The 53785-nt window shown below is 35.2% G+C and carries 57 protein-coding genes, 2 tRNA genes and 3 pseudogenes; 5 read left to right on the forward strand and 57 right to left on the reverse strand.

All coding sequences use genetic code 11. From position 1 onward, the window contains the following. A pseudogene (locus Q5O30_RS09185) lies at nucleotides 1–988 on the reverse strand (DHH family phosphoesterase); the annotation flags it as partial. Between the two features lie 217 nt (nucleotides 989–1205). Between Q5O30_RS09185 and Q5O30_RS09190 the strand changes: the two are divergent. After that, nucleotides 1206–1481 carry a hypothetical protein gene (locus Q5O30_RS09190; RefSeq protein WP_021953456.1) on the forward strand — a complete coding sequence of 92 codons (276 nt, stop codon included), beginning with the start codon at nucleotides 1206–1208 and terminating at the stop codon, nucleotides 1479–1481. A gap of 57 nt (nucleotides 1482–1538) precedes the next feature. Here the strand turns inward: Q5O30_RS09190 and Q5O30_RS09195 are convergent, their stop codons facing one another. From Q5O30_RS09195 to Q5O30_RS09205, 3 genes are all read right to left on the reverse strand, one after another. Next, the gene (locus tag Q5O30_RS09195; RefSeq protein ID WP_021953457.1) at nucleotides 1539–1670 is read right to left on the reverse strand and encodes a hypothetical protein; all 132 of its coding nucleotides are present in this window, start codon (nucleotides 1668–1670) and stop codon (nucleotides 1539–1541) included. Nucleotides 1671–1838: 168 nt separating this feature from the next. After that, complete coding sequence (locus Q5O30_RS09200; protein ID WP_021953458.1) at nucleotides 1839–3275, reverse strand: hypothetical protein; 1437 nt, start codon at nucleotides 3273–3275, stop codon at nucleotides 1839–1841. Nucleotides 3276–3401: 126 nt separating this feature from the next. After that, nucleotides 3402–3998 carry a histidine phosphatase family protein gene (locus Q5O30_RS09205; protein ID WP_021953459.1) on the reverse strand — a complete coding sequence of 199 codons (597 nt, stop codon included), beginning with the start codon at nucleotides 3996–3998 and terminating at the stop codon, nucleotides 3402–3404. A gap of 212 nt (nucleotides 3999–4210) precedes the next feature. Between Q5O30_RS09205 and Q5O30_RS09210 the strand changes: the two genes are divergently transcribed. Beyond that, entirely contained in the window at nucleotides 4211–5548 is a 1338-nt protein-coding gene (locus Q5O30_RS09210) for an MATE family efflux transporter (RefSeq protein ID WP_021953460.1), read from the forward strand. 5 nt (nucleotides 5549–5553) lie between these two features. On the opposite strand, the gene Q5O30_RS09215 is transcribed toward Q5O30_RS09210, so the two are convergent. The 9 genes from Q5O30_RS09215 to Q5O30_RS09255 form a co-directional block, all read right to left on the reverse strand. Continuing rightward, a complete protein-coding gene (locus Q5O30_RS09215) occupies nucleotides 5554–6225 on the reverse strand; it encodes an ATP-binding cassette domain-containing protein (protein ID WP_021953461.1) in 672 nt (223 codons plus the stop codon). 20 nt (nucleotides 6226–6245) lie between these two features. Next, on the reverse strand, nucleotides 6246–7340 hold the full coding sequence (locus Q5O30_RS09220) for an ABC transporter permease (protein WP_021953462.1): 1095 nt from the start codon (nucleotides 7338–7340) through the stop codon (nucleotides 6246–6248). Beyond that, on the reverse strand, nucleotides 7297–7692 hold the full coding sequence (locus tag Q5O30_RS09225) for a hypothetical protein (RefSeq protein ID WP_147365663.1): 396 nt from the start codon (nucleotides 7690–7692) through the stop codon (nucleotides 7297–7299). The genes Q5O30_RS09220 and Q5O30_RS09225 overlap by 44 nt, the downstream gene beginning before the upstream one ends. Nucleotides 7693–7866: 174 nt before the next feature. After that, the gene (locus Q5O30_RS09230) at nucleotides 7867–8442 is read right to left on the reverse strand and encodes a VanZ family protein (RefSeq protein WP_021953464.1); all 576 of its coding nucleotides are present in this window, start codon (nucleotides 8440–8442) and stop codon (nucleotides 7867–7869) included. Between the two features lie 14 nt (nucleotides 8443–8456). Further along, a complete protein-coding gene (locus tag Q5O30_RS09235) occupies nucleotides 8457–8852 on the reverse strand; it encodes a hypothetical protein (RefSeq protein WP_021953465.1) in 396 nt (131 codons plus the stop codon). A gap of 337 nt (nucleotides 8853–9189) precedes the next feature. Next, nucleotides 9190–9585, reverse strand: coding sequence for an integrase DNA-binding domain-containing protein (locus Q5O30_RS09240; RefSeq protein WP_021953466.1), 396 nt, complete (start codon nucleotides 9583–9585; stop codon nucleotides 9190–9192). Nucleotides 9586–9722: 137 nt separating this feature from the next. Next, nucleotides 9723–9896, reverse strand: a complete 174-nt coding sequence (locus Q5O30_RS09245) for a ribbon-helix-helix protein, CopG family (RefSeq protein ID WP_118589494.1) — start codon at nucleotides 9894–9896, stop codon at nucleotides 9723–9725. A 75-nt stretch (nucleotides 9897–9971) separates the two neighbouring features. Then, a complete protein-coding gene (locus Q5O30_RS09250) occupies nucleotides 9972–10163 on the reverse strand; it encodes a DUF6462 family protein (RefSeq protein ID WP_021953467.1) in 192 nt (63 codons plus the stop codon). A 31-nt stretch (nucleotides 10164–10194) separates the two neighbouring features. Then, nucleotides 10195–11223, reverse strand: coding sequence for a hypothetical protein (locus Q5O30_RS09255; protein WP_021953468.1), 1029 nt, complete (start codon nucleotides 11221–11223; stop codon nucleotides 10195–10197). A gap of 194 nt (nucleotides 11224–11417) precedes the next feature. Here Q5O30_RS09255 and Q5O30_RS09260 point away from each other — a divergent pair. Beyond that, nucleotides 11418–11876 (forward strand): annotated as a pseudogene (locus Q5O30_RS09260) (phenylacetate--CoA ligase family protein); the annotation flags it as partial. Between the two features lie 12 nt (nucleotides 11877–11888). Next, nucleotides 11889–12326: an ACT domain protein gene (locus Q5O30_RS09265; RefSeq protein WP_021953470.1), complete on the forward strand. Its 438-nt coding sequence runs from the start codon at nucleotides 11889–11891 to the stop codon at nucleotides 12324–12326. A 296-nt stretch (nucleotides 12327–12622) separates the two neighbouring features. Here Q5O30_RS09265 and Q5O30_RS09270 read toward each other — a convergent pair whose 3' ends face one another. The 34 genes and pseudogenes from Q5O30_RS09270 to Q5O30_RS09435 form a co-directional block, all read right to left on the reverse strand. After that, entirely contained in the window at nucleotides 12623–14113 is a 1491-nt protein-coding gene (locus Q5O30_RS09270) for a fibronectin type III domain-containing protein (protein WP_302674677.1), read from the reverse strand. A 436-nt stretch (nucleotides 14114–14549) separates the two neighbouring features. Then, entirely contained in the window at nucleotides 14550–15188 is a 639-nt protein-coding gene (locus Q5O30_RS09275; RefSeq protein ID WP_021953472.1) for a response regulator transcription factor, read from the reverse strand. Further along, nucleotides 15185–16426, reverse strand: a complete 1242-nt coding sequence (locus Q5O30_RS09280) for a hypothetical protein (protein ID WP_021953473.1) — start codon at nucleotides 16424–16426, stop codon at nucleotides 15185–15187. The genes Q5O30_RS09275 and Q5O30_RS09280 overlap by 4 nt, the downstream gene beginning before the upstream one ends. Beyond that, nucleotides 16426–18069 (reverse strand): histidine kinase N-terminal 7TM domain-containing protein, encoded by a 1644-nt coding sequence (locus Q5O30_RS09285; RefSeq protein WP_118589495.1) that lies wholly within the window; start codon nucleotides 18067–18069, stop codon nucleotides 16426–16428. Before Q5O30_RS09285 ends, Q5O30_RS09280 begins: the two co-directional genes overlap by 1 nt. A gap of 108 nt (nucleotides 18070–18177) precedes the next feature. Then, a pseudogene (locus Q5O30_RS09290) lies at nucleotides 18178–18438 on the reverse strand (transposase); the annotation flags it as partial. Nucleotides 18439–18581: 143 nt separating this feature from the next. Continuing rightward, nucleotides 18582–19568, reverse strand: a complete 987-nt coding sequence (locus Q5O30_RS09295) for a leucine-rich repeat domain-containing protein (protein WP_021953476.1) — start codon at nucleotides 19566–19568, stop codon at nucleotides 18582–18584. Nucleotides 19569–19641: 73 nt separating this feature from the next. Continuing rightward, nucleotides 19642–19812, reverse strand: coding sequence for a hypothetical protein (locus Q5O30_RS09300; RefSeq protein ID WP_021953477.1), 171 nt, complete (start codon nucleotides 19810–19812; stop codon nucleotides 19642–19644). 51 nt (nucleotides 19813–19863) lie between these two features. Continuing rightward, a complete protein-coding gene (locus tag Q5O30_RS09305) occupies nucleotides 19864–20442 on the reverse strand; it encodes a hypothetical protein (RefSeq protein ID WP_021953478.1) in 579 nt (192 codons plus the stop codon). A 153-nt stretch (nucleotides 20443–20595) separates the two neighbouring features. Then, nucleotides 20596–20859: a 30S ribosomal protein S18 gene (gene rpsR, locus Q5O30_RS09310; protein ID WP_021953479.1), complete on the reverse strand. Its 264-nt coding sequence runs from the start codon at nucleotides 20857–20859 to the stop codon at nucleotides 20596–20598. 44 nt (nucleotides 20860–20903) lie between these two features. Beyond that, nucleotides 20904–21356 (reverse strand): single-stranded DNA-binding protein, encoded by a 453-nt coding sequence (locus Q5O30_RS09315; RefSeq protein WP_021953480.1) that lies wholly within the window; start codon nucleotides 21354–21356, stop codon nucleotides 20904–20906. Between the two features lie 24 nt (nucleotides 21357–21380). After that, nucleotides 21381–21671 carry a 30S ribosomal protein S6 gene (gene rpsF, locus Q5O30_RS09320; protein WP_021953481.1) on the reverse strand — a complete coding sequence of 97 codons (291 nt, stop codon included), beginning with the start codon at nucleotides 21669–21671 and terminating at the stop codon, nucleotides 21381–21383. A gap of 150 nt (nucleotides 21672–21821) precedes the next feature. Beyond that, nucleotides 21822–22622: a hypothetical protein gene (locus tag Q5O30_RS09325; RefSeq protein ID WP_021953482.1), complete on the reverse strand. Its 801-nt coding sequence runs from the start codon at nucleotides 22620–22622 to the stop codon at nucleotides 21822–21824. Beyond that, nucleotides 22616–23314 (reverse strand): ABC transporter ATP-binding protein, encoded by a 699-nt coding sequence (locus Q5O30_RS09330; RefSeq protein ID WP_021953483.1) that lies wholly within the window; start codon nucleotides 23312–23314, stop codon nucleotides 22616–22618. The genes Q5O30_RS09325 and Q5O30_RS09330 overlap by 7 nt, the downstream gene beginning before the upstream one ends. Next, the gene (locus Q5O30_RS09335) at nucleotides 23311–23673 is read right to left on the reverse strand and encodes a GntR family transcriptional regulator (RefSeq protein ID WP_021953484.1); all 363 of its coding nucleotides are present in this window, start codon (nucleotides 23671–23673) and stop codon (nucleotides 23311–23313) included. Before Q5O30_RS09335 ends, Q5O30_RS09330 begins: the two co-directional genes overlap by 4 nt. Nucleotides 23674–24125: 452 nt before the next feature. Beyond that, complete coding sequence (locus Q5O30_RS09340) at nucleotides 24126–24302, reverse strand: DUF951 domain-containing protein (RefSeq protein WP_021953485.1); 177 nt, start codon at nucleotides 24300–24302, stop codon at nucleotides 24126–24128. Beyond that, the gene (locus Q5O30_RS09345) at nucleotides 24302–26098 is read right to left on the reverse strand and encodes an Ig-like domain-containing protein (protein WP_021953486.1); all 1797 of its coding nucleotides are present in this window, start codon (nucleotides 26096–26098) and stop codon (nucleotides 24302–24304) included. The genes Q5O30_RS09340 and Q5O30_RS09345 overlap by 1 nt, the downstream gene beginning before the upstream one ends. Continuing rightward, nucleotides 26082–27770 (reverse strand): hypothetical protein, encoded by a 1689-nt coding sequence (locus tag Q5O30_RS09350; RefSeq protein ID WP_021953487.1) that lies wholly within the window; start codon nucleotides 27768–27770, stop codon nucleotides 26082–26084. Before Q5O30_RS09350 ends, Q5O30_RS09345 begins: the two co-directional genes overlap by 17 nt. Nucleotides 27771–27878: 108 nt before the next feature. Beyond that, nucleotides 27879–28865, reverse strand: coding sequence for a hypothetical protein (locus tag Q5O30_RS09355; RefSeq protein ID WP_021953488.1), 987 nt, complete (start codon nucleotides 28863–28865; stop codon nucleotides 27879–27881). Between the two features lie 112 nt (nucleotides 28866–28977). Then, nucleotides 28978–29048: transfer RNA gene (locus Q5O30_RS09360), tRNA-Cys, on the reverse strand. An 89-nt stretch (nucleotides 29049–29137) separates the two neighbouring features. Continuing rightward, nucleotides 29138–29209 (reverse strand) — tRNA-Glu (locus tag Q5O30_RS09365). A gap of 127 nt (nucleotides 29210–29336) precedes the next feature. Further along, nucleotides 29337–30047 (reverse strand): CvpA family protein, encoded by a 711-nt coding sequence (locus tag Q5O30_RS09370; protein ID WP_021953489.1) that lies wholly within the window; start codon nucleotides 30045–30047, stop codon nucleotides 29337–29339. 51 nt (nucleotides 30048–30098) lie between these two features. After that, nucleotides 30099–31364, reverse strand: a complete 1266-nt coding sequence (locus tag Q5O30_RS09375) for a DUF5711 family protein (protein WP_021953490.1) — start codon at nucleotides 31362–31364, stop codon at nucleotides 30099–30101. A 26-nt stretch (nucleotides 31365–31390) separates the two neighbouring features. Next, complete coding sequence (locus Q5O30_RS09380) at nucleotides 31391–32626, reverse strand: LysM domain-containing protein (protein WP_021953491.1); 1236 nt, start codon at nucleotides 32624–32626, stop codon at nucleotides 31391–31393. Between the two features lie 147 nt (nucleotides 32627–32773). Next, a complete protein-coding gene (locus tag Q5O30_RS09385) occupies nucleotides 32774–33499 on the reverse strand; it encodes an NAD-dependent protein deacylase (RefSeq protein WP_021953492.1) in 726 nt (241 codons plus the stop codon). A gap of 64 nt (nucleotides 33500–33563) precedes the next feature. Beyond that, the gene (locus Q5O30_RS09390; protein WP_021953493.1) at nucleotides 33564–34655 is read right to left on the reverse strand and encodes a DUF6382 domain-containing protein; all 1092 of its coding nucleotides are present in this window, start codon (nucleotides 34653–34655) and stop codon (nucleotides 33564–33566) included. Next, entirely contained in the window at nucleotides 34655–35116 is a 462-nt protein-coding gene (locus tag Q5O30_RS09395; RefSeq protein WP_021953494.1) for a TadE/TadG family type IV pilus assembly protein, read from the reverse strand. The genes Q5O30_RS09390 and Q5O30_RS09395 overlap by 1 nt, the downstream gene beginning before the upstream one ends. Nucleotides 35117–35125: 9 nt before the next feature. Then, entirely contained in the window at nucleotides 35126–35563 is a 438-nt protein-coding gene (locus Q5O30_RS09400; protein WP_302674678.1) for a prepilin peptidase, read from the reverse strand. Next, nucleotides 35550–36254: a hypothetical protein gene (locus tag Q5O30_RS09405; protein ID WP_147365745.1), complete on the reverse strand. Its 705-nt coding sequence runs from the start codon at nucleotides 36252–36254 to the stop codon at nucleotides 35550–35552. Before Q5O30_RS09405 ends, Q5O30_RS09400 begins: the two co-directional genes overlap by 14 nt. Before the next feature lie 165 nt (nucleotides 36255–36419). After that, nucleotides 36420–38342, reverse strand: coding sequence for a DUF5702 domain-containing protein (locus Q5O30_RS09410; RefSeq protein WP_021953497.1), 1923 nt, complete (start codon nucleotides 38340–38342; stop codon nucleotides 36420–36422). Beyond that, complete coding sequence (locus Q5O30_RS09415; RefSeq protein WP_021953498.1) at nucleotides 38299–38505, reverse strand: Flp1 family type IVb pilin; 207 nt, start codon at nucleotides 38503–38505, stop codon at nucleotides 38299–38301. The genes Q5O30_RS09410 and Q5O30_RS09415 overlap by 44 nt, the downstream gene beginning before the upstream one ends. Nucleotides 38506–38515: 10 nt before the next feature. Then, nucleotides 38516–39955, reverse strand: coding sequence for an immunoglobulin-like domain-containing protein (locus tag Q5O30_RS09420; RefSeq protein WP_021953499.1), 1440 nt, complete (start codon nucleotides 39953–39955; stop codon nucleotides 38516–38518). Between the two features lie 9 nt (nucleotides 39956–39964). Next, nucleotides 39965–40699, reverse strand: coding sequence for a type II secretion system F family protein (locus Q5O30_RS09425; RefSeq protein WP_021953500.1), 735 nt, complete (start codon nucleotides 40697–40699; stop codon nucleotides 39965–39967). Continuing rightward, nucleotides 40700–41911 carry a CpaF family protein gene (locus tag Q5O30_RS09430; protein WP_021953501.1) on the reverse strand — a complete coding sequence of 404 codons (1212 nt, stop codon included), beginning with the start codon at nucleotides 41909–41911 and terminating at the stop codon, nucleotides 40700–40702. A gap of 17 nt (nucleotides 41912–41928) precedes the next feature. Then, the gene (locus Q5O30_RS09435) at nucleotides 41929–42933 is read right to left on the reverse strand and encodes a hypothetical protein (RefSeq protein WP_021953502.1); all 1005 of its coding nucleotides are present in this window, start codon (nucleotides 42931–42933) and stop codon (nucleotides 41929–41931) included. A gap of 186 nt (nucleotides 42934–43119) precedes the next feature. Between Q5O30_RS09435 and Q5O30_RS09440 the strand changes: the two genes are divergently transcribed. Further along, the gene (locus tag Q5O30_RS09440; RefSeq protein ID WP_021953503.1) at nucleotides 43120–43794 is read left to right on the forward strand and encodes a hemolysin III family protein; all 675 of its coding nucleotides are present in this window, start codon (nucleotides 43120–43122) and stop codon (nucleotides 43792–43794) included. Nucleotides 43795–43886: 92 nt separating this feature from the next. Here the strand turns inward: Q5O30_RS09440 and Q5O30_RS09445 are convergent, their stop codons facing one another. From Q5O30_RS09445 to Q5O30_RS09490, 10 genes are all read right to left on the reverse strand, one after another. Beyond that, entirely contained in the window at nucleotides 43887–44681 is a 795-nt protein-coding gene (locus Q5O30_RS09445) for a YgcG family protein (protein ID WP_021953504.1), read from the reverse strand. A 12-nt stretch (nucleotides 44682–44693) separates the two neighbouring features. Beyond that, the gene (locus tag Q5O30_RS09450) at nucleotides 44694–45788 is read right to left on the reverse strand and encodes a hypothetical protein (protein ID WP_021953505.1); all 1095 of its coding nucleotides are present in this window, start codon (nucleotides 45786–45788) and stop codon (nucleotides 44694–44696) included. 11 nt (nucleotides 45789–45799) lie between these two features. After that, nucleotides 45800–47206, reverse strand: coding sequence for an SPFH domain-containing protein (locus Q5O30_RS09455; RefSeq protein WP_021953506.1), 1407 nt, complete (start codon nucleotides 47204–47206; stop codon nucleotides 45800–45802). 233 nt (nucleotides 47207–47439) lie between these two features. Further along, nucleotides 47440–47829: a hypothetical protein gene (locus Q5O30_RS09460; protein ID WP_021953507.1), complete on the reverse strand. Its 390-nt coding sequence runs from the start codon at nucleotides 47827–47829 to the stop codon at nucleotides 47440–47442. Between the two features lie 173 nt (nucleotides 47830–48002). Continuing rightward, on the reverse strand, nucleotides 48003–48491 hold the full coding sequence (locus tag Q5O30_RS09465) for a dCMP deaminase family protein (protein ID WP_021953508.1): 489 nt from the start codon (nucleotides 48489–48491) through the stop codon (nucleotides 48003–48005). 87 nt (nucleotides 48492–48578) lie between these two features. Next, entirely contained in the window at nucleotides 48579–49208 is a 630-nt protein-coding gene (gene upp / locus Q5O30_RS09470) for a uracil phosphoribosyltransferase (protein WP_021953509.1), read from the reverse strand. 30 nt (nucleotides 49209–49238) lie between these two features. Next, the gene (locus tag Q5O30_RS09475) at nucleotides 49239–49691 is read right to left on the reverse strand and encodes a low molecular weight phosphotyrosine protein phosphatase (protein ID WP_021953510.1); all 453 of its coding nucleotides are present in this window, start codon (nucleotides 49689–49691) and stop codon (nucleotides 49239–49241) included. Between the two features lie 25 nt (nucleotides 49692–49716). Continuing rightward, nucleotides 49717–50796, reverse strand: a complete 1080-nt coding sequence (locus tag Q5O30_RS09480) for an L-threonylcarbamoyladenylate synthase (protein WP_021953511.1) — start codon at nucleotides 50794–50796, stop codon at nucleotides 49717–49719. A gap of 100 nt (nucleotides 50797–50896) precedes the next feature. Beyond that, nucleotides 50897–51547 (reverse strand): N-acetylmuramoyl-L-alanine amidase, encoded by a 651-nt coding sequence (locus tag Q5O30_RS09485; RefSeq protein ID WP_302674679.1) that lies wholly within the window; start codon nucleotides 51545–51547, stop codon nucleotides 50897–50899. 237 nt (nucleotides 51548–51784) lie between these two features. Then, nucleotides 51785–53785: CARDB domain-containing protein (locus Q5O30_RS09490; protein WP_021953513.1), on the reverse strand; the 2001-nt coding region annotated here is incomplete at its 5' end.

A 53785-nucleotide genomic window follows, 5' to 3' on the forward strand; every position in this document is an offset into this window, starting at 1 on the left:
GGTCGCCGCCACGACCTAATGCCATGTCAATGGCAGTTCCTGCCAGGTCATAATTTTCAACCAATGTACTGCTTCCCATACCTATACCAATACTTATGGTAATTGGAAGCCCGTTTCCAATATTAACCGTCTTAACCTCGTCTAATACTGAAAATTTATTTGTCTGCATTTTACTTATATACTTTGTCTTGAAAATAACGAAATACTTATCGTTTTCCAGTTTTCGCACAATTCCGTCATACTGGGCAAAATATTTATTAATTTTTCTGTCAATAAGAGCAACCAAAAGTGTTCTTCTTGTTGCCTCAATACTTTGAAGCACCTCGTCGTAATTATCAATATATATATGTCCTGTAACTAAACGTTCTTCCCTGTTTTCCTTAGTCAGCTGTCTTACGTGGGTTTCATCAAACATATACATGGAAATAAGGGTTCCGCTACTTTCAGACAAAGCCGCAAGAGGACTTTCCTCACTGTTTCTCATATCAAACAGCTTAAGAACTACTCTGTATTCTCCCTGTTCCATTTCCACGTCAAATTCATTTCTTCCACTTTCGTCAAACTCTAAATATTCCGGTTTAAAGCTTTCAAAAAGTGCCATTGCAGATTTGCTTCTTACATCTTTTCCCTTAAAAATATTTTCCATCTCAATATTAGTCCATAAAATCTTTCCATCCATGTCTAAAAGACTATAGGGAATTTCCATTTCACGAAGCATATGCCTTTGAACCTGACTGTAATCAGCCCCAAATTCCACCAGCATTTTCGTTATATTAGGTTTAAATCCTAAATATGCAATAACCGTTAAAACTAAATATACACCCTCGGCTAATGCCATAAAAATTCCGGCTTTAATATCCACTGCAAACATTACCACAGTAATAATTAACCAAAATGCATTGTAATAAGCCGGCCACTTAAGGTATTGCTTCATCTGACCCTTCAGTCGTAATCCTTTTCTTTTCTCTTTCATGGTTTCCTTATCCATATATCGCTCCATCACGCCTGTTTAACGCAGTTTACAATATTTTTTAAGATATTTGTAATATATTTTACGTCTCTTAATGCCTCTTAGTATACCATTTTTCCGTAAATAATAAAAGCATATAGTTTTGCAAGTGCAACTTATCCCTTTTCTAATTTACTTTTTTATGTTTTTGTCTTAAAATAATGCTGTAAATTAAGATTATGAACGGAGATTATTTATGTTTAGAGTTTGGGCAAGAACCTTTAAAAGTAACAAAATGCTTAAAAGCACCACAATAGAACTGGATATTCCTAACGAAACAAGAACTCACAAAGTGTTTATGGCACTGGAGCAGGTTTGTGAGGAATTTGATTTAAGCAATCCTATCTGGCTGGATACAAATATTAATGAATTTAAACGTATCGCCCGCACAAGGTTTTATTCTGACAGTTTTGTTGAAACTATAGATTTTGATTATTTGGATTTTTACGTTATAGAAGAGGATGATGTTTAGTACTTACATCACCGTAAATACTAAACATATCCTAAAACTAATTTTCACATCAAATATTTAGCTTTCCACTTTTGTCTTGTCTTTTCCGTTATTTTTTTCTTCCATTTTCCTTAGAATTATTTCCCCTTTTTTCTGCATATACACTGCTATTGCTTCTTTAAGTAATTCCTCTGAAATCATATCCTTCATCTCTTTACACCTCACTTATTTTTCTTAAGAGAACTTTTTTGGCATATATAGTACACTATATATAAATCTCTCTATATATACCAACGTGTGAAAAAGCATTTCGGAACAAAACTTTTTTATTTTCGTTGTTTTGCACAAATTTAGTTTTCTTTTTTGTACATTTATTCCCTACTTAGACATTGTTTTGCAAAAGGAATATGTAAACGTTCTTCTTTGGGTAAACTGTCCCATAACACTATTTTTCATTGCTGTTTCATGCATATATTTTAAAGCATCCTTTGCATTATTAAATTTTGCCTTTCCCTCATAATGCTTTATACACTCATCAGTTATGGCTCTTGCGTTTTTAGGATTTTGCCAGAACAAATCGCAGAAATAGGCAATTAACCGGCTGTTGGTAAGTCCATATTCACTGCGGGCAACATTTATTCTTACTGCCACATCTGACTGAACCTGTGATTTTTGTACTTCTATGCCAAAACTGCTGCCTAAAAGTGCCTTCACTGCCACTAATTCTTCCTCACTAAAGCTTCTGGCACCATTTTCCCAGCTATCCCCTGACAAAATATCCGAGTATAACTTATCAGCCTTTTCCTTTTGCTTCTTTTTAGAGCCGGTAAAGGAGTTGTTAATTATATCTCTCGCCTCCTCTACATTAGTGGCACATATTCTTTTAAGCAGATTATGGGCTCTTTCCCCATACCACTGCCATGCCCCTACTGTAATGGTCTTTTCTCCTTTAAACTGAGTCAGACCATTTCTGGCTGCCATATAGTTTCCCGACTCATTTTGTGCCAAAAGTGAAATAATGCTGTTGGTAAGTTCATCACTTCCGCTAAAAGAACCTACATTTATTACACTTTGAAGCTGAGCCTGATACTCTAACTCCTGTTCTTCTTTATAATCTTCATATTCTGACTTTGTCATTGCCGACTCTGCCACAATATCAATGGCTACGGAAGAAACCGGCACCCATCCTGTTATGGATTCCGTCCTTTGAACCCTGAGATATTTTTTATTATTGCTAAATCCGATAACCGGATATGAACGTCCTGAATATCCCATGCCTACAGCCACATCTTTTCCTTTAGCTTCACTTTTTAACGCCACATCTTTTGTAAATTTCGCCTCTATTAAATTGTCATCTAATAAAACCGTCTCCACATCGCTGTCTACCACAACATCTTTAACAGACACATATCCGGTAATTTTTCCTGACTTTATTTTATATTTCTTACCGTCCTGCTCAACAACCTTCATTATTCCTTTATCCGGCAGATAACCGATAACTTTTGACTTTTTATCTTTTGTTTTGTAGATTTTGGCACACTCATCGTCGTTGTCACTTAAATCAACTACACCCATATCAAATATTTTCTTTTTATATTTATCAATTTCAGATAATTTGGTTTTCTTTTTATTCTTTTTCTTAACCGTCTTCTTTTGAAGCTTTGTAACATTTAAATCTTTATTTAATACGCTGATATTATTTCCTATGGTTTCAATATTATTTTGTATATTTATTGCTCTTAAATCAGCTGCCGGTGTATCAGCAGATACACACAATGTTAAAACCATACCTAAAATTAACGCTTTTGCTCGCATTTTCCGTCCATCCTTTCAAATAAATTTCAAGGCTTTTGTTAGTCTTTCTATTCAACATTATCATTATATCACCGGTGACAAATACCACCAGTAATTTACCCTATATTTCATAGAATTTTAACAATTTTATATCTCCCCTATTTGTTTATATCCATTATCATCCAAATTTAGCATAATTACCCCACAGTTTTTCTGTAGCCCCCCTGACCAATATTCATCAATGCCGTGATTTAACACGTAGCACATAATGCCTTTATTCATTGCCCCATGTCCTGCAATCAGCACTCTGTTTAGCTTGTTTCTTTGTGGCTCAATAACCTGTTTCATAAACTCCTTTGTTCTATGACACACTTCCTCAAAGGATTCCCCGTTTTCAGGTGGAATGTAATGCCCCGGATCATCAAAAAACTTACAAAAAGAGTTGCTTTTGTCCTTTTTTAGCTGGTCTGCCTGCATTCCTTCATTTATTCCGAAATTAATTTCCCTTAATCTATCATCCTTTATAATAGGTATATTACGCTCTCCCTTAATAATGCATGCTGTTTCGTATGCACGGTTAAGAGGTGAACTGTAAATTACATCAAAATCCACATTTTCAAGCTGTTTTCCCCTTTCTCTTGCCTCATTTCGTCCTACTTCACTTAAATCAATATTCCTGTTTCCCTGAAGACGTTTTGATTTATTCCAAAGGGTTTCACCATGTCTTACAATATATATTTCCATTTATTTCTCCTTTAAATGCTTTTGCCTTATGAATTATAGCACTATGATCTTTTTACTTCAAACCGTGTTTATTGACAATATCCTATTTTTTACTTATAATCATTTAAAACCATTGTTATGGAGTGGATTTTTTTAAGACTTAGGTTTTATTTTCGCCACACAGCTTAATACAAGTTGTGTGGCTTTTATATTGTCAAAAAAGGAGAATTATAATGAATCAGACTTTTATGAAGGAAAAGCCGATTTTTCCACTGGTTTTATCCATGGCTTTGCCTATGACTATATCTATGCTGGTAAATGCCTTATATAATATAGTAGACAGTTATTTTGTTGCCAGTATCAGCGAAAGCGCAATGACTGCTTTGTCACTGGTTTATCCTATACAAAACATAGTGACCGCAGTAACTGTTGGCTTTGGTATTGGAATTAATGCCATGGTGGCTTTTTTTCTTGGGGCTGATGATAAGCATATGGCTAACCGTGCCACATCTCTTGGAATGCTGTGCAATTTTATTCACGGAATACTTTTAACTATTATCTGTATTTCCATAATGCCCGGCTATCTTGGGCTTTTTACGGAAGATGCAGGAGTAATTTCTCAGGGACTTACTTATTCCCACATTGTTTTTGCTTTTTCCGTACCTATATCCGTGTCTATTAGCTTTGAAAAAATTTTTCAGGCTGTTGGGCGTATGAAGGTTTCAATGGTATGCATGATGATTGGGTGTGTTGCTAATATTATTTTGGATCCATTTTTTATATTTGGAATTGGATTTTTCCCAAAACTCGGGATTGAAGGTGCGGCTATTGCCACTGTAATAGGTCAGATTGCCACCCTTTTAGGATATGTTTTGGTTTATTTTTTAAGACCTATGCCTGTTAAAATCAGAATTTCTGATATGGGATTTGATTTAACATTATTAAAAAGATTATATGTTGTGGGATTTCCGGCAACTCTTAACTTGGCTCTGCCTTCACTTCAGGTATCTGTTCTTAACAGGATTCTTGCAGTCTACTCAGGCAGTTATGTTTTAGTTTTAGGTGCCTACTACAAGCTTCAGACGTTTTTGTACCTTACGGCAAATGGTGTGGTGCAGGGAATGCGCCCTCTCATATCCTATAATTATGGTGCCGGTGAAAAGGTACGTGTCCAAAAGATTTTTAAAACAGCTCTTAGCATAATCATTGCCGTTATGGCTCTTGGAACCGTCCTTTGCCTGTGGATTCCTCAGTATCTTATTGGACTATTCTCCGACAATGAAGCCACCATTGAAATCGGTTGTACCGCTCTTCGCTTTATTAGTGCAGGATTTATTGTTTCTTCCCTGTCTATCACGGTATCCGGTTCCTTAGAAGCTTTGGGAAAGGGATTTTCTTCCCTTGTTATTTCAATGTTGAGATACATTGTAGTTATGTTAGGACTTGCTTTCATATTAAATCACTTCTATGGTACTTACGGAGTTTGGGCAAGTTTCGGTGTCACAGAACTTATTACCGCCTTGTTCGCCTATGTTATCCACAAAAAAAGCGGATGCGGGGCAGTTAAGTGAGGTGGTTAACGTATATTCACATCGCTTTCTAGTGATAGAATATTGTCCTTAGGTGACAATATTCTATTATCATGAGTTGCCACAACCACCATTGAATTGTTTTCTGTCTTTATCTGCCTTAATTCTCTCATGATTATCCGGGCATTATCAGCATCTAATGAAGCCGTTGGTTCATCTGCAATAATAACATCCGGATTATTTATAAGTGCCCTTGCCATTTCAACTCTTTGCTTTTCTCCACCAGACAATTTTTCCACAATAACATTTTTTAAGTTGCCAATTCCCAGTCTTTCCAGTAGTCCGAAAGCCTTGGTATAGGCGTTGCCATTCACCTTTCCACCAATATATATGGGCAATAACACATTGTCTAATACAGATAGCTTAGATATTAACATAGCTTCCTGATGTACATATCCTATTCTGGAATTTCTATATTTTAATATTTCTTTTTTATTTTTATATTTAATGGGACTTCCGTCAAAATAATAAACTCCCCTGTCCATTTTTTCCACAAGTCCGATTATATTCAATAACGTTGTCTTTCCTGTTCCGGAATCACCTACAATAAAGTTAATCTTCTCACTATCCAATTTCAGAGAATAATCACTAAAAATTTGTTTACTCCTAAAATAATCCACCTGATATTTTTTATACATATTGTGTATTTCAATCTTCATTTTCTTTTCCTTAATAAAATCTACTTTATTTTATGCAACATTAACATGGTATAAATTCCCTGTAGTCCCATAATTATTGCAAACAATGAGCCAATTATTATATAGCTGCTTTCACTGTATAGTATTTTTTGAACTTCTCCATTATTTCTACTGTTGCACAAAATCTCTATTATAAAAACTATTCCAAAGGCAACTATGCACTGTAAAAGCATATCTAACATACATAATGCAAATATTTTTTTCTTAGACATTCCCAATGCATAAAACACTTTATATATTTCCAGATTTAAGTTATAAATCATTGCCGATATTAGAACAAAGCTATTAATGATTAATACCCCAAACATTAATATGTATATGCCTGATGTACTAAGTTTTTCTCTCATTTCATTGCTTGAGTTCCTTTTCACCTCTTCAAAGGATGTTATATCATAATTTGAAAAGGCTTTCCTTATATCCTGTTCATTTCCCTTTGCAATTAAAGATATAATTGAAACCTTTCCCGTAATACTTTTAGCCATCTCTTTACTATTTGTAATAAGGCAATTATTATCCATTTTCTCTAACATCAGCTGATAGTCCATTTGTTTTCCACCTGAATTAAGTTTTGCAAATACAAAATCCTTTTTTAATATTCCACTCACCTTGCCTTTAACCTGTGTGCCTGTACTTAATGTTATTTTTATTATATCTCCTATTTTATATTTGCGATTCCAATCATAGCCTAAAATAAACTGCTGTTTCTTTTTCCCTTCAAACCACATTCCATATTTCAGCTTATACCGGATTTTTTCCATGGTATCATTAACATATATCACAGTTACATACTCCCCATTTAGCTGTGCATTTCCCTGTAATTCATAACCTACCTCAATTCCGTACCTACCCTGAATATCCCTGCATTTCTTTGTCAATGTATTTACATCCTGTGATTCATTAACACAGTTTGATATATAGTACATATCACTATCATAGCGTATGCTTTCATTTATATTTTTTTGTTCCCAAAGATCAAATACTTCTCCCTTGATAAATAGCACAAATATTATTATCTGTATTATAAACAGAATTTTATATTTTCCGTTTACCTGTAATGTTTTTAAAAAAAGTGTCACTTTTTTTCTCCTTAATTTCTACTGCCCCAAACACACTTATTACCAAACCAAATGCCAGTGAATAAATCCCCCAAAAAACAGGCAACTCATAAATCACAAATTTAATAACCTGACTAATTGATATGAACCACCCTCTGGAAATCAGCAATATTCCAACAGCCGTTCCTAAATAAGCTAACAGAAAAAACATCAATTCAAAAATGTAATAGCATAATATAATTTTTTTCTTTCCTGCACCATATTTGTAAAATATTTTAAATAAATTACAATTTCTTCCTGTATATTCCCCAAAAAATATCAGATAGCCTACTGCAAAAAGAATCAGTACAATTTGAATATTTATATTTATCACATTTTCTATTGTATATTCTCCCCAATAATAACAGGAAATAAAATATATACAAAAAATGCATATTAGTTGAAATGTCAGTAATGTTCTAAATAATATATTATTTTTTATTAATGTTTTAAAAAAAATTTTAACCATAATGTTGATATATAAATAATGAGGCTATAAATAGCCTCATTATTTATCAAAAAATTTTGCAATACCTTTCTCTATTTTTGTATTATTTAACAGATGAATAATCAATATCGATAATATTATTCCTATAAAATTCAAAATAACATCATCCACATCACATACTTTATTAGGAAATTTTGTGATTATATCTATAATATACTGTGTTATTTCTATAAAAACAATAGCCATAAAGCAATAAACAATGCATTTTCTGTAAGATTTTATAAAAAAAACATAATACAAAAAAAATACTAAAGGCATCAATAAGAGAATGTTTCCTCCCACCTGTACAGCAAAATTATGCACGCTTCCGACTCCCGTAATGGTCCTAAATGGTACGAAATTTGCGTAATTCATTTTCATCTTTTCCACCATATCATCACTCATTGCCCTATTAAACACGATTCTAACTGGTGTGTATACAACCTTAACTAAACATAAAATATATAATTCAAACAAAATCAAACCATATATGTTATACTTGTTTTTCTTTTTCAGTTTATATATTAATAATGTAATACACAGTATTAATATATATAATAGGGCAAAAATTTCTAAATGTAAATCAATTACTATCATTTAGACCTCCATGCCTATGGAGCATCCCATGTAAATGTAACTGTTCCCTCCACATGATATCTATACGGAGATGACAAATATACCCTGTAGGTAGCCTTTTCTTTTGTCGTAAATGTTACTGTTTTAAACTCGTGACTATTAACACTCTTGGACGAAATGTCAGCGCCCCCCCAACCATACCAACGTTTTTGTTCAACATAAATATCAATTGGACAATCATAACTTCTGACACAATTAGGTTGCATACCTACCTTTAATTTGCCTTTCTTTTTTATGTTCATTGACTTACTATAAACCCCCGCACTCATAGAGTATGTTGTTTTACGAATCTTTGTATCCGCAAACACAACCGTTGTTGACAAAACTGTTATAATCAGAATTGCCAACACTTGTTTTAAATGATGTTTCATATAGATAACCTCCATTCCTTTCAATTTTTTCTACATTTTTCCAATGTAAACATTCCTCCCATTTTACATTTATTTTTATATGAAGTCAAATATTTTTTACTTTTTCATCTTTTTTGCAAATATTAAAATTAACATTTTATTCTATATCAATTCGATTTTTAACTATATTTTTATTCCCACTTCATATTTTATAGTAGCCTTTATAAATATTATTACTGTCTGCACTCCCTTTGTTTTAATGGGATTTCTCTATTCTTGTTTTTATCATTGTTCGTGATATGTCTTTCGATTGGTGTAGTAATTGGTGTAGTAGAAAACTAGGTTTGTATCTCCCAAATTATGAGATTTTTATATTATTTAATTTGCTCAACTCCTGTTGTTTCTTTTCTTCGGTAACATGCGTATAGATATTCATTGTCGTTTTAATATCAGCATGCCCCATTATGGATTGGGTTGTTTTCACGTTTAAATCATTTTCACATAATCTTGTACAAAATGTATGTCGCATTATATGTGCAGAAAACTCTGGCATTTCTATTGCTTCTCTGTTTTCTTTTTCCGCCTTTTGTATTTCCTGCTCCTGCTCTCTTAATTCAATTATATTATTTGCATATATTGTCTGTCGCTCGCCTGTATCATCCGTAAAGCGATACATATACAGACCGTCTTTTCTTTGGCTTTCTCCTACTTTTAAAACTCTGCCCTTTGAATCTACTCGCTTTTTTCTTGCCATAGTTTTATATCCTTTCTGAAATTAGTTTGAAAGAATACTCACACTATGATAAGATTATTTCGTAGTGCAGAGTATTCTTATTTTGTACTAAGTCAATGGGTTAGTCATTCGCTTTGGTCGGGGAGTGACTAACTTTTTTATTTACCTAATAACAAGTTTATTCCCTGTCGTATGGCTTCGCCTTTGGTTATATTGTTTTTCTTGCAATACTCTTGTAATGCCTGTTCCGTTTTAATATCTAAACGGACGCTAAACCTTATATCCTTTTTTACGTCAGCACTTGCTTTCGGTCTGCCGACTTTTTGTGACACTATCTTTTCACTTCCTTTCTATTTTTGTCACACCTATATTGTAATATTTGTCACGCAAAAATTCAACTATGAATTTTAATCAATGTATGTATCTAAAACTTTGCTTGCTGTCGGAATATCGATTCTTACGGATTTTCCAAAACGCTTTATTGCTCCTGTTCCGTCAAGCAAATTCATAAGGGTATTTCTTCCAAGTTTGTAATAATCACAAGCCTGTGGAACTGTTGCATATTTTTCTATTGTATCTGAATAACTGCCTTTTCGCATAAATAGCACTTCCTTTCAATCATATTAAATATTATCGTAGCCTGTAAATTTTTATTTGTTTCAGTTCCTCATCTGATATGACATGAAACTCTTCATCCCTATGCAGATATTTTTCAACAGAATCATATACGTCTAGCGTTCCATCTGCATGATAGTGGTGTACTTCATGAATCCTGCGTAGAAATGCCTGCCAAGATTCAGGACTGTTTTTTTGTACCTCTGAATACTGCATTTCCAAACTCCAATTAGATATTATGTAAACTCTGCTGTAGCAGGCAAATTTATTGCTGTACCTTGCAGGAAGTTCAATCGGATATATGTCACAGTAGTTGAGCATATCAGATATTTTTATACCCGACCTAAATTCGTCGAAGGCAATTACTTCCTGCGTTCCATAACCATCAAAAGGATGTAAATAGTCACTGACCCTGTACACATTGGAATTGCCGTGTTCGTCTAATACCCCTCGGGTTTTGCCAGTGCCTGTTGCACCATAGATATATATCACTTTTAAATCCAATCGTCTTTCATTCTTGTATTTTTCCGTTAACAGCATAGTTCGGACTTTATCCAGTTTGTCAATGTTCAAGATATAATCATTATTTATAGCCAAAATTTCAGCGTTTGAGTATCCGTTTTTTATCATCTCATAGAGTTCTTCCATGTCGGCTTTTTTACCTCTTTGTGTGGGAATCTCTCCCCATTCCTCAAAAGTACCTTCAACGCTTGTTTCTGCCTTGTTTGTTTCTGCCCATTTTCCTGTTTTCTTAATATATTCAACATTAGATTGAGCAGAGCCTTTGGCAATTTCAATATGTGCTTCATCAAAATTTTTCTTCACTTTCGACCAACGAACTCTAGAAGAAAAGACAACATAGATATGCGTATGATACGTACCCTGTCCCCCGATTTCATCAGCCATACAGAAATACTTTAAAGTGGTAAAATTCATAATCAGTGTTTCTTTTATCTTTTCGTGAGTATAACCATATTCAACAGGGTTATTGATTGTAAGTTGAAAGGCATTTCTCTGCACATTCTTTATGTTTTCCTGTTGCAATTTTTATCAACTCCTTTCCTTACATATAAACTAACACATTACTTCGTTTATTCAAATTTCAATGCTCACCCCTAAAAGTAGGAGAGTACAAAGCTTATTTTGTTCGATTTGTTCATTTGGTGCGAACAGGAATTTTGAACCTTAAAACCCTTCATTTATGGGGATTTTATTAATGATTTTATTTGTTTGTGCATGGCACGGTAGTATTTACCAGTTTTGCTAAGGAAGCTTTTCCTATTATCAGATATCGTACAAAGGACATTACATATATCACAAGAGAGAAATGTAAATGTGGCAGAACTCACGCACGTATTCACAGACTTATGGGACGTTCAGATGACATGCTTATTATCAAGGGTGTTAATGTTTATCCTTCACAGGTTGAAGAAGTTCTTATTAAACAGGGTATGCCTGCTAACTACCAGCTTATTGTTGACCGTGTAAATAACAGCGACACAATGGAAGTTTTAGTTGAGATGACACCTGAAATGTTTTCTGATACAGTTAGCTCAATTGAATCCAAGGAGAAAGAAATTGTTGCTGCTCTTAAGAGCATGCTTGGCATTTATGCTAAAGTTAAATTGGTTGAACCAAAGTCAATTACACGTTCAGAAGGAAAAGCTGTCCGTGTTATAGATAAACGTAAAATTTAAGGAGGTTTTTATATGTATATTCATCAGATTTCAGTGTTCGTTGAAAACAAGCCGGGTAACATTGCAAACTTTACCAATTTTCTGGCTGAACACAAAATAGACATGCGAGCATTCCAGATTGCTGATTCAAGCGATTTTGGTATTATTCGTATTATTGTAGACGATTCTTTTAACACTCTTACTTTATTAAGAGACCATAATTGGGTATGTAATCTTGCACACGTCATTGGCGTAAAGCTTCCGGACGAGCCGGGTTCAATGTCTAAGGCAATGAATGTTATTGCTGCCAACGGATACAGCGTTGATTATGTTTATGCCTTCCTTGCAAGAGGCACAGACGATGCCCTTATGGTATTCCGTGTTAAGGACGAATACACAGACAAAGTCGCTTCATTATTGGTTAAGAACGGAATGAAAACTGTTGACCAGGAAGATTTGACTAAGATGTAGTTTAGACGTTGATATTATTATTGAGCTAAACGGCAAATGCCATTTAGCTCTTTTTTCGTAGCATTATAGCAATACAAAAAGCGCCCCTCTACCTAAAGGAACAGGGCGACTGCTACGGTTACCAGTTTTCCAAACCGCTCCATTGACAAAATTCTAAACTACAATTTTTCGACAGATGCGCCTGAAGAAAGCTAAACCCGACGATCACAAGACCGTCGGTTTTTTCGTTTTCTCACTATGTATTTACTTTATTTTTACATTTGTTCCGTCCAGGGATTTGTTTTATTTCGGAAGTTTTACTTCGCTCTGATCACTTTTTTAATCTGCGGTCCCTGACCATTGCTCTTATTTAATCCTGTATTCATATAAATGTTCAGCTTCTTACCAGTCTGTGCTCCCTTTGGCAGCCATACAGTGTAGCTTTTCTTATTGCCTTTTATCCATGTATCACCAATCCTCATACCGCCGATCTTCGGAACTTTCTTCTTCAATGTTACTTTTACTTTATATTTTGTCCATGTGTACGGTTTGTGGTAAATCGGTGGGTACCAGTAATCTCCACTCCAGTGTCCTGGAGATGTCCAGCCTCTTACTTTCACCTTTTTCTTCTGTACAATCTTAATAGACTTCACAGCCGGTTTTACTGCCGAACCAGTCTTCAATGTCACTACGTCAGACGGTGTACCGGTTGCTCCATTCGCATAAGCCTGCGTACGGAACTTATAAGTTGTCAACGGCTTCAGATTCTTTACTATAGTTGCTTTATAACAATTATAATCTTTCACCGTTTTTACAGTTGTCCACTTACCACCTTTGTAAATCTGAATTCTAGCATTTGTCCCCATCATCTTCGTGGATCCTACGGTTACTTTTGCATAATTATGATAAGTCACTACTGTAGGTTTTTTTAATTTCTCTACCGGTACATAAAGATTTGTTGTATAAGTCTTTCCATTCTTTGTTTTGAAGGTAAGCCAACTCTGTCTACCAGCTTTAATATTATAGATTGGAACTTCGCCATGAGCAACCTTGTTGCTGTTATAGTTCCATGTCTTTCCAGAAATATGATCGTATACTTCTACGATTTTATCATCGGAATTTGCAGGTACCGTCTCTGCAACGACTTTTATGTTTCCTAACTGTGATTTCTTTACTTCTTGATGAGAACATTTAATCTTCTCAGCCGAAATATAGTTATGTCCATTCAGATTAAAATCAAAAATTGCCGGGTAATAAGCACCCTTGCTAGTAGATATGCATACATAATATATTCCACGCGTTAGTACCTTTGCTCCAGGCTCCCACGCCTCTTTGCCATTGTATTGTGAGGATCCTTCGCTATAGATTTGATTATTATTAGAGTCATAGACACGAATGAACGTACGATTCTGTCCGAAATAAGTTGCTCTTTCTGTGTTAACAAGGTGGAAGCTTGGATCAATCACTGCTTTGTCTGCAACATTAAACTTGTACCAACGTTCATCTGTTCCCGTTCCTGTCAGACCTTCATAAAGACTGTACGGATGTCCGGATAACGGAATCTCATATGCTGTATCTTTTGTAAGACCAATCTCGTCTTCTTTGAATCCGATTTTTTGATCAATGAATTCTGCGGTGATAGTAATATCCGTATAAGCTGCTGCATTTCTTGTAAATTCCACTTCACAGGCCTTTTCTACCCACTGACACGGATATAAATAAAGTACATTTGCATCCTTTACTGCTGTAGCCATACGGCTGGCAACTTCATGACCGCCTATCCATAATTTCGTATGGTAATTCCGCATAGGAATATTGTGCGAAAATGTTACTTTCATCGGCCTCTGTGTATTATTTGTTACTTCAATATGCTGTTCAAGCCCATCTGTTCTCTCAAATTGTACTATTTGTGATCCTTCAGATTTAAATTCCACTGAGTGCGTAACAGATTCCGCTTTCACTCCAATATCAGTTGTGAACCAGCCACCTACAACCAGGGTGCATAGCAGCAATCCCTTCAGTAAATAGTTACCTATTCGTTTCGACTTTAATTTCCTCATAACTTGTCCCTCCTTCTTATCTTCTTTTAATAAGTTCCAGAATATCTTTTAAAAACGACACGATTTTTCTAGTTAAAGTATAACAAATGCATTCGTTTTTTACCCTGTACTCAAGGACAGGTTTTCGTTATTTTACTGAGAATTTCAATATGTAAACAAATATTTTCTGAACAAAGTGCGAATATTATTGAATTTTTTCCGGGCTACTCGGAATGATAAAGTTTTTATTTGTCACTGCGATTGCCAGCCGCGTCTTATTGGCATAACCGGTTTTTGACAAAATATTAGAGACATGGTATTTCACCGTCCTTACGGAAATGTTCATCCGCTCTGCGATCTCGCTGTACTCAAGCCCATCGCACACAAAGCGAAGCACTTCTATCTCTTTATTGGTAAATTCTGAACTATCCGCGAGACCAAGCTGTACGCTCGGTGTTTTATCTGGAAATACACTTTCCCCGTCCATCGTCCGATTGATCACATCAATCAATCGTTCAGGGCTAATATCCTTATACCAGAAGCTGTCTACTTTCGCCTCTCTTGCCCGCTGCAAATATCCGACTTCCACCATGGAAGTTACGATAATGATTTTTATATTTGGAAACTCTGCCTTTATTTCTGCTGCCGCTTCGATCCCATCTTTATTTCCGGCTGTGCATACGTCCATCAACACAAGGTCGATCCGCTGTCTTCTACATATAGCAAGGGCGACATCCGCCCCATTTACGCTTGCCGCAAACTCATAATTATTGCTCTCTGAGATGACCCTCTCCATATTTTCACGGGGCATTCTCTGATCCTCTACAATTAATACCTGTTTCATGCTCTCTCCTCTTGAAATGTAATCGTCAACGCAAAGTACGGAAATGACTGTATTCGCATTTCTCCACCATAGTCAAATACATGTCGGGAAATATTATACAATCCGCCTTTTGGAACGATCTCTTTATCCGGCGCTGCTCCATTATTTGTGATGCAAATGCTGTATTGATGATTTTCATTTTGCATCTTGATGGAGAGCTCTGTCGCACCGGCATGGCAGACGCCATTTGTCAGGCACTCGCGCATTGCAAGGATGCAGATACTAGCCAGTTCCTCTGACTCCGACAAATCTCCCACACACACCACTTCTACGCCAAGTGTCTTTGCATCCTGCAGAAATCTTTCAAAATCGCCTTCTTCCAGCGGATATTGGTTGTCGTTCCAGATTGCATTTACGGCGTGGCGAAATAAGCGCACCGCCTCTTTATCATCTGCATTCTCCTGTGTCAGACTCTGTCGGATCGCAGTCAGTCCGGCTCCCATCTGATCGTGAAGCTTTGTCTTTGCCGCAAGTACTTCTCGTTCACGTGTCAAGATTAACACATTATCCGACAGATAGCGGAGTTCTTTTGCTATTTCTTTTAACTGTTCGGTCTGCTTTGTCAGATTTATTTTTTCTTCATATTTTTTTGTAATATCCAGGAAAATAGCTTCTGTATAAGCCTTTCCTTTCCGGTCTGTCACTTCATTTTCCCGATAGCTCCATGCCTTCCCGTCAGGAAAAAGGTAGATTTCTTTGTTGTTAATCCGGCTCACGCCATAACGCTCACACAGGCACAGTGCCTCTTTTAATTCCTCTTGCTTTTGCAAATCTCTGTGAGCGATTGTTTGAAATAGGCGATACATCTGTTCATTGCAAAGTTTCACATATCCATCTTCTGTAAAATAACAGATTCCAATGGGCAATACATTCATCGCCTCTTTAATAGAATTCTGTCGGATTTTTTCTTTTCTTGTACGATGCAGCCAAAATCCTTCCCAGATAAGCAATCCATCGATCACACCGACGATGCACCACCAAATCCACAGTGAGACATCCGGCATTTGAAAATAAGCTGGTTTTCCTCGCTCTGCCTCGTAAGAATAGGCCAATGCATTTACAAGAAGAAACAAAAATACGAAGATTGCGATATTCATATGCCACTTTCGATTGTCGATCTTCATATCGTGGAAAACAAGAAGCAAGATCAAACTCGCCACGAGACTTAATAATATTGCCAGCATCAAAAATGTCTGCATTACGATTCACCTGCCTTTTCCACTGTAAATACAAATCGCCATATGCCATCTTCGCATGTGCAGGACTGTGCCATTTCTGAAAAACAGGCAAGATCGGTCTCGCTTTCGATCTCCATACAGAATAGAATATCTTCACTCTGACTGCGGAGCTTTATCCACACCGAAGCGCAGCTGTCTACACATTTTTCCACTACATTTTCAAAAAATTGATACATAACAACAGCATCTCTTACATAGATTTTCTCCCCTTCCGGGAATGAGCATGCGCAGTCAATATCTAACAATCGTAAACTGGAAAAGGATTCCTCTATACAGGCTTCCAGCTCGACGACGTCTGATACTTTTGATCTTTCTTCGATAAACTCTAGATTTCCGCGTCTTTTTATATATGTTCCAATGAGGCTGATTTTCACTAAAAGGATACGGCTTTTCTCCAGCTCTTCTTCCTCTTCGTAACGATTGAGCAATTCATTTAAAAGATTGATCTGTTTGGCAGTCTGTGTCTGCAGTTTGTCGAATAAGCGGTTTTTCTCACGCAGCATATTGATGGCTGCCTTCGTCTGATAATTTTCCTGCTCGATACAGTTACTTTCTTCGATCGTCTTTCTATTTTCTTCCATTCTCTCAAGAAGCTTAATAATGTCTTCCATATCTTCCTGCCAGAGAACATGACCGCCACGAATTGTTCGATTCTGGATCCGCGTCTTTTTATCGATCACCACATCCTTCTCCACCGCATCCTTCATCGTCTTTTTCGATAATGGCATTGCATTCGCAGACGCATAACAAACGTTGTAATTCTGATCCGTAATCTGAGCACCCAATGTACAGACTTCAAACAGTTGATCGTACCCAGTATTTGTCTGGATCAATCCGCAGCGCACACAGCTTTCCAGTATTCCAACGAAAAACAGACATAAGACAGCGGTAATGTCTCCGCCAATTTCCTGTACCCACGCCACACCGCTTATGAAGAGCACTGCATAGAGAACTGCAGCGCCGATCCCAAAAAGGGGAAGGTATTTCTTTTTCTGTGAATGCCTGCACTTGTAAATCATCAGAACAAAAGCAGTTAGAGCGCAGACTACTTCCCAAACCAACACCACATAATAGCCCCATCCGTATGTGTAATGACTATCTGACCACGCAGACCCTACCGGAAAAGAAAATACAAGCTGGTGCAAATCATTGGACAGCACAAGCAGAACTAAGACAGCTGTTGGAATATATACTCCTTTTAACCATTTAGGCAACCGATATTCTTCCGACTTTCCGAGAAAGAATGCTGCCTGCAATACTGCTACAGGAATGAACAACATCGGTATGTAATAGCTGTACCACAAGTAACGCGCGATCTGGTTATCCATTGTGAAAAAATATTTTGTCGTGCGCACAACAAACCAGAATATGATCAATTCTGCTATAAAAATCAATACATTCCGCACCGATTTCTGAATAACTCTTTTATAAATACTGATGCCCCATCCGATATATACTCCAACGTAGATCATTGTCCGCAGCATACCACATATAATGCGGAGCGAACTTATTTTTCCTAATCTGCGACAGAGCAATGCCGCGAGCATACATAGCAAAAAGAGCTGGATATTCAACTGTTCTCTGGATTCGTTTTTCTTTTTCATTAGCGTATTCAAATGTATTCCTTTACTGTATTATTCTATATTTTCTATCACTTCTATCTTACTATATTTGCACAGTTTCGACCATATGATAACGCATTTTATACCATCGCCATAACTACTGTTGACACGCTTCGACTTGTAACCGTTTCGATAATCATCGGATTCTGAACGTTGTGATTTTGAATACCCCAAATGGTCATCCATTTCAGCTTCCATCATTTCCTTGATTGTACCTCCAAGAAGATCTTTTAATGCATCCTGGATGTCTTCAGCTGTCTGGATGTCATATTCATCCAATAGCTGGTGGATGATGGCACGTTTGCCATCGGTCATTTGTACCTTGTGTACTTTTTTTCTTTCTCTTGCCATAATTAAGGCATCCTATAATAAATTTTATCATAGAAGGCCTATTAATTATATTTAAATATTAAATTTACAGAAAAACTTTCACAAAAAGCCCCTCTACTTTCTTGAGCAGAAATGCGCTTTTTTGCTTTTTTCACTATTAACTTTTATTTAATTTTAACTTTATAAGCTTTAGACCAACTAGAATTTAAAACCTTTCCATTATATAACTGAGAATTCTGTACTCGCACATATAATTTTTTCTTTTTCTTCAACTTAGAGTTTGAAAGCGTGAAACTGCACTTCTTAACTTTCTTGTCCAGAATTTTCTTTTTGAAATTTTTAGTTGTTGAAACCTGAACTCTGTAACCATATGATGAAGCTACTTTTAAAATTTTAATCTTTACCTTTTTTGCTTTTTTCTTCTTGTTAGCTTTCAAAACCTTTGATGGCTGAACCTGTATCTTAGCAAAATGGATTGTGGCATTTTTAAGTTCCTTATTATTGTCACTTATTCTAATTTTTAGCCAGCCCTGCTTTGAGCCTCCATAATATATGTCCTTAAAATTTTTACAGCCTTTAAAAACTTCAAATGATATATTCTGAACATTCTCCGGTATGGTAATACTTTTTAGTTCTGAATTTGCAAATGCATCATAGTCAATTTCTTTTACTGATGTTGGCAATACTATGTTTTCTGCCGGCACATTGGCAAACATATATGAACCTATCAAGGTTACTTTTGAACCTATGTTAATTGTCTTTAAGTTCTTACATCCTGCAAAAACCGGGCTCACCGTTCCTTCGCAGTTTACGGCATTAAAATTAACTGTACTTAATGACTCGCAGTTTTTAAACGCTTCAAAACTTATACGTGTTATCCCTTCCGGTATTGTAACTTTGCTAATTTTCGAGTTCAAAAAAGCATCATAATCTATCCCTTTTACTTCATAACCATCTAATGTTGACGGTATTATAACATCTGTTGCGCTGCCTAAGTATTTTTCAATAGTTGCATCTCCACTACTTAAAGAATACTCATACTCCCCACTTCTAATATTTTCCGCTTTCACTGTTCCTGAAATCATTCCCACTAACATCAATGTTACTATGAATGTAAGCACAATCCCTACATATTCTTTTGATTTTTTCATAAAAAACTCCTTTATACCTTCCTTTGATAATATAATTCTGCTATGTCTCTTAATGGCTATAACATTTTTTTGCTTATAACTCAATATTTTTAAGTCTAATTAAATAAGGTATTATATGTGTTGGTTTTATAGGAGTTTCCTGCTCTGACAACACTGTTGTTCCACCAAAGTCTGCTCCACCACCTAAAATTGTTGTTTCTCCAAAATCGGCTGCTACATCTGCATATGATTTTCTCGGTTGCATAATCACATTCTGCTGTGCATTTTGTACCGATTGTACATACGAATTTTTATTTTATACAGGTGATTGTGGTGCAACACTGTCTTGCATCTTAGGTGTTTCCAATCCCGGCACTGAGAAATTAGCTCCAGGAACTGAAAATGGTGCCTGAGTATTGTTCTTGCTCTTTTTATTTACATTGTTACTTTTTTTAGCTCCACTGTTTTTTTCTTGTTTTTGCTGTCTATATTTCTCCTTGTTTTCCTTGCTATAGTGCATCAGTAAATGAAACATAGATATCTCTTTTTCATCTTTTCCCTTTTTTCCGACATTAGTTGCGCCTTGCGGTACATTCATTGCTGACACCGGAGGTTGTACTGGTGGTACAGATATTCTGTTATCGGGTATGTTCTGTCTTACAACAGGTTCTTTTTGTATCGAATTTACCTTCGGCTGTTGTACACTATTCGCATCAGTTCTATTAACTATCGGCTCAGCTTTTTGTGTCTGAGAAGAAATATTAGAATTTTGCTTTTGTACATTTATGTTTTGTTTTTTACTTGATTGTGTACTGACTGATTCTAACTGTATATCTGACAATAACTGTTTAAAATTATATACATTAAAAGATGAAGAACTGTTTAAAAAGTTCATCAGTTTAGCAACATAATCACAGTTTTCAGTCTGATCAAATTGATTTGAATATTGGGCGATACCTCTTTTTCTTTTTCAATTGGTGTAAAATTGGTGTACTAGGGTAAAAATAAGGCTCTCCCACTACTGGGAAAGCCTTTAAAAATCATTGTTTTACTCTACTGTGTATGGCATTAATGCGATATTTCTTGCTCTCTTAACAGCTGTTGTAAGAGCTCTCTGGTGTCTTGCACAGTTTCCTGTCATTCTTCTAGGAAGAATTTTACCTCTTTCAGACACGTATCTCTTTAATGTTGCTACATCTTTATAATCAATTGCTTTATTTTCATTTGCACAGAATGCACAAACTTTTTTTCTTCTACGACCGCCTCTTCTTCTCATTGGAGAATCTGGTCTCTCGCTCTTATTGTATGGCATTTTTTACCTCCTTAAATATTCTCTCTACTATATACTAGAGACTACTAAAAATTGAATGGTAAACCTGAATCATCCACATTATCAGGGATGTTCATAAATCCATCACCTGCAGGAGCTGTCGGTGCTGATGCTGCAGCAGGCTGCTGTGCCTGGAATCCTGCATTATCAGATGCTGCCTTACTCTCAGCAAATTCCTGATTTTCTACAACTACTTCTGTAGTGTATACTGTCTTACCATCCTTATCCTGATAGCTTCCTGTCTGAATACGACCCTCAGCTACTATTTTTGTTCCCTGATGGAAATACTTTTCTGCAAATTCACCACTTCTTCCAAATGCTACGCATCTGATAAAGTCTGCTGACTGCTCTCCATCTCTTTTAAATCTTCTGTCTACTGCTAATGTATATCTTGCAATAGCCAACTGTCCGTCACCAGATGTAGAATATCTGACTTCCGGATCACGGGTCAAACGACCCATTAATATAACCTTGTTCATATTATACCTCTCTTATGTCTCAAATTATGCTTCTACAGCGACACACATAAATCTGATAACATTTTCCATAATACGAAGCTGGCTTTCTATTCCGCTTGGAGCGTCTGTGTTATCAGTATCAAAAGTAATGAAGTAGTAATATGCTTCTGACATCTTCTGGATTTCGTAAGCTAATTTTTTCTTTCCAGCATCGTCAATGTTAGCAATAGTACCGCCGAATTTTTCAACAAGAGCTTTTACCTTCTCTAATTCAGCTGCTCTTCCTTCATCATCAAGTTTCGCACTAACAACAACTGTTAATTCATATTTGTTCATGCTTTTACCTCCTTCTGGTCTCTGGCTTTTTCCTTATGAAAAAGCAAGGATTATTAATATTTCACAAGTAGACATCATAACATAAAAAAGCCCTTATAGCAAGGGCTTTTTCCGGTTTATTTATTAAATTATTTATTAAATTTCCATTATTTACTGTAAATTTAACTTTCTTTTAAGCATAAAGTTTGTAATTGCAATATATACAGCAATCTGTATTATGGATAGCACTAAGGAAAATGTCATTAACGGTTGGAAAAACGCATCTCCCATATCGGCATTATTAAGTGCATCAAGATTGCTTCCAAAAATTGCCACCATGGCTACTGATGAAATTATCTGCATTATAAAGTAAATTATAAGGTAAGCCACAAAAGCTCCCAATACCTTATTTTTACCTAATGTCTGACCTATGCTAAAGCACGCATATCCCATAACAATAGCACTGTAACAGCCTAACAAAAGTACAAATATAAGCTCGACCACATATCCCGTATATCCAAATTCCTGCATTTCCTTAATACCAAGCTCAATGCCCTCTTTAACACTGTTTAAAATTTCATTGTGACCTAATCCTAAAATTGTAACCAGCAAAACAGCTACCACTGCACTAATAACCATCCATGCAAAACCTACTATGGATTTTCCGGCAATGTGCTCACCCATTCTTACCGGAAGAGTAAACGACAAATATCCTTCATCTTTAAGCATATTGTCATAAAATCTTTTTATTACCAGCACAAAGGAACCTAAGAATATAGCTATAATTCCCAACACAAAGGCGATAATAGTTACCATGGTAATCATATTTAAAACGGTATTATCCACTTTAAACACCGTCTGAACTTCTACTATACCTTTTAATATTAAAGTTATTACCAATACAACGCCATATAATGCAGCAAACATTCTGGCAGTTGACTTGAATTCATGTTTTATCAATTTTCCTAACATCTGAATACCTCCCTAAATACTTCATCCACTGATTTTCCGTATTCTTCTCTTATTTCATCTACTTTTTTGTGCATAACCAGTTCGCCGTTTTTTATCATTACCACATCATCTAAAACCTTTTCTATATCAGAAATTAAATGTGTTGAAATTATAACTGCCGCTTCCGGATTATAATTTGAAATAATAGTGTTTAATATGTAATCTCTGGCTGCCGGATCCACCCCACCAATTGGTTCATCTAAAAAGTATAATTTTGCCTGTCTGCTCATTACCAGAATAAGCTGTACCTTTTCCCTGGTTCCCTTAGACATGGTCTTTAATTTGTCATTAGGATTAATGTTAAGTTTTGAAAGCATATCATAGGCTCTGTTTTCCTCAAAGTCACTGTAGAAATCCTTGAAAAATTCAATAACATCTTTTACCTTGGAATGAACATCTAAGTAAGTTCTTTCCGGAAGGTAAGAAACTATCTTCTTTGTTTCAACTCCCACTTCCTTGCCATCAATATAAAGCTCACCGCCATTTTTAGTAAGTAGTCCGTTTGCCAGCTTTATAAGTGTGGTTTTCCCACTTCCGTTTGGTCCAAGAAGCCCTACAATCTGTCCACTCTCAATTTGTAAATTGAGTCCTTTTAATGCCTGATTTTTTCCATAATTTTTTCTCAAATCCTTACATTCAAATAAAATGCTCATTTGCTGTCTCCCTCCTTAATTATATCTATTATCTCCTCTTTTTTATATTTAAGTTCTGTCATTTTTTCCAGATATTCCGTGGTATATTCTTTTGCTCTGCTCTTTCTTATCTGGTTTAATATTTCCACATTATCTGTAACACATCTGCCTGATGTGCGATTGGTAATAATAAGACCTCTGCTTTCTAACTCAGTCATGGCTCTCTGCATGGTATTAGGATTCACCGATGCCTCTGCCGCCAGTTCCCTTACAGACGGTATCCTACTACCTGTTTCATATTCGCCTGTGACAATCTTCTGCTCAATCTGCTCTAAAATCTGTGCATATATGGGTCTGTCATTTCTAAATTCCCATGCCATTATTCTTCTCCTTTCTGTATTATTGTATTAAGTGCTTAATACAATAATACATCTTGATTAGAATTTGTCAATAGTTTTAGCAAAATTAACTTTTTAACACTCATATCATGTTATTGTTTCCCAAAAAAAACGTAGAAGAAATTTAGATTCATGTCCTAAATATTTCCTCTACGTTTTTAAGTGTTTTTAAGCAGTCTTCTAAGCCGGTTGTCTCTCGGCAAGCTGCTTCTTTAATTCCTCTATTTCTTTTTCATATTTGTCTAATCGGTTCTGCTTTTAATCCTCACATCACAGTGTCTTTATTACATCTTATATTGATTATAATACATATGTTTTGTTATGTTGTCAACCTATTTTTATTTCATTTATATATTTTTTGTGTATTTGCATATTATAAAAAATAGGAACAGATTTGCAATTTTCAATCTTCATGCAACTCTGTTCCTATTATCTTAACTTATAACTTTTTTCACGCTTTTCTCAAATGCTTTTCTGGGAATCATAACTATTCTGCCACATCCCCTGCATTTCAGTTTAAAATCCGCTCCTGTTCTTATAACCTCCCACTCATTTGTACCGCAGGGATGTCCTTTTTTTAAAGTGACTATATTTCCAATAACGTAATCCATTAATTTACCACTCTCCCAATTCCTACAATATATTTTGTATTGTTGCTGCTCATTGTCTGACCACCTTTTTCAACAACCTGTCCGTTTCCTGCGTACATTGCCACATGATATATATCAAGAGTACGTCCCGGGGTACTATATTTTACTGCATTATTGTAATCTCCATAAAAAATAAGGTCTCCCGGCTTCATATCATCAGTTCCTGTATAACCAAAATAAATAATCTGATTTTTGCTGTACAGGTAATCAAACAACTCTCCTGCCGAATATGCCCATTTAGAACTGCCTAATTTTTTCTGATAATTATTGTATGCCTTATATCCCTTCCAAACCAGCGCTGAACAGTCATAATATCCACTTTTCATTCTTTTTGCCTGACTGTACTTCCAATGATTTACTATATAATTAGCTCTATCAATGATTGTCTGCATTCCTGTTGCAGAAACCTCTATTCGGAAGCTTTTTGTGTAATCTCCCAGCTTTACATCTATATATGTAACACCTGACCTTACACCTTTAACTGTCCCATCAGATTTAACCGTGGCAATCTTTCTGTTTCTTGATGTGTATTGCGGAGTGATACCCTCTGCTCCCGACACTGTTATTTTAGTTGTCTTTTTCTTTTGGATGCCTGCTGCACCACACGTTACTATTGCATTATATGTAACATATTTTATTTTTATGACTTTGCCATCTATTGTCACTTTAATGGTACCGCTTCCCTCGCTTAGACCTGTAACAGCCATTTTATCATGAAAAATCTGAACCGATGCCGCTTTTTCATTACTATTACTAACTGATATGGTGCTAAACTTGTTTAATCCTGTAAAAGTTACATATTGCTGTCTGTTATTTCCTACACCCTTTCCATAAAGTGTAAGTTTACTCTTGTCCGCGGCAGGAGTTGTTACAAAAACATAACTGGTATATTTACTTACTTTTCCCGACTTATTAGTAACCTTTGCCGTAACAATTGCGGTTCCTGCTTTTAATGTATTTGCATCTGTTGTTATCAGACTTCCATCTCTTTTTTGAGGCTTAGACAAAACCGTTTTGTCAGAAGAACTCCATACGCATTTTTTTATGTTATTCTCATTAATATTATCAATTTTAAAGGATATGGCTTTATTACTTACCCAACAGATATTATCATAAATAACCGTTCCTCTTTTAGTTATTCTTCTGATACCTGTTGCAGATTTATTGTATATCCAGTCAGGGCTTGTAGCCTGCTCATCTGCTGATTGAACCTGTACAGTGCACTTTGAAAATGCTGTTGCAGTTTTTGCGGTAATAGTCACTGTTCCCGGATTAACTGCTGTTATAAGCCCATTATTATCAACAGTTGCTATATTGTTGTTTTCTGATATATACGTTACCTTACTGTTTGTTTCTGCCACAAGATGAAAAGTATTATTTTCAACCAAAGTAACATTTTGTGAATTTAACTTAATTTGTCTGTCCGGATCCGGCACATTAATTTTGCAGGAATAGGTTTTATTCTTATATTTAACATATATAGTAGCATTACCTGCATTTACAGCCCTTACCGTACCTTTTTTAGAAACAACTACCGCATATTTATTAGTGGTCTTCCAAGTTGTTTTTGCACCTTTCGGAGCATTTTTTAACCTTAACCTGGTTTTCTTTCCCTTAGTCAGTTCCATATTAGTGCTCGAAAGATACACTGTGCTTTTTGCCTTTATATTTACTTTCGGCAAATATACGCTAAAGCTCATTACAATACACATTATTAGTGCTAAACTTTTTAAGAGTTTCTTATTCATTCTTAACATTATTAACCTTCTTCCATGATTGTATGTTTCTTATTGCTGTATCATCATTTGTGTCATAATATATTTCAATTTGCTGCCCCTGACTTATAAATACAAGAGTTTCATCATCAGCAAATTTTTCTTTATAAACATTGCCTTCCTTATCTGTAATGTACACATATGTTTCATCTGCCATATTTATATATTTTATTTCTTTAACCTCAATAAGGGCACTTTCATATATTTTTGACAAATCTTCCTGCTTATCAGATAAGTTTACACCATTTTCCCTAAGAAGTTTTCTATAGGTTGCAAGGGTATCCTTCTGCGTCAGCCCCGTTGCAACTATGCTATATTTTTTTACATCAACAAGGGCATACTGTTTTACCAGATTTCCCTTATCCTTTAATACCATAAAATAAGTTGGTCTTCCATCAATATTAATAAGGGACGGAAACGCCGCATCATATCCTAAATTCTGAACCTGTCCCTCTGCCGCTTCCATTGCAGAAAATTCTTCAGCACCTGCCACATTAAAGTAACTTGCCTTTCCGGTTCTGGCATTTACCATTACAAATCCTATGTTTGATGAGTCATCAATAACAGAGGTTACTCCTGTGTAAATCCACACATCATTGTCAATGACCTTGTATCCATAATCCGCCGTGGTTTTCTTACAATCCTTCTGTCCTATTATGCTGTTGATAAATCCATCTGCTAACATTCCATGCCAATTGTATTTAGTTTCAATTAAATCTCCATCATAAACTCTGTCAACCCACTGCGGAACTTCGTCTAATGAATACTTTTTGCATTCTCCTGTACACGGATTGCATATTACCACACCATTTACGTCATAACCTCCAAAAAGTCCTATTTTTGCAGTCATTGTAGGGCAGATATAATATGGATTTCCCTCTTCATCTACCTCAAAATAATATCCTTCAAATATTGCTGTTGGATATTTAAATCTTAAATGTCTTTGAAGATTATCATTAAACCATCCTGATGTTGTGTACTTAATAGCCTGTTTTAATTTAACATAATTAGCCTCAAATTTAACGGCGTCTACTAACACGTACCCCGGAATGCCGTTTTTTCTGTTATTAAACCACTTGAAAAATCCGGCATATTCTAAAGTTGCCACCTTCATCGGCTCGCCATTTAATGCAATCTGGCTGTAGTCTTCATTTATCTGATACTGGCTGACTACATCTGACAATGCACCTATTGCCCTTTGTCCCACTACTCTGGCACTTCCTGTATCCATAAGGGCAATGTCATTTATTGTTTCCGACGGTTTTATTATATTTTCAAATTTTGTATTTTCTATGTCCATTATGGAAGCATATCTTTTTGCGTTAAAAATTTTTGCCGATACAAGATTTCCTATTAGCACCGCCAACACCCCTAACACTAAAATTATTCCTACAATTTTAGTGATTGCATTGTATTTTAATTTTATATTATTCTTTCCTTTGGTTTTAAATGTAAGAACAAAAAATACAAGGAGAAAGAATCCCTGAAACTCCCAAAATTCCATGGAATGGATATTAAACGCCGGAATCATTACATAAAATGCCACAAATTCTATTGCTATTGTTATTATTAGGCTTACAATTAATCTTTTTATATTGACTTTCCCCTTTACGGCAAAACTCTGGTTATACATCAAGTTGCTAAATATATTCATAAAAAACTCCTTATGATTTTCTTTCATTATGCAAAAGATTCCACATGAAAATTTATGTGAAATCTTTTGTGTCTGAAATGTCTTAAGTATTATAATACTCTCACATTCCTATTTTATAAATTTTACTTTCTTTTTCACAGTCCAGGTGCCATAATATTTCTTTTTACCCTTCACTATGTATGCCCTTGCTCTGACATAATATACTTTTTTTGCCTTTAAAGCTTTTATTGTACAGCTTGTCTTCTTAATATTTTTAGTAATTGTTAATTTCTTGACAAATTTAGCTGAGGTAGATATCTGCACCTGATATCCTGAAACTTTTTTAACCTTTTTCAGAGATATTTTTGCCTTTTTGGCTTTTTTCTGTTTAACAGCTTTTTTTATTGCAGTCTTTCCCACCTTAACCTTTTGAGCAGCTGTCGTTGTAACTGACTTAGTTGTAGGAACAACTGTAGTCGGTTTTATCGTAACCGGCTCTGTTATAATAGGCTTAGTTGTCGGTGCCTGTGTTGATGCTTCTGACTCTGTTTCATCCTTTGTAGTTGGTGCCACTGTAACAGGTTCTGTTGTAACCGGCTCAATATCCTTTGTGGTCGGAACTGCTGTAGGTGTAGTCTCCACTTCCCTGTAAAGAGTTATTGATGTTTTTGCAACATTAATGACTCTTTTCGCTACTACAGACTGATTTCCATCAGCTGTTGATACCCAAAACTTTATTGTATACTTTCCTTCTTTATTAAATGTTACATGCACTTTCTGTTTTGTTGTATCCTTAAATACTATTTTTGAAGTAAACTGTTCCACATCATTCCACTTGCCATTTTCATAGTATTCAAATCCTGATACCGGGTAATCACCTGTTATTTCTATATGTCTTATTGCCTTTAATCCTACACTGTCTGATGGGTAATATGCTATTTCAAATTCCTTTGATGTTCCTAATTCATAATTACCTAAAAGCTTGCCATTTGTTATTCCCACATTCCATGGAGCATTATCATCTCCCCAGTTGCCATCACCTGCTGCCACAACAGGAATAGCCAGTGTAACCAATAAAGTAATTGTTAAAATAATTGCAATTATTCTATTCTTCATATACTTTCCTTTCATGATTGTTATTTGCCACAACTTCCTAATTTTATTTTATCTATGTTCACAATAGTAGTCAAGAAAAAAAGCACCCAGAAACTCTGAGTGCTTTCTCTAGAGGCGCAAACCAGATTTGAACTGGTGATCAGGGTGTTGCAGACCCGTGCCTTACCACTTGGCTATTGCGCCATATTTTTAGAACCACTTTATTATAACAAGGGTTCTTAATATCGTCAAGGCAATTTTGCAAATACAATTACATTTCGCCATAACATCAATGACTCCAAGGGGATTTGAACCCCTGTTACCGCCGTGAAAGGGCGGTGTCTTAACCGCTTGACCATGGAGCCATAGTGGATTAACCACTTTAACAGCCTTTATAATGTATCAGATAGAATATATTTTGTCAATAAAATTTATATATTTTACTTAAGAAATTTCATTTATGGATTTTCCTTATAAAATCCTCTCTATAATTTATATTGAAAAAATCCCTGTAATAAACTTCTGTATTATATTATTGTCATAAATAAAACTTAATATGCCATTATCTGAAATTGCCTTACAGACTGTCTGTCCCCACTGTGTTGAACTAAAAGCAGTTACAACAATGCAGGCTATCCATATGATGATTACGGACTCTGCCAATCCAACTAATGCTCCGCCTGCTGCATTAAATGTGCTAATCACCGGAAGCCTTGCAACAATATCCAGAACATTTATTAATATCTTAAGTAAAACTGATAATCCAATATAAAGTATTATAAATGCTACAGCACCTACTATCATATCTGCCAGCGATGCCGATATGTATGCAGAAAATGAATCTACTTTAAAAGAATTGTAGCTTTCTTCAGTATTATTTTGTTTTAAACTCTTTCTAATTTCTTTAGGAAGAGGTAAACCATCAATTATTTTCTGTTGTGCACTTACACCTGTCTGAGTCATATTTTTAGTTGCCAAATTAACATTATCATCAACATATTTTCCAATACTGGACGTAATCTCAGTATATACCGGTGTTGCCTTAAGTAATTGCTTAACTGACGGTGTTAAAATATTTATCAAAAATAAAATAACTATCATTGATAACAGTGAAAAAGCCATTCGTATAAGACCTTTTTTCAATCCTGTTAATATCATAATAATAGAAAAAACTCCAACTGCTACTAACAATATATTTCCCATATCTGCCTCCTTACTGGTATACAGACACATTCTCTCATTCTGTACCTAATTCTACTTTAATTTCACTTTTTGTACTTTTGAATTGCCCATTATTAAGAATGTTTTTTTACCATCCACCGGGATTATATCATTAATCTGTCCCTTAAAGGTATAGGTAAATTTTTCCACTCCTCCAAAAGATACTATTTTACAATTCATGTCATCATACATTAATACATTTTCTCCGGAAAATGTTACGTTATTATATAACACAGAGGTTTCCGCCCCCATAACTCTTTTGCCTCTTAAATTATAAACTTCTATTCTATATGGCTTTTTACTATTGGCATTTTTTAAAACAAAACCTACATAATTGTCACTATAAAAAACCTTCTGAATCTCATCCTTAAACTTCTTTTCGCACTTAACAGACGGCTTATCTCTCATACTATAAACTGTGAGAACATTTTCTCCCACGGCTATTGCCACATTGTCAGAAATAAACTTAACCATCGGCACCAGAGTTTCTCCATATTGGTCAAATTCTCCCACCATCATATCTGAAGCATTCTGTCCGGCACTTGAAAAGTTGTAGAATAAAACTTTATTCTTCATAACTCCGCCGTTTACTGTAACATACGACACCACCATCTTACTTCCCTTTTCAGATATGGAAAAATTAAGGGGATATCCATTTTCCCGTAACAATGTCTTGTGGGAAATAAGTTTCTCTCCATCCTTATCATATACTTCTATATAATTTGCATTTTTATCTTCCAGTAATGCGGCAACAACTCCCTGGGATGCCACCTCTAACTTCACAATAGGATAGCTTGTTGACGCGTGCCCTACCTTACCATCTTTATTATAAATAAAAATGTCATTTGTATTTTTATCTGCAACGGCAATGTAATCGTCACAAATATCCACAATAGGAGATTTCATCTCAAAGGATTCATCCCATACAGTCTCCGTCCCATCAATATAGGATATTCCATCACTACTATACTTTATGACAAAATCTCCATATGCCTCATATCTGCTATCTTTTCCGCTGTCTACTTTAAGTGAATCTATCACCTTATAATTATCAAATGTCTGATACTTTTTATAAAAGAAAATACCGATAATAACTGCCAACACTGCTACAACTGCAAGTACAACACCTATTCTGATTTTCCTGAAAAAAGATTTAATCTTTACTAATATATCTGCTATTTTATTATTTTTCTTAAACTTTCTTACTTTTTCGGAATATTCCTGTGCCACATTTTCACTTCCCATTGTATAATCTTCAATAATTTTTTTGAAACTATCTACGATTATACAATATCTCATAAAATATCGCACTACCTTTTTAACATTTATGGTAATAATATTTTCTGACCTTCCACGATAGTGTAATCATCATCTATATCATTATATTCTTTTATCTCATCTACCATTTTACTTGTTCCATAATACTTCATGCTTATGTCATAAAGGGTCTGACCTGCCTTAACTACATGGCTTTTTCCTGAATATGAACTGTTTACGACTGTTTCTGTAGTATCTGTTTTTTCATCATTCTTTGTTTCTGAAATGACAGTTTCTTTGTTTTCACTAACCTGACTTTCTCCGTTATCATTTTTTTCTTTCCGGGTCGTCTCCGGGGTTGTTTCACTATTTAATATTTGATTAACTGCCTGAGCTTCCTGTTTCATATCAAAGTTTGACAATGTCTGCTTTATATTTTTTAATTCACCATAATTGTTTAGCATGACAACTGTAGATAACAACAATGCTATTATAAGAATACCACTGACACCATATGCCATTTTCCCCTGTCGTATAACTGTATCCTGTCTTTCTTCCTTAGCTATGTCTCTGAAACTTTTTGCGCTATCAATTGCGGGTACCGGCGCTTTATTTCTTTTTTGATTTGACTGTCTTTTATTTTCAGGTTCATTTAACTTTATGTTATTAATTTGCCTGTCCTCTTTTTTAGCTTCACTTTTTGTCTGCTGAGCACTATCTATTGAAGATTTTCCATTATTAATACTTTTTACATACTTCTTCATTTTTTCATTTTTTTCATAATAGATATAGTATCCCGGCTGTTTTTCCAGACTTCCCTGCTCATAAATAAAGAAATTATCTTCTTTCTCGGTTCTGTCGCTTAAAAAACAAACCTTGTCATTTCCGGCAAAATTATCAAGATGCACCTTTTTTATTCCGTTCATATCGTCTGTAACTCTATAAGGAACCGAAACAAACCATCCTACAATGTTCATCTTGTCAAAGTACTTTTTTATGTTTGAATATACTCCTGACCAGATATCATCGTTAAATATAAGACTGTTTTCAATTATGTCCAAAACCTCTACCATGGCTTTAACAAATATGTATGTGTTTCCTCTTCCTTTTTTCACTTCACCAAGTAAAACACCATACCTTATGTCCTCTTCATTTTGAGTTTTTTTCTTTAATTGTGTTAAAACATAATCTTCTACATATATTTTTTTATTAGAATCGTTGTTTCCTATCTGGCGTATATTTTTAGGTAATTTTACCTCTCCCTGCTCTACCGGTTCTTTGCCATTATATACCATTTCTATCATGAGACCTCCTCCTTCTTCATATTACCTGTAAATATTAGCACAGAAGGGGTGTATTAATTTGTCAAATCAATGCCTTAATGTCACTAAACTTTACGACAAATACCTCAATATAAAAACAGCGTTTTCTCTCTTTTTACAAAAATCAAATTATAAGTCCACAACCTGACCTAAAACTTCTCCTATTGGCTGGTTTATAACAATATCTGCATAGCAGTCTCTAGCAGTGGTACTTTTATTTATTAAAACAAGCTTGTTTCCTTTATAGTAATCAATCAGACCTGCTGCCGGATATACTGCAAGGGAAGTTCCCCCTATTATCAATACATCTGCATTGGCAATGGCTCTTACGGAATTATTTAATATTTCCTGGTTAAGCCCTTCTTCATACAATACAACATCAGGTTTAATAATTCCGCCACACTCACATTCAGGTATTCCTGTTGAATTATACACATAATCAAAATCATAGAATTTTCCACATTTTTCACAGTAATTTCTATGAACTGAGCCATGCAATTCGTAAACTACTTTGCTTCCTGCCGCCTGATGCAATCCATCAATATTCTGAGTTACAACAGCCTTTAATTTTCCTTCCTTTTCTAGTTTTGCCAGTGCATAATGTGCCTTGTTAGGCTTTACGTCAGGAAACAACATCTTATCTCTGTAAAATTCAAAAAATTCCCTTGTTTTTGTTCTAAAAAAGGTATGACTTAATATAGTTTCCGGAGGATATTTGTACTTCTGATTATAAAGTCCATCTACACTTCTAAAATCAGGTACTCCACTTTCCGTAGAAACTCCCGCTCCACCAAAAAATACAATATTATTGCTATTTTCAATTGTCTCTTTTAATCTTTTTATATTTTCTTCCATTGGAAAACCTCCTTTATCACACTAGTTTATGTCAATTACCATCATTATATCATTTTAGTTTCTGCTACTCCACTATAAAGTCCATATCTGCTAATGTAATTTTATCACCTTTTGATATTTTTTCTTTCCTTCCCGGCTCTAGTTTTTTTCCATTTATAAAGGTTTTGTTTGTAGAATCCATATCTTCAATAAAAAAAGTATTATTCTTCTTTATTATTTTAGCATGCACCCTGCTTATTACATTTTGATCTATTACATAATCGCATTTTAATCTGCTTTTACCTATTAGAAAAGGGAATTTATCAGGGTGTATTAACATATCTTTCTGCTCTAAGCTTCTAAGAATAATCGTCTCCTCATAAAGCACTGTAGTTTCATAATAATTATCTTCTTCCTCCGCTGCTTCATCACCATTAAAATTATATATGTTTTCTTCCTCACTTACAGCGATTTGTTCTAACTGCTCACTACTTAAATAATTGCTTTTTCGCCTGAAAGATGAAAATATTCCTTCAAACCATCTCTTTTTTTCAGGTGTTTTATCCTGATATTCATCTATGTTTTGATTAACTCTAGTCTCCTGTATTTCATTATCTTTCCTGTGAACTTCTGACTGTGCCTCCACTTTTGTACAGTTTAATATGTCTACCATAGTGAAATCTTTGTTATTTGTAACCTGTTGTATTTCATATGCCATTACTACTGCATCTTTATCATCATAATCAATTAATTCCAGAATTTTCTCGTAAATATTTCTTATTCCGCCATACATATCATTTTCAAAAAAAGGGAGTAAACAAAATTCGTACCTTTTAGTGTTCCTATTAAAGAAAATAAATTCTGTATCTAAAATTACACACTCCATTCCAATAAGATATTTGCCAAGTTCATCAGAAAGAGACTTCATATCCTCTACAAACTGTCTTAAATTTTTAGCTGATGCCAAATGAACAGCAAACATATCCTTTATTGCAGTCTTTGAGGTTATATCATAATGAATTTCTTTTTCATTATTTACATATTCTAAAGTCATAGGAACAATACCCTCTATTTTATTATTAAGAATCATTTTTGACTTATAATCATTTTCACTGTCACCTATATTCTTGATTATCATTACATTTCTGTCTGCATGCTTTTCATAGGATACATCCATTACTTTTTTCCTCTTTTCGACTCCAATTCTTCTAATAAAACCCTGCTTCCATACATAACCTCTTTGGATATTCTTTGGGGAATATGTATTATTTGCCTGTCACCTGAATTAACTATGATATTAATCATGTTCACATTACCCTTACCCTGTAAATCAATAGCTATTTCATAACTATCTAATCCTTTTGAAATCTTGATTTTTGGTGTTGCCACAAAAAGCGGCAAACCTTTAATACTGTTTTCTACGTCCTTTTCATCTATATTACCAAAACTGTACTCCATCCCAATCCTGTATGCTCCGCTTCTTACTTCCACAATATCATGTACATACATAATCATATAAAATAACCCACTTAATATAAGTAACACTATAGGAAAAACCAAGGCTGTCTCTATTGTAAGCTGCGCTTCTTCCTGCCTCCTTAAGTGCCTATTCAAGTTCCTGTTTAAGTTTCTTTTCATATACCTGCATCACCTCTGTATTATTAAAAATACCACCTCTCCCATTAATAAAAATGGAAGAAAAGGTAATTTTGTTTTAAGTTTTGTTTTCTTTATTATTACGCCTGTTATTCCTGTAGCTGACATTATTAAAAAAGATAATAAAACTATTATTAGCATACTTTTACTGTTAAAAACACATCCTGTCATTAGTATCGCCAGTCCATCACCTAATCCCATAATCTTTTTGGATATAAGGCATATAAGTACCAGTAGCACCGACAGTCCCACACCCAATGCATAGTGTTTAAAATCTCTTTTATAAACAGTTGCATTAACAATAATTCCACAAGCTGATGCCATTATAAACGGCATTATAAATACTTTTCTGTACTTAAAATCCATTATGGCACCTGATATCAACACCGGTAATGATATAATAGTTTCAATCATTTTATTCCTTTCCACAACTACTGCATGCCGGCATATTTGTTACACTTTCCTTGTCTGTTGCTATAATATTTCTTACTATTCCACTACATGTAAGACTCAAATGATACCTGTTTCCATCTTCCGCAATAAAAACCTTTGTGCCTGATTCTGGCTTTTTGGTTACACATATTCCACATTTGCTGTATTTTTCTCCGTAATTGTTTCTAAGCCCTTTTACAGATGCATAAGATGTACTGCTAATTGACAGTGCCAGATGACTGCACTCCTTCGTTAAGTGATACACTTTTCCATTTTGAGTTATGTAAACTATATTCTGACTTTTTGTTATGTCACTTCCTGTCCAGTCCCTAACCATGCTTCGTTGTTTTATGGCTATAGTCCTGTCTAAAAAAGATGTTTTTAAAACATAATTAAGTCTTATATCTGTCACATCATCAATTCCATTATTTTCATATATGGAACCTTTAACCTTGTTCCACATATCATTTTCAGTTATTTTATTCTTGTTTTCCTCAATTTCCGTTTTTATTTTCTTTAATGTATCATTATAGTCCGTCACTTTATCTGCCAGTTGAACATAAAATTTGCTTTTAGCAGTAATCAATGCTATGTTATTTAATTTCATTTGTACCGAAAACTGTGTGCTTACCATAATTAAAAAACTTACCATAAAAAGCACCATACCTATAAAAACCGTTAATGCCATTGCCGCTTCTATACTGATACTTCCAGGGGAGGTAAATGAACACGCCCTTTTTCGTTTTTTTAAAAGGTATATATGAGATCTTTGTACTTGGAGATGAGCACTGTATTTTTGCTTATTTTTATTATATTTTCCGAAAAAGGGCATGTTCATTTACCTCCATTATTTTTAATATTTCATATCACATTTAACTTTATATGTATAAGAACCATTACTTTCATTTAGATTATTTAACACCCATGGCATTGCCACAAATAACGGTTCTATCTCATATACTGCTTTAAACTTCATACCTGAAAAACACTTACTCATTTGAAATTTACTGTTGTATTTCTTTTGTATATTTAATTGAATAAGATCCATTATTCTAAAAAGGCTTTTGTTTCCATCTGCAATCATCATCAACATCATGCAATATTGTTCATAATTTAAACTTAATTTTTTGCTATTTTTATCATTCTTAATGCTTCCTCCTAACAGATTTTTAATGTCTGTTTTCCAACTGATTTTATCCTTTATGAAAACTACTTCGTTTCCCTTTAAGAGACCTTTCACATCCGTTACTGCCTCCCCCAGGGACCACGCCTCTATTAAAACCGCCTTTATTACCGGCTCTAAAAAAGGTAATCCTATGGCTGTAGCCGCCGATGATGCTATAAAAGTCAATTGGCTCATTTTAACACTATCTGTTAAAAGATATCCTAAATTCATAACATTTCTTATTCCCACTATTTTTTTAACAACTTCCGTAAGATTTTCCCTATCACTACTTTTTCCGCTTATTATGTACTCCATTTCGTAGCTTAAATCATGGTCTTTTATTTTATTAATGTAGTTACCAAATTTTCTTTTACCATACAATGCCAGCAGTGCCCTGTCAGTTAAATCTGTTTTGCCGTTTTTTTCTGTATTTTCTTTTTTTGATGGCAGATTTAAATCAGATATAGATGCATTTGATATATCAGATACGTCATCTGTTACTAACGATAATAGTCCTTTTTGTAATAATTCTTTAGCACTTTCATAAATAGACTTATTTCTATTATCTTCCTCAGTAATCTGATTTTCTTTTAAAGATTCTGTTTCATTAATATAATTATGTAATAATGACATGGAGCTGTTTAAAATATTAATGTTTTCCGGAACAATACTTTCTAATTTTGAAACATCCAGTGCCTTTTCCTCTTGTAGTATGCCCACCATTTTTTTCAGTATTAGCGTATTTTCCTCAACAAAATCTTTTTCGCCGGATGTATATCCACTTTCCCTAAGATAGGCTGCTTTTTTTCCCTCGTAGTCCTTTCCCAGGTCTATGGCTCTGCTAATCATACCCGCTTTCTTATCAAGTATTTTTCTCAGACTTCTATACTTTTTTTCAACCTTATCATTGTCTTTAGAGCTTACATTTCTCTCTATTATCCGGCTAACCGCATTAATTAATTTTTTCTCTTTTTCAACATCCTTAATTTTAACAATTAACTCATCAATATCCTTTACAAGATTTTGCAGCTCCTTACTATCATTTTCAGATATTTTTTCATCGAACACATCTGCAACTGAATCTGTCTTTTCGTCGCTGCGTTTCTCGTATTTGTTAAATAATTTAATTAACTCCTCTGCGGCTGTTGCTCCTGCAGCATATTTCGTATAGGAAGCTATTTGAGACAAAAGCGGCTTTTCGCCGTTATCCGTAACATATTCCACCTTGTCCATTTCTATGTTTTTAAGCCTTGTGGACATAAAATTAGTTCCCATACCATTTAAATCTGCCATGTTTATATTAGCTTGTATGTACTTTTTCAGTTCTTCTTCAGTATTCTGATTTTCCCATACAAGTAATAATCCATATTCATCAAAAACCTGCCTTGCATATCCCGCCATTACAGAATCAGCTGCCATATACGTAAAACTTTTGCTTTCCGAATATACAACGTTAATTCGTCCGCTTTCTGAAACAACACTTATAAACAACATTACTGCTACCATGACAATGCTTAAATATATGGATATGCTTCCTTTGGTTTTTCCTGAAATAATTTTTTTAATCTTAAAATGACTTAATCTGTGTTTTAATAGATTTATAAACACCATCTGCCACTCCTGAAATTTGATTTTTAAACACAAGGGCTAGTCCCACTAACACTAATATAATAAGCACTACTTCTATTACCCCCATTCCCTTTTCGTCCTTCCAGAAGGTTCTTTTCCAATATCTTGAGAAATTTTCCATAATATATTTAAAACTATTGTTCATTTACTCCTCCTTATAAATTCATTGATAAAAATGCCGGAACCATTATAATTGCCATGGCAACAATCAGCATTACAATCATTGGTCCCATTAATTTTGTTGAGATTTTCCCTCCTGCCTTTAGCATGGTATTTTTCTTTTCTATCATTGAGCTTTCCAGTTCATTTTCTAATACCACAGTCATGGCATTTGTCCCCCTTCGTATATTTTGTTCTATAATTCCCGATAATTTCACATAACAATGTAATCCACAGTTTTTTCCATAATTATTAATAGCTGTAATTTCCGATACGCCACTTTTCATTTGTATTAAAGAAATCTCTAGTTCTTCATAAGCATATCTTAACATTTCATGATATTCTTTTTTATCTTCCTTATAACCCGATACTATTTTCTCTATGGCACTTTTTACCGAAAGACCTGCATTATGATATAAAAGAAGTTTATTTACTATTTCCGGATAATCTTCTAATAACTGTTCATTTCTATCCTCAATTTTATCTTTTATGTCCCTGTCTTTAAAAAAGAACAATGCCACTGACAATATTAATCCTATTGTTACTACAACATAGCTGTTTTGCCCTTTAGAACTATAATATTTAACCTTTTTGCCATCTATTTTTTCCGGCAGATTTACCTGGCTGTCATATACATCCTGATTATCAACATATGACTGGACCTCCCTTTTAGCATCACTCTCTCCCTGATGTGGATATACATTTACTGAAAAAACATACTCTAGTGTAACCTTTTCATAGGTCATTATTGCCGTAAGATAAATTAATTCTCCCTCTTTATCTACATTACTACTTATTTTTCCATCATAATCTATTATGTCAGAATCGCTTATTTCCCAGCTGACTAATATATTTTCCTCGCCAATGCTTCCTACCAGATTTAATGGCTTTGTAACATTTTGGGCATTATCATTTTTCCCCAGAGCCTTTTGAACCAATTCCTCCTGATACCCCTTTATGATTTTTAATATCTCCTCATCCTTTAATTCTTTCTTCCCTACCTCTAATTCTATTGGTTTTATTGCCCCTGAATCATCTTCATAATAAATGTTATAAACCTCATCATCTATGCTATCTCTTTTCACTGATGTAATAGGTTCATTGCTTTCGCTACCGGATATTTCTATTCCCAATCCCAACACTACCGCCAAAATACCACATAAAATGCAATAGGAAACCTTGTTTACAATATACAAATATTTTTCTTTTTTGATATCTTCTTTAACACTTATCTTTCTTATTGCTTTATTTAAAGAATTTCCTTTTCCGGCGTAAGCTATGGGAAGCTTATCCACCATAAACATAGCCATACCAAATAATGCCTTTAAGGGATAATCCTTTCTGTTCATATTTTTTCTTAACTTTTTCCTGTAAAAAAATGTAGATGTATAAAATATGGTAATTAACACTATTGCAATGACATATATTTTTATCATTCTCCTCCTTTAATACTCCTCATTAAATTCAACTATTTTTTGTGCCCACAGAAAAGCCAAAATATAAAGCACAAGGCATATTGTCATAACAATTCTTCCTGCATTAGTCTCATACATAATGTTTAGAAAATCCGGAGACATCATTTTTACATACAAAATTAAAGCCATAGGTATTAACGTCATTATTTTCTGCTCTGTTTTTTTCTCTGTTGTGGACACTTCAATTTCTTCCCTTACGTTTTCCTTTAATACAATACTGTCCGTTACACTTCCTATTACTTCCGTCATGTTTCCTCCTGTCCTTTTTGCAACTGAGAAAATACGTGAAAATAATATAGCCTCCCTTAAACCTGTTCTTTTGGCAAAGTCCTTAAATATATCTTCTTCTCTTACATTTAACTTTATTTTAGATATCATAATTCTTAATTCTTCACATATGTAACTGTATCTTCCATACATTGAAACCATATCTTTATAGCTTTCCTTTAAGGCATTTGAAACGGAATATCCTGTTTTTAAGGAATCGGACATAACCATAAGCATATCTTTAAACTGCACTTTAAGTTCTTTCTTTTTCTTATTAATTATTCTTCTTTTTTGCTCCCTGTATATGGGAACTCCTAAAGGCAAAAGAATAACTACTGCATAAATGGTTCCGTAAAACAATATTGAAATAATAATTATAGCCATAAAAATCACCATAATTACCACTGCCTTTTCCTTTTTGGATACTTTGTAAATCATTTAAAGACTTAAACCACTCCTTTCTAATTTTTCAGTGTTTACTAACCTGTTTCTAGCTTCAAGCTTTCCTTCTACCAATTCCTCTGTCTCCCCGTACTCCACAAACTCAAAGAGAGGATTTAATTTTATTTCTCCATTAACACAATCTAATACCTCGTCTATTTTTAAAACCTTTCTGGTTCTATCACGAAGCCTCCCTAAGTGAACAATTATATCTATAGCAGATGCTATCTGGGAACGTATGGCATTCATAGGGATGTCCATTCCCATAAGTACCATGGTTTCTAACCTGTTAAGCATATCCTTAGTGTTGTTTGAATGACCTGTACTCATGGAGCCGTCATGCCCTGTCTGCATTGCCTGAAGCATATCAATAGCTTCTTTCCCACGAACCTCTCCCACTATAATTCTATCAGGTCTCATTCTAAGGGATGTTCTGATTAAATCTCTTATGGTAATTTCGTTTTCTCCCTCAGTATTCGCCTGCCTTGCCTCCATTCTCACTATATTCTTAATATTTTTTAGCTGTAATTCCGCAGAATCCTCTATGGTAATAACCCTTTCCTCTCCGGGAATGTAATCTGACAAAACATTTAAAAAAGTAGTTTTACCGGAGCCGGTTCCACCGCATATAAAAATGTTATAACCTGATACCACAAGCTTTTCCAAAAAATCCGCTGCTTCCTTAGTAATGGATTTAAGTTCAATTAACCTCTTCATATCAACTCTTTCCCTGGGGAACTTTCTAACCGTAACTACTGCTCCGTCAATTGCCACCGGTGGAAGAACAATGTTTACCCTGGAGCCGTCAGGAAGTCTGGTGTCCGCTATAGGTGATGATTCATTAATTCTTTTATTATTTCTGCTTACAATCTGCTGTATAATGTCATTTAGCCTTTCCGGAGAATCAAACTGTCCCTCCGTTTCATATATATGTCCCTTTTTTTCAATAAAAATGCTGTTATGACTGTTAATCATAATTTCCGTAATATCTTCATCTTCTAATAATTCATCTAATATTCCCAATCCCTTAATGGAATTAAATATATATTTATGTAAACCTATTTTTTCACTAACCGACATATATCTGTATTCAGTTTCTTCTGCAATTATTTCATCTATAATTTCATGTATCTCGCTATTTTCAGCTTCCCTGGACATATCCAGATTGTCCACAACTTTATTTCTAATATCTTCTTTGTTAGTTTTCATATCATCATCCTAAAATTTTATGCAACCTCTTCTAACTCTTTTTTTATAACAGCACCTAATTTTCCCTCTAACTGATTTTCTAAATAATTCTCACTGAAACTCTCCGTACTGATTTCCGGTATAAATATCTTTTTTGTCTTTTCTAATAATTCTTCTTTTTCGCTTTTTAATAAAAATTCTTCGTAAACAGATGCTTTCATGGTATTAATCCATCCTGTATTAACAGGCATATACACCTTGTCACATATATCTAATAATTCAAAAATATTCTCCACCATATTACCTGTGTCTACTATTATTCTGTCATATAACCCCAGCTCTGAAATTTTCTTGATTAAATTAATCCACTCTTCTGTTTTGATTTTTCGCAAATCTTCCGAATACAATAATGGTGGAATATAATCCATATCCTTATACCTGCAAATAACAGTGTGAAGTCTTATGGCTACAGACTCCCTGCTTTGTCTGAAATAATACATAAGATCAGACAAATCCTTTGTGCATCTGGTATTTAGCAGTTTTTCAAACACTGAAAATTCTTCCAAATTAATATAGAGAACGGAGCTTTTCCGTGCCAGCATAGCCCCCAGTGCAATGGAAAATACTGTGTTTTCTTCATTACATGCAGGTGAGTATATCCCTATAAGCTGTGCCGCCTTTCCTAAAACCTTAACCTCTTCCACCTGATTATCCCTGCTATAACAGTCTGATATTTTTTGTAAAATATTCTCCGTGGACTGATATTTATATACCGCAGGATATGTCTCATATTCTAAGCTTACGGTTCCTGATGAAAGAATTATAATGTTTTGAATATTTTCATTTTCAATGTTTTCAAACATTAATTCCGGCGATATAAGAGCTATGGTAATGCTTTCCTTCTTCAGATATTCCTTAAGCGCTTCTACCCTGGTAAAAGAAATCACACGAAACACTGTTCCATGTCTGTTTCTAATATAGTTTGCCAGTCGGCTCACATATTCACTATCGTTATCGCAAATAGCTAATGTTCCTGTGTTCATATTTTTATTGTTTCCCTCCTTGCTTTTGTATATGCTCATATTATATATGCGTGTTTTTAAAATGTCTATAGTTTTTTTAAAATTTTTTAATATTTTTTTATTGACTAAAAATATAATAAATGTTATCATTCAATGTAGTATTAATAACTACATGTTGTAGAATTGATTAATGGAGGGTTTAAATTTATGAGTAAAAGAATTAAATTAGCAGATAGGGAACTCCCTACATATTCAAAAGGTGAAGAGATTTTTAATATGGTATCCCATATTGTAGGTGGAGCTTTAGGTATTGCCGCTTTAGTGCTTTGTATTATTACCGCAGCTAAGGCTCACAGTGCCATTGGTGTCATTTCATCCTGCATTTATGGATTTACCTTAATAGCTTTATATACAATGTCTAGCGTTTATCACGGATTAAAACCCGGTATGGCAAAAAAAGTTATGCAGGTTTTAGACCACTGCACCATTTATTTCCTTATTGCAGGAAGCTACACACCTATACTTTTAGTTGCCATGATGCCTAAGTATCCTGTTATTGCATGGTTTATTTTCGCTTTAGTATGGGGCTGTGCCGTTGTTGCCTGTACCCTTACTGCCATTGATTTAAAAAAATACCGTGTAATGTCCATGATTTGCTACCTTGCCATGGGCTGGGTTATTATCTTCTTTATTAAACAGACCTACGATGTTATGTATCTTGGTGGTGTTGTTTTTCTTGTAACCGGAGGCGTTGCCTACACCATTGGCTCTGTTCTTTATGGTCTTGGAAAAACAAAAAAATGGATGCACTCCATTTTTCATTTATTTATTCTTGCAGGAAGCGTGTTACATTTCTTTGCAATTATTTTATACGCACTGTAATGTAATTATTTATCACATAAAAAATACCTTAGCATATGAATTATTATGATTCTCTGCTAAGGTATTTTTATGTTTATGATATTATTTTTGTATTAGAATTTACCACTGGTTCCACCATGAGTTTCCCCGGATGATGAAATATGTGTGCTGCTTCCGCCACCATTATTGTTATCATTTTTCGGTCTGGCTCTTTTAGTAATGTTTGAATAAAGATACAAATCCCTCATTTCGGAAATGTCAACGCTTCCGTCTTTAACATAATTGCCTGCTGCTGCCTGCATATGAACAGATTTTAATTTTGCTATCATGCATGCCACAATTATCAGGGCAATAACCAGTCCTGCCACAAAAGAAATCAATATCCACATTGAAGACAAAGGTTCGTGGGGCATATTGGAAGAATCATATGCAGCCCCTTCTTTCGCCTGGGTAAGAAATTTGTCACATTGTTTTGCATAAGTACTAAATGCCTTTTCATAATTACCGGCGGATAAGTCATCTAAAAACTTATTTTCTATATAATTTATTCCGGCATCAGTAAATGCCTCAGTGGCATACCCACAAGTCGATATCCCATAATCTCTGTCCTCCATGGATACTAACAGCAAAATTCCATCTTTACCATATCCGTTATAATCGTAATAATCATCGGCATATGCTTCCGCACTTTTTCCGTCAAGGCTGTTGGTAGTTACCACTACCACCTGACAGCTTTGCCTGTTGCTTATTTCCTTTAAAGTTTCATTTAACGAGTTTTCTTCGCTATCTGTTAATAATCCTGCATCATCCACTACATATGCAGCCATTTCGTTTTGGGCAAACACCGGCATTACACACATTGTAGAAAAGATAAGGGTAAATAAAATTATGTACAATCTCTTTTTCATCTATTTATCCTCCTATAAAATTCCGGCAAACCATAAAATCCATGCCACAATATAAACTAAAATACTGCAAACTACAGTGAGACCTACAGCCCATTTGCAGGCGGCGTCTTTGTCCACAGGCAGGTCTCCCACAAATTTTCCTGTCTGGCCATTCATTGCAAAAATGTAATTATTGCCATTCCATGATGTTGTAAGCATCCACACCGGATACAGGGCATACTTTGCCTTGCCGTTTTTAAGTTGTATACTGGTGCTTTCAGGAACCACTGTTGCATATCCTGTAACCGTGTCAGCAAAAACATCCTCCGTTGATTGTTTCACACGCTCATTGGCACGTTCAATACTTTGTTCTGCTGTTACATCGTATTTATCTGCCATATAGCCTGCTAAGTAAGCTGTCTGGAAATCCACTGCATCCTCAAAATTGTATGGTTCAATGGACTCCATTAAATCATCTGCCATTTTAGATGAGCCATCCACCGGAACTCTTTCAAATCCTATACTTCCACCTCTATGTACCATAAAATGGCTGGTTTCCGTATAATCATATTCGCTGTCGCTCCAGGTTCTTACGGTAGTTGCCCTATATCTGATTTTGGCTTTGGCATCTGTATCAAAAAGCCAGAAAGGAACATATACACCCTTTATTTCCTCTATGTGATTCTGACTTTTAAATACCTTTGGTAAAAGACGCTTTCCTGACAAATGTTTTTCAAATCCTGCCTTTGCCGCCTTTTTATCCAGCTTAAAAGGAATAATGTAATCCGGTCGCAAGTCACCTTTAAACTGTCCCATAAGTACCACAGGGTTTCCACAAAACGGACATGATGTTGCCGCCATAGTATCATCTCCCACAATTTCCCCACCACAGGAGTTACATACATAGCTATGAAGACCATCAGTTTCTCCATCCTGCCATTCTCCTCCTGCAGTAGTGTCCCAGGTCATATCATCTTCTGCTTCTTCCTTAAGTTCCTTATCGTATCCCTTAAGGGTATCCATTTCAAATTCCGTGTCACAATACGGACACTTCATTTTCTGTACTTCACTGTTAAATTCAATTGCCCCGCCACAGCAGGGACATTTATATTCCTGCATATCAGCCATAAACATACCTCCTACTGTCTGTCATTTTCATCAAATATATCACCACATTCAGGACAGAATTTTGGTGGGTGAGCGGGGTCTTCAGGCTCCCATCCACACTTATCACAGCGATATAATGGTGCTCCCTCAGGTTTCTTCGCTCCGCAATTCTGACAGAATTTTCCTTTGTTTACAGTTCCACAGGAACAGGTCCAGCCTTCATCAGCCGGCTTTTTAGCTCCACATTCAGGACAGAAGTTTCCTGTTGCCATTGCTCCGCAGGAACATTTCCATGCTCCACTTACAACCGGCTCCGGCTTCTTTGCTCCGCATTCAGGACAGAAATTTCCATTAACTGTGGCTCCACATGAGCATTTCCAGCTGTTTTCTGCCTGTTGCTGTGACTGCTGTGCATTTTTCTGTGCTGCCTGCTGCTGTCCCATTGCATATAAATTTTCCGGATTCATTCCGCCGGCATTCATTGCCATGCCCATTCCCATAAATCCGGTCATTGCTCCGGCTTCATTAGATGCTGCTGCTCTCATGGCATCAGCCTGGGCACCAACCATAGCTGCCGCTCCCATAGATGGGTCACGCATAACTGCTGATCGCTGTAACTGCTTAATCATTTCAGCATCTTCATCCGGCAATGTAACACTGCCAAGGGCAATACTTACTACCTTTAATCCTCTAAGCTCACCCCATTTAGCTGAAAGAGCTGTATTCATTGCTTCCTCTAACTCTGTATTGTGGGTAACTATCTGGTTTGGTCTAAGTTCCAAATCTGACAATTTTCCAAATGCCGGCTGTAATGCACTAATAAATTCGCTTTTAAGCTGTCCCTCTAATTCTTCCCGTCTGTATTCACTGCTTACATTTCCGCATACATTTGTATAAAATAATAACGGGTCTGCTATTTTGTATGAATATACTCCTGAACATCTTACGGAAACGTCCACATCTAATCCGATTTTAGAATCAACTACCCTAAAAGGTATCGGATTTGGCGTTCCAAACTTATTATCAATTAATTCCTTAGTGTTAAAATAGTAAACTCTCTGGTCTTTTCCGGTGTCTCCACCGTATGTAAATCTCTTTCCTACTGTTTTAAAGGTTTCCTTAATTCCTTCCCCTAAACTTCCTGAGAAAATACTAGGTTCCGTAGATGAATCATAGGTAAATTCTCCCGGTTCAGCACATACTTCTACGATTTTTCCCTGTTCCACAATAATCATACACTGTCCATCTGCCACAGCTATTCCGGAACCATTTGAAATAATGTTATCATTTCCCTTTGTATTAGATGAGCGGCCTGTAATTTGTTTTTGTCCTCTCACCATTAATACTTCCTTGTCTATAGCATCACAATAGAAAAACTCCTTCCACTGATCAGCAAGTGTTCCCCCGAGTGCTCCCACTCCCGCTTTAATAAGTCCCATAATGAACTCCTTTCCTTTTTATTATATTTTTATGGATGCCTATCATATCATTCCCCATTAACTACTCACATTATAATATGACGTTTTAAAATATACATTACCCAAAAGAGTAGTGTTTTTTCGACAAATAATGATTTAAATCATATGATATTTTCCATATTATCCCTTGTAGTAAAAAAAGCAGAGCCAACCTTTGTGATGCCCTGCTTTTAACAATCTTATGTTTAACTTAATTACATTAAACGACCATTTCTTCTTCGTCTTCTTCTGTACATTTCATTTAATAAAAGAACTGTTATTATATCCTTTAACCATGTGTCATCCGGATACTTAGTACATTCATCACCAACACAGTTTTCTTCGTCTTTTTTTATTTCATTGAATATGTTTTGGACGATTCTTGAAATTCCCAGTTTATCCGGATATTCATCGTACATCATACTCCCTGCAAATTCCTGACGGTTACATTCTTTTTCCACTAATTCCTGTAATCTTGAAAAAGTCATCGGATACATTTCCCTTACATAGTCCATGTCTCTATCCTCCGACATTTCCCACTGTCCATAGTATAATCCTGAAATTGCATTTCCCTGAACGTAAAACGGTATATATCTGTAATCCATATACTATTACCTGATAGTTTATCATTTTATACTATTCAAAAGTTAGCTTTTTGCTACATAAACTATAGCATATGAAACACATCAGGTGTTTCATATGCGTACCTGACCAGCCCCAAAGGGGCGTGCTCTGCGAAGCAGAGTTATGAAACGGTAATCCTATACCGTTTCATAAGTCATAGCTTAATAACTATTTCTTTTCCTGATTTTTCATAAGGAACAAATTCCACTCCCGAAGCCTTAAGCATTCGCTTTGATGCCTTAACTGACGGAGTATCTGCATATTTATCATCTGCGTAAATAACCTTCTTAATTCCACACTGAATAATCGCCTTAGCACATTCATTACATGGAAACAATGTAACGTATATTTTTGCTCCCTCTAAGCTTCCGCCACGATAATTAAGTATGGCATTTAACTCACTATGGGTGGTATAAAAATATTTGTTATTATATGGGTCTTCACTTTCCCTGTTCCATGGAAAATCATCATCATTGCATCCTATAGGCATTCCATTGTAACCAATTGATAATATTTTATTATCTGTACTTACAATACATGCTCCAACCTGTGTTCCGGGATCCTTAGAACGCATTGCCGCTAAAAAAGCCACGCCCATAAAATATTCGTCCCAAGATATGTAATCCTGTCTTTTATTTCCCATTTTAGCTCCTTTCCATATCTTCACAGTATTTTTCAACAAAACCCATTGTCCGTTGGTTAAACCTTGGCAATGGGTTTTATATTATTTCTATTTTGTTCCAAAAATACGGTCTCCCGCATCTCCTAATCCCGGAATAATGTATTTATGCTCATTTAATCTTTCATCTAATGCACCAATGTACATATCCACATCCGGATGTGCTTCCTGCATAGCCTTTACTCCCTCAGGGGCAGCAATAATACACATAAGGGTAATATTTTTAACTCCCTTATCCTTAAGCATCTGTATTGCAGCTACTGAAGAACCTCCTGTAGCTAACATAGGATCAACCACAAATACCTCTCTCTTATCACAGTCTTCAGGCAACTTGCAGTAATACTCGTGAGGCAATGCAGTAACCGGGTCTCTGTATAATCCGATATGACCTACCTTTGCTGATGGAATCATTGCAAGCATTCCGTCAACCATACCAAGTCCTGCTCTTAAAATCGGAACGATTGCCAACTTCTTACCACCTAACTGCTTAACTGTTGTTTCACATATAGGTGTCTTAATTTTAACATCTTCTAATTCTAAGTCTCTTGTTGCTTCATAAGTCATAAGCATTGCTATTTCACTTATTAACTGTCTGAAATCCTTTGTTCCTGTTTCTTCTTTTCTAATAATACCTATTTTGTGCTGAATCAATGGATGATCCATTACTACTGTCTTTGCCATGACATTTCCTCCGTATCTTATTATATTTATTTATGCCTTAATACCTTTAAGTTTATTCGCAAGCTTCTTTATAACCTCGTCTAAAGTCTCGTATAATTTTGCATAATCTGCAAGTTCTCCCCCGTCCGGATTAGTTATACTTCCATCTTCGTTTATATATTCCTTCAAAGTATAAACATTTTCAGCCTCTGTATAATCATCATATACCGTCTGCTTTTTGGTTGCATCAAGAACCAATACAAGTACATCTCCTCCAAAATCTTCCGATTCAAGCTGCTTGGAACTTCTGTTTATTTCAAGTCCCTTTGAAGCCGCAATGGCTACAGTTTTCGGATTCATAGGTTCCGGAAAAAGAACCGCCAATCCTCTTGAATCTATGTCCACTCTTTCAAGGGGAAGATAATGATTTAGAAGCGATGCAGCCAATGGTCCTGTTGACGTATCCGTTTCAGTTACGAACAATATTCTTGAAAATTCTAGCATCTTACCTCCCAACTTTTACAAACAATTATACATCTATAATGTTGTAACCTGCTGCTTTTGTAAGTCTGTTCATAATTGCCCATCCAACGTTATGTTGTGAAAATGCCTCACCAAAAATAAATTTTGTACCTGCCTTATCAAAATCCCTAAGAGTTTTAAACAGCATGTTGGCAATAGTTTCAGGCTTATCCAAATTCCCCAGTGATACTACCATTATGTCTTTATTAAGCTTTCTCTGATACAGATTAAGGTGCTGGTCAACCGTTATCACTCCGGTCTTAAAACCTTTATCTGCTTTTTCATTTGCAAGCATAATTATTTTATCTGCCACCTTTTCAGCAGTACCTCTATAAATACTGTAGTCTGCTTCCGGTGCATAATGTCTGTATTTCATTCCCGGTGCTTTTGGTTTAAAATCAGCCGTAGGCTTCGATAATATAGCCTTGTCCACACCAACCTCGCCTATTACATCCTTAATCATTTCGTATGTAATAAACCCCGGTCTTAAAATCATAGGTGTCTTAGATGTAACATCTATAATCGTAGATTCCAATCCCATTCCTACCATTCCGCCATCAATAATCATGTCAATTCTTCCATCTAAATCATCAATAACATGTTCTCCCATAGTAGGGCTTGGCTTTCCTGATAAATTTGCACTAGGTGCTGCTATGCTGACACCTGATTTTTCAATTAATTCCAGTGCAATAGGATGATTAGGGAATCTCACTGCCACCGTATCAAGTCCTCCTGTGGTTCCCTTGGGTACTAACCCGCTTTTATTAAATATAAGTGTCATAGGCCCCGGCCAGAAAGCATCCATAAGCTTCTTTGCCACCTCCGGCACCTGTGTAACAATGTCATCAAGCATATTAAGATTTGATATATGAACTATTAAAGGATTGTCTGACGGTCTTCCTTTTGCCTCATAAACCTTCTTTGCTGCCTCTTCATCTAAAGCATTGGCTCCCAATCCGTAAACAGTCTCCGTTGGGAAGGCAACCAGTCCGCCATTTCTGATAATTTCTCCTGCCTTTTCTAACTGACTAACAGCAAAATCATCTTTTAAGTTATCTTTATCTATCTTTACAATTATAGTCTTCATCTTGCGCCTCACCTGACATATACTTGTTATATTTTATCATATGTACCTTCAAAATACAATGTTAGCCCATATTAACCTATCCCTATTTTTCCCTATACATCTACTTGGTTTCTGTCATTTCGCTAAAATAATCCATAATTCCCCTGCAAAGTATATCTCCTAACTGTTTTTGATAATCACTGTTGGTTAGATTATCTGCTTCTTCAGGGTTACTTAAAAAACCACACTCTACAATGATTCCCGGACATTTTGAATTTATCAGCATATAATAACTGTCATTAGGCTTTTCGTTTTTTGCCTTCTCCATATTAATATCCTTATTGAGTTTTTCCTGCATTATTTTTGCCAATTTCATACTTTGGGCAGATTTTTGATAATAAAATACCTGGGCACCATGAACTGATTGACCTGTGAAGCTGTTTTGGTGAACACTTATTAACACACATTTATTGTTATTATCATAAGCCTTGTTTATTATGCTACACCTTCCGTTTAAATCACCGATTTTTGAAAATCTGCCATTTTCCTTTAATGATGTATCCGTATCTCGTGTCATAACAACATTAATACCTTTTTTCTGTAATATATCCCGAAGCTGTAACGCAATGGCAAGATTAACGTCTTTTTCTTTAGCATTATTTATTCCTACTTTTCCCGGGTCTTCTCCCCCATGTCCCGGGTCAATTACCACTATGTAATCTTTCCCCTTTGTCTTAACTGTGCTTTCCCTGTTTTCAACTACTTTGTTCATATTGCAGGCAATTAACGTCACTGACATTAACAAAACCAGAGACATGAAAATTTCCATTTTTTTGCTATACTTAATAAATTCCGTCACTATTCTACCCTACATACTTTTTATACAATATATGTAGGGTAGTTGCTTTTTATTTTACAATACTTCCTGAACGTTTAAAATTAATGAAACCGCTATGCTGACATTATCAACATAACGGTTTCATAGCAAAAGAGAAATACAAATTTCTACTTATAAGCTTGTTACAATATCTGACCAATCATAGTCAACCTGTTTATATGATGGATTTACCAATTTCAAAATGCTATCGTACAAATATGTATGACCTGCATTTGTAGGCATTTTTCCACCATCGTATAATGCTGATGCCACATTATATACAGAATATGAATAAATATCACTATATACATATGAGCCATCACTTAAAACAGCATATGCTCTTACTTTGTATTTTGCTGTATATTCCTGTACTGTCTGGTTCTCAAATAATGTTGTCATTACATAATACTGAGCTGTCTTTGAGCTTCCAAATACTTTATCAACATTTCCATTGTTAGTTGATTCAAATGATGCAACATAATAATTGTCAGCTGATACTGTCATATCGATATTCTTTACACCTGTATCCTTATCACCAAGTTTTGTTAATGCATATACAAGTCCATGTTTTACAACATTCTTGCCATTAACTGTTGGTTCAACAGATGCCACAACTCTGCTTCCCTTTAATGTTGAGCTAATCTGATATCCTACAACGTTTACATCCTTGCTTGTTACAACTGTTTCAGTACCAGGCTCTGTTGGTGTTTCTGTAGGTTTCTCTGTTGGCTGCTCAATTTCTCCTGTATTATCTAAGTCATCCGGCTTATCAGGATTTTCAATATACTGTACTCCACCGTAAGGTACAGTGATTGTCTTTGTATATTTGTTGTTGGTTTCATTCATTTCGCCAAATACATTACTGTCATCAGCCCATGCTGTTACAGTATGTGATCCGGTTGTTGCTGCCCATGAACTTCCACTATTTCCACCGGTTGCTGTTAATTTAATTACCTGTCCCGGCTGAAGTCCATCAAAATACTGGTCATTCCATGTAATTGGAGATGGATATGGATTTCCATCAATCTGGAACTGTACACCTAATTTCTGACCTGCAGGAATTGCTGTATCTCCGGCATTTACAATAGTAGCTGTAAATGTAAGTGCATCTCCTACATTGATAATCTCTTTATCCCACGTAACATCTAAAACCTGAATATCATATCTTCCTGTTACAGGTGTATAAGTAGGTTCTCTGTCAGGAGCTTCCTGAACGTTAAATGATTTTGATCTTGTGTTGTTATCCTTTGAAAGCTCATTTGGAAGTTTATTTCTATAATCCACTGTAGCTTCAATTGTATGTCCACCTGCTGTTGCTGTCCATGTAGAGGTTGGTGAAAGCTTAATTGTTTCTCCTGCCTTTAAACCACCTTTATATGTTGTGTTTGTGTAACTTCCTTTTCCATCTACAGTTATTTTAATCTGAATTGCTACTCCTTCAGGAATATCTACATTTGATGTATTCTTAACTGCAGTTGTAAATGTTACTTTGTCACCTTCTTCAATAGATGAAGAATTGCTTTCATTTTTCCATGAAAGGCCTGCAAGTGCAACGTCATATCCTGTAATTCCGTCTAACGGATCTATAACTCCACCACCCTGTGAAGTATCTGCTTTCGGATAACCCGGAACTTCATATGTAACATCATCATCTAAAAGTGTCACTGTATCATTGCCTGCTAAATTTTTAGGTGTAGCATTATCTGTATAGAAAGGCCATGTACTTGTGTTCTTTCCTGTCTGGTCAGAAACAACCGCACCAACAGTAAGTCCGTTAAATACAGCTGATGAATTTGCATTTTCTCTGATTGCTGCTCCTGAATAACCTGAGCTTGAGAAATCAGAAATCTGTTTTGAAAGACCTGCACCTAAAATTGTAGTATCATTAAATGTGATATTACTATAACTTGTTCCTAAAAGTCTTATTGCAGTAAACGGTGAATCGTAAATCTGTGTATTATTAAATACAATATTTTTTACTTCCTGTTCAAAGTCAATAGCCGCATAATCTCTTCCCCAACATTCTTTTGGTGTGCCACATCTTACAAGAATGTTGTTGTCAAATGTATTAGGTGTAGAACCTGAGAATTTGTATCCAGGGAATGTTGTATTAAAGTGAATACCTGCTGCCAT

Origin of the sequence: Eubacterium sp. CAG:161 (assembly GCF_000432355.1) — a bacterium.
GTDB classification, from domain to species: domain Bacteria; phylum Bacillota; class Clostridia; order Lachnospirales; family Lachnospiraceae; genus Eubacterium_G; species Eubacterium_G segne.

Coding starts and splice junctions, on each gene's coding strand:
- Q5O30_RS09395 (WP_021953494.1), bottom strand. CDS start 35,116: ATGAAAAGAAACTTAAACAGGAACTTGAATAGGCACTTAAGGAGGCAG.
- Q5O30_RS09200 (WP_021953458.1), bottom strand. CDS start 3,275: ATGCGAGCAAAAGCGTTAATTTTAGGTATGGTTTTAACATTGTGTGTA.
- Q5O30_RS09315 (WP_021953480.1), bottom strand. CDS start 21,356: ATGAACAAGGTTATATTAATGGGTCGTTTGACCCGTGATCCGGAAGTC.
- Q5O30_RS09275 (WP_021953472.1), bottom strand. CDS start 15,188: ATGAAACAGGTATTAATTGTAGAGGATCAGAGAATGCCCCGTGAAAAT.
- Q5O30_RS09195 (WP_021953457.1), bottom strand. CDS start 1,670: ATGAAGGATATGATTTCAGAGGAATTACTTAAAGAAGCAATAGCAGTG.
- Q5O30_RS09240 (WP_021953466.1), bottom strand. CDS start 9,585: ATGGCAAGAAAAAAGCGAGTAGATTCAAAGGGCAGAGTTTTAAAAGTA.
- Q5O30_RS09465 (WP_021953508.1), bottom strand. CDS start 48,491: ATGGGAAATAAAAGACAGGATTACATATCTTGGGACGAATATTTTATG.
- Q5O30_RS09450 (WP_021953505.1), bottom strand. CDS start 45,788: ATGGCTGATATGCAGGAATATAAATGTCCCTGCTGTGGCGGGGCAATT.
- Q5O30_RS09405 (WP_147365745.1), bottom strand. CDS start 36,254: ATGGCATTAACGGTTTTTATAGGTATGGTGCTTTTTATGGTAAGTTTT.
- Q5O30_RS09385 (WP_021953492.1), bottom strand. CDS start 33,499: ATGGAAGAAAATATAAAAAGATTAAAAGAGACAATTGAAAATAGCAAT.
- Q5O30_RS09300 (WP_021953477.1), bottom strand. CDS start 19,812: ATGCAACCGAGAAAATCATATGCAGATGTAGCAGCCGATTTTGGAGAA.
- Q5O30_RS09475 (WP_021953510.1), bottom strand. CDS start 49,691: ATGCTAGAATTTTCAAGAATATTGTTCGTAACTGAAACGGATACGTCA.
- Q5O30_RS09280 (WP_021953473.1), bottom strand. CDS start 16,426: ATGCAGACATTTTTGATGCTGGCAATATTATTAAGTCTCGTGGCGAGT.
- Q5O30_RS09345 (WP_021953486.1), bottom strand. CDS start 26,098: ATGTTAAGAATGAATAAGAAACTCTTAAAAAGTTTAGCACTAATAATG.
- Q5O30_RS09415 (WP_021953498.1), bottom strand. CDS start 38,505: ATGAACAATAGTTTTAAATATATTATGGAAAATTTCTCAAGATATTGG.
- Q5O30_RS09190 (WP_021953456.1), top strand. CDS start 1,206: ATGTTTAGAGTTTGGGCAAGAACCTTTAAAAGTAACAAAATGCTTAAA.
- upp (WP_021953509.1), bottom strand. CDS start 49,208: ATGGCAAAGACAGTAGTAATGGATCATCCATTGATTCAGCACAAAATA.
- Q5O30_RS09265 (WP_021953470.1), top strand. CDS start 11,889: ATGTATATTCATCAGATTTCAGTGTTCGTTGAAAACAAGCCGGGTAAC.
- rpsR (WP_021953479.1), bottom strand. CDS start 20,859: ATGCCATACAATAAGAGCGAGAGACCAGATTCTCCAATGAGAAGAAGA.
- Q5O30_RS09330 (WP_021953483.1), bottom strand. CDS start 23,314: ATGAGCATTTTATTTGAATGTAAGGATTTGAGAAAAAATTATGGAAAA.
- Q5O30_RS09215 (WP_021953461.1), bottom strand. CDS start 6,225: ATGAAGATTGAAATACACAATATGTATAAAAAATATCAGGTGGATTAT.
- Q5O30_RS09380 (WP_021953491.1), bottom strand. CDS start 32,626: ATGATAGAAATGGTATATAATGGCAAAGAACCGGTAGAGCAGGGAGAG.
- Q5O30_RS09205 (WP_021953459.1), bottom strand. CDS start 3,998: ATGGAAATATATATTGTAAGACATGGTGAAACCCTTTGGAATAAATCA.
- Q5O30_RS09485 (WP_302674679.1), bottom strand. CDS start 51,547: ATGAACAAAGTAGTTGAAAACAGGGAAAGCACAGTTAAGACAAAGGGG.
- Q5O30_RS09435 (WP_021953502.1), bottom strand. CDS start 42,933: ATGAACACAGGAACATTAGCTATTTGCGATAACGATAGTGAATATGTG.
- Q5O30_RS09375 (WP_021953490.1), bottom strand. CDS start 31,364: ATGAGATATTGTATAATCGTAGATAGTTTCAAAAAAATTATTGAAGAT.
- Q5O30_RS09455 (WP_021953506.1), bottom strand. CDS start 47,206: ATGGGACTTATTAAAGCGGGAGTGGGAGCACTCGGGGGAACACTTGCT.
- Q5O30_RS09370 (WP_021953489.1), bottom strand. CDS start 30,047: ATGGGAAATATATTGTTAGTAGCAGTTGGAGTTTTTTCTATTATTATG.
- Q5O30_RS09420 (WP_021953499.1), bottom strand. CDS start 39,955: ATGATAAAAATATATGTCATTGCAATAGTGTTAATTACCATATTTTAT.
- Q5O30_RS09425 (WP_021953500.1), bottom strand. CDS start 40,699: ATGATTTACAAAGTATCCAAAAAGGAAAAGGCAGTGGTAATTATGGTG.
- Q5O30_RS09285 (WP_118589495.1), bottom strand. CDS start 18,069: ATGAAAAAGAAAAACGAATCCAGAGAACAGTTGAATATCCAGCTCTTT.
- Q5O30_RS09325 (WP_021953482.1), bottom strand. CDS start 22,622: ATGTTAGGAAAATTGATAAAACATGAATTCAAGTCAACTGCCAGAATG.
- Q5O30_RS09235 (WP_021953465.1), bottom strand. CDS start 8,852: ATGAAACATCATTTAAAACAAGTGTTGGCAATTCTGATTATAACAGTT.
- Q5O30_RS09410 (WP_021953497.1), bottom strand. CDS start 38,342: ATGGTGTTTATAAATCTATTAAAACACAGATTAAGTCATTTTAAGATT.
- Q5O30_RS09230 (WP_021953464.1), bottom strand. CDS start 8,442: ATGATAGTAATTGATTTACATTTAGAAATTTTTGCCCTATTATATATA.
- Q5O30_RS09335 (WP_021953484.1), bottom strand. CDS start 23,673: ATGGCATGGGAATTTAGAAATGACAGACCCATATATGCACAGATTTTA.
- Q5O30_RS09445 (WP_021953504.1), bottom strand. CDS start 44,681: ATGAAAAAGAGATTGTACATAATTTTATTTACCCTTATCTTTTCTACA.
- Q5O30_RS09350 (WP_021953487.1), bottom strand. CDS start 27,770: ATGAATATATTTAGCAACTTGATGTATAACCAGAGTTTTGCCGTAAAG.
- Q5O30_RS09270 (WP_302674677.1), bottom strand. CDS start 14,113: ATGCGGAATTACCATACGAAATTATGGATAGGCGGTCATGAAGTTGCC.
- Q5O30_RS09305 (WP_021953478.1), bottom strand. CDS start 20,442: ATGAACTTTTTAAACAGTTCTTCATCTTTTAATGTATATAATTTTAAA.
- Q5O30_RS09250 (WP_021953467.1), bottom strand. CDS start 10,163: ATGCGAAAAGGCAGTTATTCAGATACAATAGAAAAATATGCAACAGTT.
- Q5O30_RS09480 (WP_021953511.1), bottom strand. CDS start 50,796: ATGAAGACTATAATTGTAAAGATAGATAAAGATAACTTAAAAGATGAT.
- Q5O30_RS09390 (WP_021953493.1), bottom strand. CDS start 34,655: ATGGATGTATCCTATGAAAAGCATGCAGACAGAAATGTAATGATAATC.
- Q5O30_RS09295 (WP_021953476.1), bottom strand. CDS start 19,568: ATGAAAAAATCAAAAGAATATGTAGGGATTGTGCTTACATTCATAGTA.
- Q5O30_RS09440 (WP_021953503.1), top strand. CDS start 43,120: ATGAGTAAAAGAATTAAATTAGCAGATAGGGAACTCCCTACATATTCA.
- Q5O30_RS09340 (WP_021953485.1), bottom strand. CDS start 24,302: ATGGATTACGTTATTGGAAATATAGTCACTTTAAAAAAAGGACATCCC.
- Q5O30_RS09430 (WP_021953501.1), bottom strand. CDS start 41,911: ATGAAAACTAACAAAGAAGATATTAGAAATAAAGTTGTGGACAATCTG.
- Q5O30_RS09210 (WP_021953460.1), top strand. CDS start 4,211: ATGAATCAGACTTTTATGAAGGAAAAGCCGATTTTTCCACTGGTTTTA.
- Q5O30_RS09460 (WP_021953507.1), bottom strand. CDS start 47,829: ATGGATTACAGATATATACCGTTTTACGTTCAGGGAAATGCAATTTCA.
- rpsF (WP_021953481.1), bottom strand. CDS start 21,671: ATGAACAAATATGAATTAACAGTTGTTGTTAGTGCGAAACTTGATGAT.
- Q5O30_RS09355 (WP_021953488.1), bottom strand. CDS start 28,865: ATGAAGAATAGAATAATTGCAATTATTTTAACAATTACTTTATTGGTT.